63 protein-coding genes, 1 tRNA gene and 1 CRISPR repeat array (2 of these 65 cut by a window edge) are annotated in these 55,461 nt (G+C 57.0%); of the genes, 37 read left to right on the top strand and 27 right to left on the bottom strand.

The features are described 5' to 3' along the window. Positions 1-1,030, bottom strand: partial view of a lipid-A-disaccharide synthase gene (gene lpxB, locus J5W70_RS10350; protein WP_257228274.1) — the 5' portion only. The gene continues 77 nt to the left of window position 1, outside the view; only the first 1,030 of its 1,107 coding nucleotides appear in the window; its start codon is at positions 1,028-1,030; its stop codon lies off the left edge, out of view. A 122-nt stretch (positions 1,031-1,152) separates the two neighbouring features. On the opposite strand from lpxB, the gene J5W70_RS10345 reads away from it, so the two are divergent. Together J5W70_RS10345 and J5W70_RS10340 are read left to right on the top strand one after the other, a co-directional pair. Continuing rightward, the gene (locus J5W70_RS10345) at positions 1,153-1,824 is read left to right on the top strand and encodes a DedA family protein (protein WP_022398004.1); all 672 of its coding nucleotides are present in this window, start codon (positions 1,153-1,155) and stop codon (positions 1,822-1,824) included. A gap of 20 nt (positions 1,825-1,844) precedes the next feature. Then, positions 1,845-2,321, top strand: a complete 477-nt coding sequence (locus tag J5W70_RS10340; protein ID WP_022398005.1) for a C-GCAxxG-C-C family protein — start codon at positions 1,845-1,847, stop codon at positions 2,319-2,321. Positions 2,322-2,377: 56 nt separating this feature from the next. On the opposite strand, the gene J5W70_RS10335 is transcribed toward J5W70_RS10340, so the two are convergent. The 3 genes from J5W70_RS10335 to J5W70_RS10325 form a co-directional block, all read right to left on the bottom strand. Beyond that, positions 2,378-2,722 (bottom strand): ferritin family protein, encoded by a 345-nt coding sequence (locus J5W70_RS10335; RefSeq protein WP_102722244.1) that lies wholly within the window; start codon positions 2,720-2,722, stop codon positions 2,378-2,380. 296 nt (positions 2,723-3,018) lie between these two features. Beyond that, the gene (locus tag J5W70_RS10330; protein ID WP_022398007.1) at positions 3,019-3,363 is read right to left on the bottom strand and encodes a ferritin family protein; all 345 of its coding nucleotides are present in this window, start codon (positions 3,361-3,363) and stop codon (positions 3,019-3,021) included. Between the two features lie 191 nt (positions 3,364-3,554). Further along, complete coding sequence (locus J5W70_RS10325) at positions 3,555-4,058, bottom strand: thioredoxin family protein (RefSeq protein ID WP_022398008.1); 504 nt, start codon at positions 4,056-4,058, stop codon at positions 3,555-3,557. A gap of 172 nt (positions 4,059-4,230) precedes the next feature. Here J5W70_RS10325 and J5W70_RS10320 point away from each other — a divergent pair. Further along, positions 4,231-4,305, top strand: a tRNA-Val gene (locus tag J5W70_RS10320). Positions 4,306-4,720: 415 nt separating this feature from the next. On the opposite strand, the gene J5W70_RS10315 is transcribed toward J5W70_RS10320, so the two are convergent. From J5W70_RS10315 to J5W70_RS10300, 4 genes are read right to left on the bottom strand one after another with little or no spacing between them, the layout of a single operon-like run. Continuing rightward, positions 4,721-5,602, bottom strand: coding sequence for a hypothetical protein (locus tag J5W70_RS10315; protein ID WP_022398009.1), 882 nt, complete (start codon positions 5,600-5,602; stop codon positions 4,721-4,723). After that, on the bottom strand, positions 5,595-5,876 hold the full coding sequence (locus tag J5W70_RS10310) for a Bbp19 family protein (RefSeq protein WP_022398010.1): 282 nt from the start codon (positions 5,874-5,876) through the stop codon (positions 5,595-5,597). The genes J5W70_RS10315 and J5W70_RS10310 overlap by 8 nt, the downstream gene beginning before the upstream one ends. Further along, positions 5,873-7,507 carry a portal protein gene (locus J5W70_RS10305; protein WP_022398011.1) on the bottom strand — a complete coding sequence of 545 codons (1,635 nt, stop codon included), beginning with the start codon at positions 7,505-7,507 and terminating at the stop codon, positions 5,873-5,875. The genes J5W70_RS10310 and J5W70_RS10305 overlap by 4 nt, the downstream gene beginning before the upstream one ends. An 8-nt stretch (positions 7,508-7,515) precedes the next feature. Then, positions 7,516-7,722: a hypothetical protein gene (locus tag J5W70_RS10300; RefSeq protein WP_146018214.1), complete on the bottom strand. Its 207-nt coding sequence runs from the start codon at positions 7,720-7,722 to the stop codon at positions 7,516-7,518. 289 nt (positions 7,723-8,011) lie between these two features. On the opposite strand from J5W70_RS10300, the gene J5W70_RS10295 reads away from it, so the two are divergent. The 3 genes from J5W70_RS10295 to J5W70_RS10285 are packed head-to-tail and all read left to right on the top strand — an operon-like array spanning position 8,012 to position 9,236. Further along, a complete protein-coding gene (locus J5W70_RS10295; protein WP_022398013.1) occupies positions 8,012-8,632 on the top strand; it encodes a phage connector family protein in 621 nt (206 codons plus the stop codon). Between the two features lie 50 nt (positions 8,633-8,682). Further along, a complete protein-coding gene (locus tag J5W70_RS10290) occupies positions 8,683-8,976 on the top strand; it encodes a BlaI/MecI/CopY family transcriptional regulator (protein ID WP_022398014.1) in 294 nt (97 codons plus the stop codon). After that, positions 8,973-9,236: a hypothetical protein gene (locus J5W70_RS10285; protein WP_022398015.1), complete on the top strand. Its 264-nt coding sequence runs from the start codon at positions 8,973-8,975 to the stop codon at positions 9,234-9,236. The genes J5W70_RS10290 and J5W70_RS10285 overlap by 4 nt, the downstream gene beginning before the upstream one ends. A 788-nt stretch (positions 9,237-10,024) precedes the next feature. On the opposite strand, the gene J5W70_RS10280 is transcribed toward J5W70_RS10285, so the two are convergent. From J5W70_RS10280 to J5W70_RS10245, 8 genes are all read right to left on the bottom strand, one after another. After that, a complete protein-coding gene (locus J5W70_RS10280; protein WP_022398016.1) occupies positions 10,025-10,696 on the bottom strand; it encodes a hypothetical protein in 672 nt (223 codons plus the stop codon). A 113-nt stretch (positions 10,697-10,809) separates the two neighbouring features. Continuing rightward, positions 10,810-11,340 (bottom strand): host-nuclease inhibitor Gam family protein, encoded by a 531-nt coding sequence (locus tag J5W70_RS10275; protein ID WP_022398018.1) that lies wholly within the window; start codon positions 11,338-11,340, stop codon positions 10,810-10,812. A 332-nt stretch (positions 11,341-11,672) separates the two neighbouring features. Continuing rightward, positions 11,673-11,954 carry a hypothetical protein gene (locus J5W70_RS10270; protein WP_215832805.1) on the bottom strand — a complete coding sequence of 94 codons (282 nt, stop codon included), beginning with the start codon at positions 11,952-11,954 and terminating at the stop codon, positions 11,673-11,675. Positions 11,955-11,958: 4 nt separating this feature from the next. Beyond that, positions 11,959-12,270 carry a DUF6874 family protein gene (locus J5W70_RS10265; RefSeq protein ID WP_022398021.1) on the bottom strand — a complete coding sequence of 104 codons (312 nt, stop codon included), beginning with the start codon at positions 12,268-12,270 and terminating at the stop codon, positions 11,959-11,961. After that, positions 12,267-12,542 carry a hypothetical protein gene (locus tag J5W70_RS10260; protein WP_022398022.1) on the bottom strand — a complete coding sequence of 92 codons (276 nt, stop codon included), beginning with the start codon at positions 12,540-12,542 and terminating at the stop codon, positions 12,267-12,269. The genes J5W70_RS10265 and J5W70_RS10260 overlap by 4 nt, the downstream gene beginning before the upstream one ends. A gap of 11 nt (positions 12,543-12,553) precedes the next feature. Beyond that, complete coding sequence (locus J5W70_RS10255) at positions 12,554-12,811, bottom strand: hypothetical protein (protein WP_022398023.1); 258 nt, start codon at positions 12,809-12,811, stop codon at positions 12,554-12,556. Between the two features lie 2 nt (positions 12,812-12,813). After that, positions 12,814-13,890, bottom strand: coding sequence for an AAA family ATPase (locus tag J5W70_RS10250; RefSeq protein WP_022398024.1), 1,077 nt, complete (start codon positions 13,888-13,890; stop codon positions 12,814-12,816). Between the two features lie 37 nt (positions 13,891-13,927). Then, positions 13,928-15,967, bottom strand: a complete 2,040-nt coding sequence (locus tag J5W70_RS10245; protein WP_215833019.1) for a hypothetical protein — start codon at positions 15,965-15,967, stop codon at positions 13,928-13,930. Between the two features lie 41 nt (positions 15,968-16,008). On the opposite strand from J5W70_RS10245, the gene J5W70_RS10240 reads away from it, so the two are divergent. Further along, complete coding sequence (locus J5W70_RS10240; protein ID WP_215832804.1) at positions 16,009-16,461, top strand: hypothetical protein; 453 nt, start codon at positions 16,009-16,011, stop codon at positions 16,459-16,461. A gap of 37 nt (positions 16,462-16,498) precedes the next feature. On the opposite strand, the gene J5W70_RS10235 is transcribed toward J5W70_RS10240, so the two are convergent. The 4 genes from J5W70_RS10235 to J5W70_RS10220 are packed head-to-tail and all read right to left on the bottom strand — an operon-like array spanning position 16,499 to position 17,927. Then, entirely contained in the window at positions 16,499-17,251 is a 753-nt protein-coding gene (locus J5W70_RS10235; protein WP_215832803.1) for a hypothetical protein, read from the bottom strand. A 25-nt stretch (positions 17,252-17,276) separates the two neighbouring features. Further along, positions 17,277-17,525: a sigma factor-like helix-turn-helix DNA-binding protein gene (locus tag J5W70_RS10230; RefSeq protein ID WP_215832802.1), complete on the bottom strand. Its 249-nt coding sequence runs from the start codon at positions 17,523-17,525 to the stop codon at positions 17,277-17,279. Between the two features lie 4 nt (positions 17,526-17,529). After that, on the bottom strand, positions 17,530-17,703 hold the full coding sequence (locus J5W70_RS10225; RefSeq protein ID WP_022398029.1) for a hypothetical protein: 174 nt from the start codon (positions 17,701-17,703) through the stop codon (positions 17,530-17,532). Beyond that, positions 17,700-17,927 (bottom strand): helix-turn-helix domain-containing protein, encoded by a 228-nt coding sequence (locus tag J5W70_RS10220; RefSeq protein ID WP_215832801.1) that lies wholly within the window; start codon positions 17,925-17,927, stop codon positions 17,700-17,702. Before J5W70_RS10220 ends, J5W70_RS10225 begins: the two co-directional genes overlap by 4 nt. A 60-nt stretch (positions 17,928-17,987) precedes the next feature. Here J5W70_RS10220 and J5W70_RS10215 point away from each other — a divergent pair, with 60 nt between their 5' ends. The 25 genes from J5W70_RS10215 (at position 17,988) to J5W70_RS10095 (ending at position 40,359) form a co-directional block, all read left to right on the top strand. After that, positions 17,988-18,338: a helix-turn-helix domain-containing protein gene (locus J5W70_RS10215; protein WP_215832800.1), complete on the top strand. Its 351-nt coding sequence runs from the start codon at positions 17,988-17,990 to the stop codon at positions 18,336-18,338. 460 nt (positions 18,339-18,798) lie between these two features. After that, positions 18,799-19,524 (top strand): Mom family adenine methylcarbamoylation protein, encoded by a 726-nt coding sequence (locus tag J5W70_RS10210; RefSeq protein ID WP_215837054.1) that lies wholly within the window; start codon positions 18,799-18,801, stop codon positions 19,522-19,524. Between the two features lie 84 nt (positions 19,525-19,608). Further along, the gene (locus J5W70_RS13025; protein WP_215832798.1) at positions 19,609-19,860 is read left to right on the top strand and encodes an excisionase family DNA-binding protein; all 252 of its coding nucleotides are present in this window, start codon (positions 19,609-19,611) and stop codon (positions 19,858-19,860) included. Positions 19,861-20,238: 378 nt separating this feature from the next. Then, entirely contained in the window at positions 20,239-20,562 is a 324-nt protein-coding gene (locus tag J5W70_RS10200; RefSeq protein WP_215832797.1) for a hypothetical protein, read from the top strand. Positions 20,563-20,597: 35 nt separating this feature from the next. Next, positions 20,598-21,152, top strand: coding sequence for an N-acetylmuramoyl-L-alanine amidase (locus J5W70_RS10195; RefSeq protein WP_215832796.1), 555 nt, complete (start codon positions 20,598-20,600; stop codon positions 21,150-21,152). After that, positions 21,140-21,484, top strand: coding sequence for a hypothetical protein (locus J5W70_RS10190; RefSeq protein ID WP_022398032.1), 345 nt, complete (start codon positions 21,140-21,142; stop codon positions 21,482-21,484). Before J5W70_RS10195 ends, J5W70_RS10190 begins: the two co-directional genes overlap by 13 nt. Continuing rightward, positions 21,462-21,719 carry a hypothetical protein gene (locus tag J5W70_RS10185; protein WP_022398033.1) on the top strand — a complete coding sequence of 86 codons (258 nt, stop codon included), beginning with the start codon at positions 21,462-21,464 and terminating at the stop codon, positions 21,717-21,719. The genes J5W70_RS10190 and J5W70_RS10185 overlap by 23 nt, the downstream gene beginning before the upstream one ends. Before the next feature lie 73 nt (positions 21,720-21,792). Then, on the top strand, positions 21,793-22,296 hold the full coding sequence (locus J5W70_RS10180) for a phage protein Gp27 family protein (protein WP_022398034.1): 504 nt from the start codon (positions 21,793-21,795) through the stop codon (positions 22,294-22,296). Positions 22,297-22,299: 3 nt separating this feature from the next. Next, entirely contained in the window at positions 22,300-23,700 is a 1,401-nt protein-coding gene (locus tag J5W70_RS10175) for a phage terminase large subunit family protein (protein ID WP_215832795.1), read from the top strand. Further along, complete coding sequence (locus J5W70_RS10170; RefSeq protein ID WP_022398036.1) at positions 23,697-25,739, top strand: phage portal protein family protein; 2,043 nt, start codon at positions 23,697-23,699, stop codon at positions 25,737-25,739. Before J5W70_RS10175 ends, J5W70_RS10170 begins: the two co-directional genes overlap by 4 nt. A gap of 161 nt (positions 25,740-25,900) precedes the next feature. Next, the gene (locus tag J5W70_RS10165; RefSeq protein WP_022398037.1) at positions 25,901-26,866 is read left to right on the top strand and encodes a phage protease; all 966 of its coding nucleotides are present in this window, start codon (positions 25,901-25,903) and stop codon (positions 26,864-26,866) included. A 40-nt stretch (positions 26,867-26,906) separates the two neighbouring features. Beyond that, on the top strand, positions 26,907-27,314 hold the full coding sequence (locus tag J5W70_RS10160; protein WP_022398038.1) for a hypothetical protein: 408 nt from the start codon (positions 26,907-26,909) through the stop codon (positions 27,312-27,314). Between the two features lie 49 nt (positions 27,315-27,363). Next, entirely contained in the window at positions 27,364-28,293 is a 930-nt protein-coding gene (locus J5W70_RS10155; protein ID WP_022398039.1) for a hypothetical protein, read from the top strand. A 21-nt stretch (positions 28,294-28,314) separates the two neighbouring features. Continuing rightward, on the top strand, positions 28,315-28,758 hold the full coding sequence (locus J5W70_RS10150) for a hypothetical protein (protein ID WP_022398040.1): 444 nt from the start codon (positions 28,315-28,317) through the stop codon (positions 28,756-28,758). 12 nt (positions 28,759-28,770) lie between these two features. Beyond that, entirely contained in the window at positions 28,771-29,571 is an 801-nt protein-coding gene (locus J5W70_RS10145; protein WP_022398041.1) for a hypothetical protein, read from the top strand. Next, entirely contained in the window at positions 29,568-30,158 is a 591-nt protein-coding gene (locus J5W70_RS10140; protein ID WP_022398042.1) for a hypothetical protein, read from the top strand. Before J5W70_RS10145 ends, J5W70_RS10140 begins: the two co-directional genes overlap by 4 nt. Next, a complete protein-coding gene (locus J5W70_RS10135) occupies positions 30,155-30,631 on the top strand; it encodes a hypothetical protein (RefSeq protein ID WP_022398043.1) in 477 nt (158 codons plus the stop codon). The genes J5W70_RS10140 and J5W70_RS10135 overlap by 4 nt, the downstream gene beginning before the upstream one ends. Positions 30,632-30,654: 23 nt before the next feature. Then, positions 30,655-30,858, top strand: coding sequence for a hypothetical protein (locus J5W70_RS10130; protein WP_022398044.1), 204 nt, complete (start codon positions 30,655-30,657; stop codon positions 30,856-30,858). 75 nt (positions 30,859-30,933) lie between these two features. Further along, positions 30,934-31,500, top strand: coding sequence for a hypothetical protein (locus tag J5W70_RS10125; protein WP_215832794.1), 567 nt, complete (start codon positions 30,934-30,936; stop codon positions 31,498-31,500). A gap of 63 nt (positions 31,501-31,563) precedes the next feature. Then, complete coding sequence (locus tag J5W70_RS10120; protein ID WP_215832793.1) at positions 31,564-34,146, top strand: hypothetical protein; 2,583 nt, start codon at positions 31,564-31,566, stop codon at positions 34,144-34,146. Between the two features lie 58 nt (positions 34,147-34,204). Beyond that, positions 34,205-34,558 carry a hypothetical protein gene (locus J5W70_RS10115; protein WP_022398047.1) on the top strand — a complete coding sequence of 118 codons (354 nt, stop codon included), beginning with the start codon at positions 34,205-34,207 and terminating at the stop codon, positions 34,556-34,558. 5 nt (positions 34,559-34,563) lie between these two features. Beyond that, the gene (locus J5W70_RS10110) at positions 34,564-35,031 is read left to right on the top strand and encodes a hypothetical protein (RefSeq protein ID WP_022398048.1); all 468 of its coding nucleotides are present in this window, start codon (positions 34,564-34,566) and stop codon (positions 35,029-35,031) included. Next, on the top strand, positions 35,031-37,478 hold the full coding sequence (locus J5W70_RS10105; RefSeq protein WP_022398049.1) for a coiled-coil domain-containing protein: 2,448 nt from the start codon (positions 35,031-35,033) through the stop codon (positions 37,476-37,478). The genes J5W70_RS10110 and J5W70_RS10105 overlap by 1 nt, the downstream gene beginning before the upstream one ends. After that, positions 37,475-39,628, top strand: coding sequence for a hypothetical protein (locus tag J5W70_RS10100; RefSeq protein ID WP_022398050.1), 2,154 nt, complete (start codon positions 37,475-37,477; stop codon positions 39,626-39,628). Before J5W70_RS10105 ends, J5W70_RS10100 begins: the two co-directional genes overlap by 4 nt. Positions 39,629-39,642: 14 nt before the next feature. Beyond that, positions 39,643-40,359 carry a glycosyltransferase family protein gene (locus J5W70_RS10095; RefSeq protein ID WP_022398051.1) on the top strand — a complete coding sequence of 239 codons (717 nt, stop codon included), beginning with the start codon at positions 39,643-39,645 and terminating at the stop codon, positions 40,357-40,359. Between the two features lie 169 nt (positions 40,360-40,528). Next, a CRISPR array of direct repeats spans positions 40,529-41,533; the repeat unit is 31 nt; unit sequence GTTTCAATCCACGCACCCGTGAGGGTGCGAC. 380 nt (positions 41,534-41,913) lie between these two features. On the opposite strand, the gene J5W70_RS10090 is transcribed toward J5W70_RS10095, so the two are convergent. From J5W70_RS10090 to J5W70_RS10070, 5 genes are all read right to left on the bottom strand, one after another. After that, on the bottom strand, positions 41,914-43,491 hold the full coding sequence (locus tag J5W70_RS10090) for a glycine--tRNA ligase (RefSeq protein WP_022398052.1): 1,578 nt from the start codon (positions 43,489-43,491) through the stop codon (positions 41,914-41,916). A gap of 83 nt (positions 43,492-43,574) precedes the next feature. Beyond that, on the bottom strand, positions 43,575-44,237 hold the full coding sequence (locus J5W70_RS10085; RefSeq protein ID WP_022398053.1) for a YdcF family protein: 663 nt from the start codon (positions 44,235-44,237) through the stop codon (positions 43,575-43,577). Between the two features lie 43 nt (positions 44,238-44,280). Then, positions 44,281-45,060: a CPBP family glutamic-type intramembrane protease gene (locus J5W70_RS10080; RefSeq protein WP_022398054.1), complete on the bottom strand. Its 780-nt coding sequence runs from the start codon at positions 45,058-45,060 to the stop codon at positions 44,281-44,283. Positions 45,061-45,073: 13 nt separating this feature from the next. Next, positions 45,074-46,243, bottom strand: a complete 1,170-nt coding sequence (locus J5W70_RS10075) for an aminotransferase class I/II-fold pyridoxal phosphate-dependent enzyme (RefSeq protein WP_022398055.1) — start codon at positions 46,241-46,243, stop codon at positions 45,074-45,076. Positions 46,244-46,270: 27 nt separating this feature from the next. Next, entirely contained in the window at positions 46,271-46,756 is a 486-nt protein-coding gene (locus tag J5W70_RS10070) for an Lrp/AsnC family transcriptional regulator (protein ID WP_022398056.1), read from the bottom strand. A 303-nt stretch (positions 46,757-47,059) separates the two neighbouring features. Between J5W70_RS10070 and J5W70_RS10065 the strand changes: the two genes are divergently transcribed. Next, positions 47,060-50,575, top strand: coding sequence for a DEAD/DEAH box helicase (locus J5W70_RS10065; protein ID WP_022398057.1), 3,516 nt, complete (start codon positions 47,060-47,062; stop codon positions 50,573-50,575). Between the two features lie 147 nt (positions 50,576-50,722). Here J5W70_RS10065 and J5W70_RS10060 read toward each other — a convergent pair whose 3' ends face one another. Together J5W70_RS10060 and J5W70_RS10055 are read right to left on the bottom strand one after the other, a co-directional pair. Beyond that, positions 50,723-51,100 carry an ApaG domain-containing protein gene (locus tag J5W70_RS10060; RefSeq protein WP_022398058.1) on the bottom strand — a complete coding sequence of 126 codons (378 nt, stop codon included), beginning with the start codon at positions 51,098-51,100 and terminating at the stop codon, positions 50,723-50,725. Positions 51,101-51,118: 18 nt separating this feature from the next. Next, complete coding sequence (locus J5W70_RS10055) at positions 51,119-51,781, bottom strand: hypothetical protein (RefSeq protein ID WP_215841916.1); 663 nt, start codon at positions 51,779-51,781, stop codon at positions 51,119-51,121. Between the two features lie 373 nt (positions 51,782-52,154). Here J5W70_RS10055 and J5W70_RS10050 point away from each other — a divergent pair, with 373 nt between their 5' ends. The 4 genes from J5W70_RS10050 to J5W70_RS10035 form a co-directional block, all read left to right on the top strand. After that, a complete protein-coding gene (locus tag J5W70_RS10050) occupies positions 52,155-53,672 on the top strand; it encodes a cellulose synthase family protein (protein WP_022398060.1) in 1,518 nt (505 codons plus the stop codon). A 10-nt stretch (positions 53,673-53,682) separates the two neighbouring features. Beyond that, a complete protein-coding gene (locus J5W70_RS10045) occupies positions 53,683-54,540 on the top strand; it encodes a L,D-transpeptidase (RefSeq protein WP_022398061.1) in 858 nt (285 codons plus the stop codon). Between the two features lie 112 nt (positions 54,541-54,652). After that, a complete protein-coding gene (locus J5W70_RS10040; RefSeq protein ID WP_180971053.1) occupies positions 54,653-55,210 on the top strand; it encodes a YqgE/AlgH family protein in 558 nt (185 codons plus the stop codon). Between the two features lie 10 nt (positions 55,211-55,220). Then, a protein-coding gene (locus J5W70_RS10035; protein WP_022398063.1) for a YggS family pyridoxal phosphate-dependent enzyme crosses the window boundary here: on the top strand, positions 55,221-55,461 show its 5' end (the start). 455 nt of this gene lie beyond the right edge of the window; only the first 241 of its 696 coding nucleotides appear in the window; the start codon lies at positions 55,221-55,223; its stop codon lies beyond the right edge, outside the window.

The following is a 55,461-nucleotide window of genomic DNA, read 5'->3' as shown; positions in this document are numbered from 1 at the left end:
GCTTCATTTCCGCCAGCAGGGCATCCCTGTTTTCCGGAACCAGCAGGCGTTCTATTTCCTCAATCACCTTGTCCGGCGTAAAATCAAACTGGATCAGCTCCTTGACTACGGGCTTCTGCGCCAGAATGTTCACCATGCCGATGAAGCGTATTTTAATAAGCATGCGCGCCATCCAGTACGTCAGCAGGGGAACCTTGTACACCAGCATGTACGGAAGCCGGTGCAAGGCGGCCTCCATCGTGGCGGTGCCGGAAGCCACCACGCCCACGGTGGCGCGGTCCATCAGTTCATGATAGCCCCCCACTGTAATGTGGAACAGCTCCGGCGGCATGCCGGCCTTCTGCGCCATGCCGCGCATTCTTTCTGCAAGCGCCTCCGTGGAAGCTGCGGTTTCAAAAGACAGCTCCGGCCGTTCCCCGGAAAGGCGGCGGACCACCTCTATCAACACCGGGAAATGCCTGTCAATCTCACGGTTCCGGCTGCCGGGAAAGAGACCAACCAGGGACGCCTCCCGGACGTCATCCTTCCGGATGGAAGCAATCTCGTCCACCAGGGGGTGCCCTACGAACTCCGTTTTCAGCCCGGCTTCCTGGAACAAGGGAGCCTCAAAGGGGAAGATGCACATCATCAGGTCCAGCATGCGCACCATCTTGGGAATGCGGCCGCGGTGCCATGCCCATACCTGCGGGGAGATAAAATAAATGATTTTGGTATGCGGGCAGCACTTGCGGACCTTCTCCGCCAGACGCAGGTTGAATCCCGGGTAGTCGATCAGAATGAGGCAGTCCGGCTGGTCCTGCCGTATCCGCTCCAGAATGGAGAGAAAACGCTTCCTGAACCACCCGTACTTCTTGAGCACCTCCACCACGCCGATGACGGCGGCTTCATCCGCCCAATCCTCCACGCCGGGGCATAACGCATGCATGCCGTGGCCGCCCAGCCCCCTGACCTCCATGCCGGGCATCAGGCGCAGCAGATTCTTCAACAGCAGGGCTCCGTGAATGTCCCCGCTCTTCTCGCCTGCTATCATATAAAGCTTCATCACTCTCTGCAACGGCGCGCGCCGTATGCCTTCCAACCTTACCAGCCCCTTTTCCAAGGTGCAATAAAAGACTTTTCTTTCAAGGATTTTAATGCAAGATACGCGCCGTTATGCATGAGTTGATCTCACTTTGGATGTCCTGGGTGCAGGACTGGGGATATGCGGGCGTCATCGTCCTGATGGCCATGGAAAGCTCCATTTTCCCCGTCCCCAGTGAGGTAGTCATCCCGCCTGCGGCCATTCTGTCCACCCAGGATGGAGCATCCATGAGCTTCTGGGGGGTGGTGGTTGCCGGAACGTTCGGCTCCTGGCTGGGATCCGCCATTACCTACGCCGTAGCCCGTATCGTGGGGCGCCCGGTCATCATGCGCTGGGGCAAATTCTTTTTCATGCCGCCCAACAAGGTGGAAAAGGCGGAAGTCTTCCTCCAGCGGTATGAGGTGTCAGGCGTTTTCTTCGCCCGCCTTCTGCCCGTCATCCGCCACCTGATCTCCATTCCCGCGGGCATTGTCCGCATGGGCTTCGGCGTCTTTTCCCTGGTCACCGTGCTCGGCGCGTTTGTCTGGTGCACGGTGCTCGCCTGGTACGGCCACCGCATCGGGGAACGGCATCCGGAACTGCTCAAGTCCCCGGAGGAGCTGATTTCCACCGTCAAGAGCGAAAGCCTTCCCCTTATTCTGGCCGTGCTGGTGCTGGCCGTCTGCTACATCCTCATGCTGCGCCTGACGGACCGCAAAAAACCGGAAGACGCCGCAGCGGACGCTCCCGCTGAAAAGGAGTAGTAAAAGAAAACCTTTTTCCCATGAACGGTTCCAAGGAAGACCGGGCAGCCCAGGCGCTGGATTATTTCCACCAGGGATACAACTGTTCCCAGTCCGTCTTTGCGGCTTTTGCAGACGTCTGCGGCCTGACGGAGGAAACGGCCCTGAAGCTCTCCTCCCCCCTGGGAGCGGGCATCGGACGCATGCGGGAGGTATGCGGCGCTTTTTGCGGACTGAGCATGCTGGCGGGGAGCCTGTATGGAAACAGCTCTCCGGAAACCGGAGAAAAGGAAAAAATCTTTTCCCTGGTCCAATCACTGGCCGCCTCCTTCAAGCAGGAATTCGGCACGCTTTACTGCCGGGAACTGCTGGGATTGTCTCCGGAACGCCTGGCGGCGGAGACGGCGCGCCCCGGAGAAAGAACCGCCGCCTACTACGCCTCCCGCCCCTGTGAACGCTGCATTGCCTTCTGCGCCCGCCACGGGGCCGAGCTGGAAGCAAAAGCCCGGCATCATTAAAATGCCCGGTCACCCATGGAGGGAAACCGGGCATTTTAATCAGACGGAAGATTCCGTCAATGAGCGGCCTGGGAACTGCATTTGCCGTCCGGGCAGGACGCCTTCAATTTGTCGATCTTTTCATTGGTTTCACCCATCCCTTCATCGTAGAAGCCCTGTTCATCCGGGGCCAGCACTTGAAGGAGGCGGAGGAATTCGCCCGCGTGTTCCTTTTCTTCATTGGAAATGTCCAAAAGGACTTCCTGCGCAAGCTTGTTATCGATGGATTCCGCAAGCTGGGTATAAAGCTGGATGGCCTCATATTCCGCAGCAATCATGAACCGGATGGCCCTTACCAATTCGTCATGGGTAAGCATCCGGTCTTCTTTTTGTCCACTAAATGCATTTGTAAATTCAGGCATGCAGGTATGACTCAAATCACCACTAATGTATTCAAAATGTTTTTGTCATATATTTTTCGCGACATTCTTTGAACTTTTTCCATTGAAAACGGTCTAAGGAATCCAGCATCGCATTCCGGCTTTTTTCCATAGGAGGAAACGGCAGTTTTTCCCTCCTCAATTTTCCCGCTGCGGGACTTTCCCCACTGTCGGCATGAAATGAAAGAGGCGAGCCGGGACACATGCGCGGCATGAGAAAACGCCCGGATTCTTCGTGGAAAAAACCGGGCGTCTTGCAGTGGCGGCTGGAAAGCCCTTTAATGGGCGGCTTGGGAACTGCATTTGCCGTCCGGGCAGGACGCCTTCAATTTGTCGATCTTTTCATTGGTTTCACCCATCCCTTCATCGTAGAAGCCCTGTTCGTCCGGGGCCAGCACTTGAAGAAGGCGGAGGAATTCGCCCGCGTGTTCCTTTTCTTCATTGGAAATATCCCAAAGAACTTCCTGGGCCAATTTGTGGTCAATGGATGCGGCAAGCTGGGTATAAATCTGAATAGATTCATATTCCGCAGCAATCATGAACCGGATGGCCCTTACCAATTCGTCATGGGTAAGCATCCGGCCTTCCTTCAATCCACTAAATGCGTTTGTAAATTCAGGCATGCAGGTAGGACCGGATGGGCAAATCCTTCATTCAATATGCGTTTGTCATAATTTCATGGAGCTTCTTTTGAACTTGCGCCATCAAAAACAGTGTAGGGGAAATTTCTCATCTTTCTTCCCAAAACACGGCAGGAGCGACGGTTGTTCTGCCGCCGCTCCTGCTGAAAACGTTCCGATCCGGAACAAATACGTTACTTGGCCTCCGCAGTCTTGGGCGCGTACTTCTTGAAAAATTCAACGTACTGGACAGGAGTCTGGCCGGGAATATAACCCGTGCGGCCCAGTTCCTTGCCCTCCGCGTCCACCACGACCATGGCCGGAACGCCGGTGATTCTATACGTCTTGGCTTCCTTGGACTTGCTGAAATCAGAACTGCCGAACTCGAACTTGACGCCGATAGCCACGCCGTCCATGCCCTGCTTGAATTCCTTCTTGGAAAGGATTTCCTTCTCCAGCTTAATGCAGTAGCCGCACCAGGACGTTCCCGTAAAAAGAAGGACGATGGGAAGGCCGGTTTCCTCCGCCTGCTTCTGGGCGCTCTTCAGGCTCTTGCCCCAGCGGAATTTCACCTTCGCCGCCTTGGCGGCCTTGGCGGCGGCTTCCTTGTCCGCGGGAGTGCTCTGGGCCATGGAAACGCCGGAAACGCTGAATCCCAAGACGGCGCACAACGCAAAAATAAAATGTCTGTTCATCATACTTGTGAAATGTTCTTCCCAAATTAGCAAAAATACACCGCATAGGAAGAAAAATCAGCGTCTTCCTCCCGGCAGGAATGCTTCCTCCCCCTTTCACAAAATGGACCGCTTTCAAAAAAAGTATTGCTCTTTCCGCCTTAATCGGGTAATAATCCGCCCGCACTTCCAAAACGCGCGGTTAGCTCAGTGGTAGAGCAACACCTTGACATGGTGGAGGTCGTAGGTTCAAATCCTATACCGCGTACCATCTTCTTAAAATCCCGTCCCTTTCCGGACGGGATTTTTTATTGCCCCTCCCTGATGAATGGGATGATGCGGTCTGGCGCCTGTTGAAAAATGCCAGCATCAACGGACGGTTTGTGTAAAAATTGATGGAAGCTGCCTGAATAAAAATAAGTGTGGAAATACTATCCATACCTACTTACGGTAAAAGGTATAAGTCATATCTTCCTCCCTCCTCCATCCATACGGAAAAAAATATTTTTCCAACTTTTTTTGAACGCAAGCCCTGTTTCGGGACGCTAAAGGTATGAAGGCAGATGAAGGCCCCAGCCCTTGACCCTCCTTCCCTGATGAAATAATGACCATTAAAAGCCCGGCGGAAGAATTCTCCCGCCGGGCTTGCTTTTCAACCAATTCCGTTGCTGAAACGGCCCGGACGGCTACCGGGAAGTCAAACGGTCGTATAACTCATTGGCGTATCTGTGATTGGGATGGTTCACATTCATATACGCCTCATAAAGCGGATGGGAGGGATCCGACTCCATGCGCATGGCTTCCTCTGCCGGGGAGGGCGTTGCGGCCCCCGAATGATGAAGAGGAGCTTCATCAAGCAGGCGTGAGGCCTGGTACAGCAGGCGGATGACGTCCGGATTGGACCCTAGCCCCGGATTGTCAAGCAGGGCATCCACATCCACTCCCGTCTCGGACGCAAGCCGCTGGAGTGCGGCGGTAGCCCTGCCCATGTTGCGCTCATAATTGGCGCCCCATTCCTGCTGCAGGGACTGTTCCGCCTGCGTTTCCATCTCCATCCGGGAATCCGCCATCTGTTCCCGGGCCTCCTCATATGCCTGGGCCATCGTTTCCTGGAGAGCGTTCATGGCTTCCGGCGGTACGCCGTAACGGTAGGCCGTGCGGGCCATGCGTTCTGCGAGCCCTGCATTCCACTCGCTTTCCGGCGTGGACTCCGGACGTTCCAGGCGGTAATCTTCCTCCGATTCCGGCAAGCCGGCCAGACGGCGGAACCGAGCCATCTGCTCCTCATTCTCCACGCCGGGATAATGCCGCAGGCGCTCCAGCTCCGCATAACTCTTCGCCAGCGCTTCCGGCGTCTTGAACTTGGAAAGGGACTTCTCCATCCCCTTCAACTCATCAAACCGGGCATACCAATCCGGAACAAAACCGCCGTCCTCCCCCAAAAGGGAAGGAAGAGGCACGGCTTGAGCCGCGGCTTCTGTCAACGCTTCCGCCTCCGGGAAAACTGCTCCGGAAAAATCCGCCTCCCCGGAGGGAGCGGCCATATTATTATCAATGGAATCAATCATTCTTTTCTTCTGCTGTGGATTCTTTAATGGCTAACTGAACTTGACGGCGGATGTACAGGAAAACCTCCCTGTAGGCATCGCGCCTCATGGCGTCCAGGGGGTCATAACTCCCCGGGCTGCCTTGAAAAACGGGCAAATCAGTCTGGAAGCGGGCTTCCAGAAAGGACAGCGCCTCCCGCCCGTCCGGAGTGTCAAACACCCGGAAAAGCTGGCGCCTTCTGAGACTGGCCTCCCGGACGGAGGCCTCCTGCTGCAATGTCGTATCCTGGTTCATTCCTGAATCGTGGTTAACTGGTCAAGCAAGGGATTGAGGGAAGCGTACGGCTCCTCTTCCGCCGGAGCCTGTGCGGCCCCCTGCTGGCGGTCCGCCCGTTCCTTCCGCATGGCCTGGACATCGGCCCAGGGCCTCAGCATGCTCTCCGGAGCGCCGTCCACACGGGTGGACAGGCGGAAGCAATGGTCCCAGTCCACATGATCCGCCAAATCCGGAGCGGCCTGCATCATCATATTCAGGCGCTGAAGGCTGCGGTCCATCCCCTCGCTCTGCAAGCGCCTGAGCACCAGCGCAATCTTTGACTGGTACACCACCCTGGGCTCTCCGACGGCAATGGAGCCGTCCCTCCCCTCCCGCAGAACGGCGCGGGGAGGCCTGGGAAACTTGCCCATGCGGAACAGCAGGGAGAAAATGCGCGTCATGGTGGAATACAGATCACTCACAAACAGCGTGAAGGACGGGGAAAACATCAGCACGCGCTCGTTCTCCCGGGCCATCACCTCCGTGGCGGTCATGCTGCCGCGGTGGCCGCTCCAAAGCTCCAGCATGGGCAGGTAATAGGCGCGCCGGATGGCGTCCTGCTTCTGCGCCAGACGGTCCATCCCGACGTCATACCTGCCCTGCGTGGCCCACTCCCGCGGAAGGTGGAGGGAGGCGGCCTCCGGGGTAATGACGGTTCTGCCGCCGGCCCGCAGGTCCACCTCCCCAATCTGGTTGGCGAGCTCCAGAATGCGTGGGAAGGCGGCCACCTCCCCCAGCGTGTCCAGAATGCGGTTCAGGAACTGAACCTGCTGGATGGCGGGAAACACCAGCCTGCCGGGCGCGAGGCCGTACGGACCGCTGCCCCACTTCAAAAACCGGGTTACCAGGTAGGGAAACTCCATATATCCCCCCTCCTCCACGATCACCTGGTCGTCTAGGGACAGATACACGCTTTCAAACGGCATGTGGGCGGCCTGCTCCCTGCGGCGGCTGCGGCGGGTGCGCGGACGCACCACATGCAGAAACCTCAGGGACATGGCGTACGGATTGCCGCCGCGTTCCAACACCTCCCGCGCCCTGGGCCCCAGGGCCTTCATGCCGAACATGGAACGCGCCTGGTGGGCGGTATAGGTAAACTCCCTGACGTAGGTATCCACCCGGCCTTCCGCATTCTCCGCACAGGCGAACTGACCGCACGGAATATTGGTGAACAGCAGCCTTCCGTCCGAGGAAGTTCCCGTAAACAAACTGCCGGTCCCCAAAGCCACGCGGTCCAGAAAACACTCATGGATCTCCGTATAGAAATTGGAAACGGACAGCTCCTTCAGGGCAATCTCCGAACACTGATTGTACCAGGCCTCCGCCTCGTCCCCTCCCCGGTCGTCCGGAGCCGACCACTTGAACCACACGTCATGGCTGGGCGTAATGTAGGACATATGGCCGCTGGCCAGCTTCTGGCACGCCTCCACGGCAGTGGTATCCGTCATGCGGTCCATGGCGTCCCTGGTGGGGAGGGAAACCTCCCCTTCCCGGTTCAGGCGGCGGGGCAGCACGTAATCCCTCAGGCGGTCCCACCACGTCTCCCACGGCGCGCGCTGGGCGGCCAGGGACTTGTACACGGAATTCAGCTCCGCAACTCTCTCTTCCATGGCGGTGCCTATCCCAGGGTTTTCCTAAGCAGGGTCCGGGGATTGACCTCTCCCTGCCCGGCGGAAGAATTGCGGCGCGCCAGAATGGTGGAAATCATCCCCTGCCTCTGCCGCTCCCGGGCCTGATAATCTTCTCCCACTTCCTCTCCCACGCTCTCCGCCTTGACCGGGATGGTCTGCTCCGGAGCTGGAGTGGAAGGAGTGGACGGTTTCATGAATCCCATAATCTCTTTTACTTTCTATGCATGGTTTATACTGATGGCCCCTTCCGCCTGCCGCACGGACGATCCATGCGGCGGGAGTGTTCGCTCCCCGCGGAGGAAAAGGGCGGTCTCCTCACCTGCCCGGAATTGCCCGGGAAGGTGCATGCATTTATCAAATAGATGAATTGGAGGAAAATGCATCCGGGGAAAAACCGGGCGCATACGTGCCACCGGTGGCATCAAAGAGGGTGTTCCCAAACGTGATGCATTCCGCATCCGTTTCCGCCAAACATGTGGCGTTATGATCAATGAATCCTTACTTCAGCCGGACACTCCCTCCGCGCTGGACATCTGCAACGCGGCGCTCTCCAAAATAGGGGAGGCTCCGCTGGACGCGCTGATTGCCAATGAATCCACGGCATCCCGTCTCTGCGTTCTTCATTACCACCCGGCACGGAGGGAAACCCTCTGCATGGCGCGCTGGACCTTCGCCACCACGCAAACCACGCTGGACTCCGTCTCCGCCCAGGCGCCCAACTCCCTGACACCCTATCAATTCACCCTGCCTGCGGACTGCCTGCGCGTGCTGGATGTGGAATGCACGGAATGGAAAATGCAGGGAAGGCGCATCCACGCCTCCCGCGCGCCGCTGCCCATGAGCTACATAGCCGACATTGAAGACGCCGAACAATTCGATCCCCTCTTCATGGACGCGCTGGCTACCCGCCTGGCAGAAAAGCTTGCCATGCCCCTGACGGGCAACCAGAGCCTTCGCCAGAATCTTCACCAGGAATTCCATAAAATCATTCTCCCGCAGGCGGCAACCGTCAATGCGGTGCAGAGCTTCTCCAACGACTCCCACCCCCTGCTGGACCTGCTGAGGAAAATCAAGTCGCCCGCCTGCCCGGAGGAATGTGAATAACAGGAGAATAACAAGGCAGCAACATAACAACAACTTGTGAATACAAGCTCATGAAAGCCCTGGACTTCATACAGATATTCGCCTCCAACGTCCGCAGGCTGGACTTCCGCCTCAGCAGCGCCCAGGTCATCCTGGCCGTCATTGCCGGATACAGGCGCCACAGTACCATTACGGAAGCCACGCGCTTGCATCCCAATACCGTTACCAACATCCTGCAGGACCTCATTGCACAGGGATACATCAACCGCTTCGGGGACAGCCGCCCTTACGTCTACCGCCCCACCGCGGATGGGGAACAGCTTGCAGGAAACCTGCTGGATAAAAACACCCTCCCCAGCCCATGAAAGAGCCCCTGCTCAGCACGGAAGAAAAACGCCGCTGGCTGGCCCGCGTCTTCCGGGATACGGATGGAGAATACTCCCAGGCGGACAAATTCAAGGCGCTGGTGGAAGATACCAAACTGGCGGCCCTCCAGCAGGAAGAGGAGGAATTCAAACGCCAGCGGGAAGCGGGCGCCGCACCGCAGGACCCCATTCTGACCCTGCTCCAGTCCCTCCCTCCCGCAGAACTCGATCTGAACCGGCAGCCCCCGGCTGAAAAATAAACAACAAAACCCGAAAAAAAGCTCTCCAGACCAAACAAGCCTGGAGAGCTTTTCATTTTTAGGAAGAGTTACGCACTCCTTGCGGATGATCGTTATCAGTGAAGGGTGGAAAGGGGTGAATTTGGGGTGAATAAGGGTGAACGCTAGGAAAATCAAGGGGTGCAAGCGTCGGGTGATCAGGGAAAGACAGTGTGGAAAAAATCGGCGTCAGGAATGCAAATTATCAAGCATCGTGGAAAATAATCATGATAGGATTCCCGCATGTGTACATCTACATATTGCATACCATTGTACGGCTCCATTACCGTTATCTCTCCAGAAGATCGGAGGAAAAAGGCCCCTCAAATTTACCATCTCCATGATACCGCTGTCGTGTTGATGTGGGCAACTCGTGAAGGGGCCAAAACAACATGCTGGGTGAGGGATGTACTCGACAACGTGTGGATTGTGATCAGGAGAGAGGAAGATGATGATTGAAATGAAAAAGGCCGCCAGGAACAACCTGGCGGCCTGAATTGTATAAGAGCGTCATGGTCTATCAATGGTCGGACCATGATCAGTCCTACTGCACCTCCTCCTGTGGGACGATACGCCATCCAGATCGGACCTCGTTACTGCCGATGTCAATAACCCAGTCCTGCCAAATATGATCGACTAGCACCCCCTTGGATGGGCTGAATACTGCCATAATGCGGTATCCATCCGATTGAGATAAGCAGGCAGACTCAATCATGGCTCCCTCCTTGGCAGCTCTAAGAGCCTCCGGCCAGGTGAGCGGATAGCCAGGATTACTCATGATTGCACCTCCCCTGGTTGTACTTGCGGGCGGTCATATCCCAGGTAGCCTCCAGAGCTGAGCGGTGGCGCTCAAGAGGGACAGCCCCGACATGATCGGCCAGCTTGCCGGGCGGCATCGTGCGCGGATCAGCATGCGGTTCGTAGGTCTCTTGGCCGGTCTCGGAGGCCAGTTTGCGGGCATCCGCCCGGCCCCGGTTGATGATGGTGTACATCAGGTGCTGGACATGCTCCACGGCAGCATGATCTCGCAGGGTATTGTACACTGTCCGACCTGTGCAGGATAGATGCAGTTGGTCGCGCACAATAGCCGCCAGATAGTCCGGCGCTGTCTCATAGCGCTGCATGGCATCGCGCAGGTTGTGGATGACCTTGCCCATCTCCGACCAGGTACGGTCCTTAATGGGAGCATCGCCCAGGTAGGCTGCCAGCCTATTATAGATAGGCACGTAGTGCTCTTGACAACACTGGGTCAGCGACTCGGTGATCCCGGTGGCGTACCACACCTCCTGATGTCTCCACTCCGCCAAGGGAGGAAGGGGGCAGCCCTGGGACTGGATGCGCTTGTAAGCTTTGCCGGCCATGATGGACAGCACGGTGATCTGTCGCTTGGTGAGTGGCTTATTGCTCATGATCGGATTGTTGCTTGGGATGTTGTAAATCATTGACCAACTGGTCCCGCTGTGCGGGAGTCAGGTGGATCAGCGTGGCGGTGCTTGCACCGCGTACTGACCCGGTTGTAACAGTCAGGACGACATGGCTATCAATGTAGACTACCTCAATCTCGGTCATCGCTCTTGGTGCTCCTCTCTACAAAAAATGTCTCTACCTGCTCAATTTTAAGCCCCAGCTTGGCGAGCTTGTGAGGCTTGACATGCTGGCGGATCGCATCCTTGTCAGGAGTCACCTTGGTGACCAGGTACGCCTTGCGGCGTGTAGTCTTGAGCAGGGCGACAATCTTGTCCCAGGTCCAGCCCTTGGCGGGCTTGAGGGAGGGCTGCCCCAGGCGGTAGCCGTAGGTGGTCAAGGCTGTCGTCCCGGACTTGCGGCCCTTGGGGAATAACTCCTCACGACGAGGAGAGGCCCATTGCTCGGCCATCTTGACGAGACTGTTAATCTCCGTGGTCAGATCGCTGATACCGGGGTCATGATCCGTGAGAACCTGCTGCAAGGCGGTCTCCTTGGCCGCCTGCAAGGTGTCCAGCTCGACGCCCTTGCGAGCGATGTCGTCCAGGGTCTTGATGAAATCGACCCGGTCCTTGATCACTTTCTGATCCGTGGCCTTAGTCGTTGTGCGTGTCTTGCCCATTGTGGTCTGTGTTTTGAGGTTGGGAGTTGTTACATTGGCACTGCCCTATCAGGGCGTAAGCGCCCACACTAGGAGCACCGTCTAGAGTAAGATCGGCAATGGGCACGACACAGAGTCGGCCGTACCCTTTGAATCCTCTCCGTACCACGGCCTTACCCTCTGACAATATCCGCTCAATAACCCCATCATAACCAGAGACTCTACACGATATCCTGATCCGGTCGGCGGACTTGGTCGTTGTCTGAGTGGTCCGGTTGACGTAGACCACATCACCGACCTTATAGGTTGACGGATCGACGGGCCTGAGCTTGCCGCAATGAGGGCACTTGTATTTATTGTTGTACATTGTTATTTGCATGTCTCTTGTTAAGTTGCTTTCTTTTCTTGGTCAGCATGTCCACGACATGCTGCCAGGTGAGGTCTGGCGTGGTGCTGAGCCACTCCAAGAACAGCTCTCCATCTACAGGGATGTAGCGCTCACCGAGCTGCTCCAGGCGGATGGCGATCATGCCCGGCCAGCGTGGATCGTAGACCTCCCAGTGGTAGCAAGCATCCGGGAATCGGTTGAGTTGAAGGCCAATGAGAAAGGCCAGAGTATTGGGATCGTAGGCCATAGGATCAGGCATGACGGCTGGCCCTCCTCTCCATATCGGCAAACCGGGGGAGAAAACACCTCTCCAGCTTGCCTGAGTAGCGGTTAATATGAGCGTTGATACCCGTGACATCGTGCATTAGATTAAAATCATCGGCCTGCTCCATCTCGGAAAGCCTCAGAGGGCATCCGTTACAGTGGCATGCCATCAGGTCCATCATGATATCCACCTCATCGAGCTCTGTGTTACCGTACTTGCGATAGAGAGCGATGGCCCGATTGGCGATGCGCTCAATGATCTCACTCTCCTCAGAGGTAGCTGTAAATAAGTCTTTCATTGGTTTCCCTCCTGGTTGGTCATCGCCTCTTTCAGAGTGATCACATCCTTGAGTAACCGTCCCAGTACGGTGTACGCGTTGCCAAGATGTTGTTGAAGGTCTCCCAAGTCGAGCGCATCAGTGGTGCCAACCGGCCCCCATAACTTAACGGCCTTGACGATGGCATCAGCCAGTTTCAGCATGTCGCCGCCAATCCGTATGGCGGCGAGCGTTTCCGATGGTATTGCGATGGTGCGGACGGCACCTTTTTTCTTGTCGTTGTCTTTTTGCATAGTGGTGTGGGTTATGATTCTTGATCATCATGCAGGGCGATCAGGCGGTTAAGCTTGCCCAGCATGGCTTCCCGTTGGTCTGCGGGGATGTTCACGGGCCAGTCCTGGCCCGTGCGGATGATATTCTTTAGTTTGTTCCTTTCTTCCCAATCCACCACGATGCGGGCGCATTTGCTGTCTGCCTGCATGGTGGCGGGGGTGATGTAGGTGCGGATGTCCAGCGAGCCGTTGGCATACCGGATCAGGGCAATATATAAAGGAGCGGGCATGGTCAGGAGGCAGTGGCCAGTTTTTCCAGTTGCTTGTGAACGGCTACAAAATAGCCCCACGTAAATTCCTTGCCGGCCTTGCGGGCGGTCGTGGCTCCGGAACGCATGCGCTTGGTATAACGTCCCAGGCCGTACTGCTTGACCATTTTCTGCACGATTTTGAGCGTGGCCGGGTCAGGGTCCGGCAAGCCGAACGCCTGCCAGACGCGCTGCTGGTCGGCATAGGTGATGTTCTTGGGCAAGTAGATATTGATGCCGCGCAGGATGGTCTGGCTTAACACACCTTCCCAGCTCGCAGGCATCCCATGCCATTTCACTTGCCCGTTTTTGGACTGGCCGGAAAGGGTCTTCCCCCATACGTCCGTACCTACCAGAGCCATGCCGCAATGCGTTTCATCATAGATTTCCCGCAAGGTTTCTATGGTTTTGAGGCCCCGCGCTCCGGTCATGCACACTTGGTGCACTTCATCGAAAATCAGGAGATGGGCCGGAGTAACCGTCTGCTTGATGCGATCCACCATCTTTTCATAGCGCAGGTTTTGCCCAAGGTCCAATTCACGGGCAATCAGGTTCACGACACGCAAGGCGGAGGGGGACGTAGGTATGCGCACCAGCACCACACGGCTGGTGTCGCAACCGGCTTGACGGTCAGCAATATCCTTGCGGCGTTTGTATTCTTCGCAGGCCCAGGTTTTGCCAATTTGCGGGTTCCCCACCAAGCTGACAATCTCCTGGTACTCCACGGAGTATTCAAAAGCCTGGCTGATTTTGCGGAATATGTCCGTATCAACAAATGGGATGCCCGCAACCCACGTCTTGTTGTTGTACCTGCGCCGGAAGTTGGCAATGCTGTTCACTACCTGGTCCGGAGCGGCTTCACGGCTCTCATAAAAGAGTTTGGAAAGCGTGGAGGGGGAATACCCCACAGTCTCGGCGGTTTGCTTGAGCGTCCATTTTTCCTGTTTGGCCGTAGCCACCAGCCAGGAAAGCAAGTCCTTGGTCCGTGGATCGTAGCCGGATGCCGCCAATGATGCGGCGTAGTTGTCCCAGAGGGATTCGGTTGTTTCTATTGCGTCCATATTGTTATTGGTTTGGTTGTTGTTTGAAAAAAGAGCTTTAGCCGGGAATCATGTCTTCCAGGGAAAGGTGATATTCCGCTCCTGTTTCTGGCTCCGGTTCGTCTTCCCTGTCAGGAAAGGATGGAGCGGCGAACACGTCCACGCCGGGAACGGAGGGAGCGCCGGGCAGCGCGTCCCGGTCGTCCGGGAGGGCGTCAGGCTGCTGGCGCGCCAGGCGGAGCACGGCGTCATTGTGTTCCTTGAGCGCCGCCACGCTTTCCTTGGCGGGGGCATTGCGGACCTTGTAGTCCATCATCAGGTCAGCGCGGCGGGAAGCGATCAGGCCCATTTGGGATTTCACGGCGTCCTCGTCGTTCCGGGCGGCGGCCACGCTCAACGGAGCCGCTCCCAGAATGCCGCCGCGCTTGTCCAGCACGATCACCGTGTCCGGCTTGAACGGGTTGATCACCACGTCGTGCTTGTCGTCCGCCAGTTCATGGCGGCGTCCGTCGTCAAGGTCTGTATAATAGGCATGGTAAATGCGCGGTTCCGGGGAAAGCGTCTTGTCCTGCAAAGTCATGTACCCCCGTTTGACGGTCAGGGTACGCACCTTTTCCGGCCCCAGCAGGGTGACGTACAGGTCCAGCGGTATGCGCCAGAGTTGCTTTTTGCCCTGCTCCCACACGGCGGCTGGAGACAGGCGCGTTTCACGCAGGCGGGAAGGATCGGCCAGCACCAGCGCGCGGATGGCCTGCCATGCCTGCAATTCCGCCTGTCCCCTGGTGGGATCGGGCAGTTTGTTTTCCGGCGTCCAGACGCCTTCCGCCAGCGCGTACTCGCGGATCATGTGGCCGCATTCCCGCCAGCCTTCCAGGGCATGATTGGTGCGGTTGTTGATGATGGCGTACACGTCCCGGAGGATTAAAGAGAACTGGTAAAAATCCAGGAAGGGGGATTTGATCATGTCGGCATACTCGCCCAGGCGTGGCAGCGCCTTGCACAGCTTGTCTTGGTAGGCAATCATGCCGTCGGTGCTTTCCGGCTGGCGGCGGTCGCGTCCGGATTGTCCAGGCAATGCCCCCAGCACGTTATGAATAAGGCTGTGCAGGCATTCGATCATGGCTTTATAACGGGGGTTTCCTGCGCCGCGTCCGGCCCAGCCGCCCATCAGGGCGTTGCCGGCTCCGGTCATACCGCCCATGCCCACGCGAATCACGCCGCCTGTGCGGTCGTGAAGCGCCGCAATGTATTTTTCTGAAAGGTTGGCCGTGCCGTGCTCCATCATCAACAAGCAGCCGTCCGGATGGTAGCCGGTGGAATAAAGGATGTTGGCCAAGAAGAGCCTGAACATTTCATTGTCCAGGGCTTTCCGCTTTTTGGGATCATCCGGCAACGTCACAAAGGGCATGTGCCCCCAGTCAAACCGGCAGCCGGACGCAACGTCATGGGCGCCGAATTCCAGCACGCGCACAGGCTTTCCGGCAAAGGTGACGTAATGGTCATGCCATACGTCGTCGAACATGTATTGACCACCCACGGGCAGGCCAACGCGAGAAGTGCGCACATAAGGCAGCACGGCAGCGGCGGCGCGCGATCCCCATTTGCCCTGCTGTTTTTCGGCTTTGGTTCGGGCCAGCACTTTGCGGAGATTGGCCGCTGAGCATCCGGGCGGCAGCGTGGCTTTGGTCCAGTCTTCGAACCCCGGAACTTGTTCTCTGCCGGAAATGATGCGGTGCTGGATTTCCAGAATGCCCTGCTGCTCGGAACGTTGGTGTTTGTCCAGGATCGCCTTGCCCCAGGCGACGAAACGGGGAGAATGCACCCCCGTGTTGGCGGTGCGGGATTTGAGCGTATTACCGTTCACCATGGCACGCCAGTTGCCGGGGTCTTCCCGCCAGGCATAATATCTTTTTTTGGCAAGCCCCTTGCTGCACCCCATGGCCTTGGCCAGCCGATCGATAATGCCACCCGTTCCGCAAATCGGCAGGCCGGAAGGCAAATCAGAAAGGGCCGCCAGCCAGCAATAAACCCGGTCGCGGGTAGGCATATCAAGTGCCAGCCAGTCTGGATCGTGGGCAGGTACGGGTACAGTTTTCATTTTTCTGTTGTTTTCAGAAGGTTAATTGTCTAGTTTTCGGCATGGAGTATTTGGTGAATTTCATAGCGGAGCACTGGTTTGAAATAGTTTTGTCGATAGGCACGGTATGGTTCGGATACGTATTTCAGGAATGGAGGAAAAAGAGAAAGGTTCAACTGGAAAGAGAAGCTAGAGAGTTAGCCAATTTACATGCTAACTTGAAAAAAGGTGATAATATTCAAAGAGGGATATACATCCTGCAAAATACAATCCAATTGGCGGTGTCTTGTGTTTATGAGACGGTCTGGTGTGCAGCGTGGACCGTTATTTTTTTTGTAATTATAAGAACAGAAAACACTTTTATTATTTACTTAGTGGTACTTAATATTGGACTTTGTGGTGTAAGATTCTTCCTGGCTAAGCGCGACTTGGTATCTGCGGGTAAGAATGCGTTTGTATCTTTCTACAAGAATAAAATTGAAGAGGAAAATCCCGTAATTAAGGAGAAGGATTAAGGAGACAAAGTGATCTTTCAGGAATTCTTTCATGATGTTATAATGATGGGATGTTAAAGCTGGAGTTATTTCCCGTGGCGGCGAACACATCCGCCACGGGGAGGCTGTCCGGATTGCTGGGCCTGTCCTGGGCGGATTTGCGGGCGGCCTGTACTTGGTCCAAGGTGGAGCGCAGGACGATTTCCAGGGCGGCCAGGTCGTCCTTGTCCAGCAAGGCGTGGCGGCCAAAGTCGCAGAACTCGCTCAAGTCCTGGCAAAGTTTGTTTTTGGCGTAGGTGGCCAGCTTCCGGGCTTCCGCGAGTTCCGCTTCCGGGTCGGGTTCTTTTTCCCCGGCTGGGCGTCCGGCGGGATTACCGGATTCTTTGAAGCCGTGAGATTTGGGCGCACTCACTACCCCAAAATCAAAGTAGGCTTGCCGGAGGCTGTCGGCGTCGGATAGCTTGCCGATCTCTTCCAGCGTGCGGGCATCTCGGCGTCCGGACTCAATCAACGCTACATCCACCGTGCCCAGCTTTTTGGCGCGCTTGAGCACTTCCCGGTGGAGCTTCATGTAGTTTCTGCCCGTCCTAGCATCAAAACGGAAACATGTTTCCGTTTTGCCGAATAACTTTCCCCATTCCCCGTGCTGGGCTGCCGCTTTCATTCTAGCCAGCAACCCGCCCAGCACAACCGCTGTCATCCAGCGTTTCTGCTCCAGGGTTTGGATTTGCCCCGTCAATCCTGCAATCTGGCCGTGCAGTGCATTGGCTCGGACGATTGCAATTTCCCAATCACGGTTTGTGGTTGTCACCTCTCCTTGAGGTATAATCTGAATCTCATATTTCATTGTTAAATCTCTTATGGTAAGCAATTTTAAGCTTGCGCAAGGCTTTCTTTTCATAGTACTGCACGGACTGCCTAGGCAGTCCTATGTAGGAAGCTATTTCCTGCTGGGTGAGTTCTCCCCTATGATCAATTCCGTAATGCCGCCGAAACTCAGGAATGCTCCAAAGGGCATTCCATAACGCCCATTCATCGGCTGTCATAGGGGCGTCCATGTCTACAGCATCATCACTTGGCTGCATGGCGTTACTTGGTGAGGGGTACAGGCAACACGGCGGTGCGAGCATCCTTGATACCGGAGCGGACTTGTTCGGCCTCCGTATCCAAACAATGAACCACCGCCCAGGCTGCCAACCAGCCCATCAGGGCTATGACGGCTATTGCACCAGCAAATTCCATAATATCTCGGATGGTGATCATTGCTTGCTTCCTTGCTTCTTGTCGGTCCGCAGATCAGTTAATTCCTTATCCGGTAGGGCTAGCAATGCTTCCACGGTTGGTTTGTGGTTTCTATCCCCCCGCACAACGCGGCGCACATGACTAGGCGTTTTGTTGATGGCGCGTGCAGCTTGCGTAAAGGTGTATCCCTTGACATTGTATAGCCAATGCACGGAGATGTTATCTTGTGCTGTATCTGTAATCATGATAGGGTCTCTTTATGGCCGCCACTGTGCGGCCTACTTTCTCAAAGTAGTACTACTTCTATGAGCGATCAAGACGAAAATAATACTTCTGGAAACTTTTCTCTACGACTTTTGGAAATGATGAAGCGTAGAGGTTTGACCCAAAAAGACTTAGCTATTCTAACTAATTTGTCTCAGGGAGCTGTATCAAAATATTTGCGCGGTTTGGCATTCCCTAAGTCTCTAGAGCTATATAAAATATCTAAGGTATTAGGGGTTCCCATGGAATGGTTGATGGGCGGTGATGAACCTATATGTGACAATATTGATGATTACTGGCACCAAGAAGTTATCAGATTACAGGCACAATTGGACATGGCCATCAGCACTTTGGAAGGGACACTTCAATCTTTAAAATCGAAAAGAAGATGAAAAAAATACATATAACATGTTTAGTAATAATTACTATTGCAGCTATATGTAGCTCCATATTTTTGGGGATGCTTGTACTCAATCGGAATGATGTTGTCGTGGACTACGAATACAAAGCCGAGCCTATAGATCGTATTAACGATACATCCTTAAAACCGGGTGATGACAACTACCTTAAACGCAACTCTTTGCCTAAACATCTTTTTCAAGATGGTTGGGAACCTATATTTTACTTCACTAGTGAAACTATAGGAGGGAAAACAGAATATAACTGTGTATGCCGTCGCCCGAAGTCTACCCGATAGCATGACATAGCTGCAATCGGCTGACCGTGAATTTCATGTAGTTATTCAGGCGTAATAAATTTATTGTAAATTTGTTACACTATGATGCAAATGTTAGATTTGCGTCTATATTGATGTGCATGAGCACATTGGAAATACGTAAGAAGACTTCCCATATGGGAACGCTGATCATACGGCCAATCAGCAAGACCTTGGCAAAAGACCTGATCATCCGGAACCATTATTCACATAAGTGGAATACTCCCTTCGGCCTTTATAACTTCGGACTCTTTCAGGAAGGCGCCCCTGATGAATGTTTAGGGGTGGCGGTTTATGGCTGGCCAAAGTGCCCACGAGCCAAGAATTACATTTCTGATGTACCCAATGGGTGGATGTGCGAGCTTAATCGGATGTGGATAGACGATTGTTTAGGGAAGAATTCCGAGTCTATTCTCATTTCCGCATCTCTCAAACTATTGCGTCTATTTGATTCTGCCATTGTAGCAGTGCAGTCTTTTGCTGATGGCCGCTTGGGGTGCGGGACTATCTATAAGGCGGCCAATTTTGATTATTATGGCTACCATATCACTCGCTTTTTCCGTGATAAAATGACGGGAGAAATTTTTCATGAGCAAGGATTAAGCAATTCCGCTTGCCGTTCCCGCTTCCTGCATAAGAACATAGATTTACTTTTGGGCCGTCTGGAATGTTTTGACACAAAAACTTACCGCTATATTTACCCATTTCACAAATCCTTTGTTTTCACGGGAACAAAGAAGAAACCATACCCCCCTTACGAGAAAGAGACCACCCCAGGAGTTGAAAAAATCAAGCCTGATCATTTAGTGGGTAGGCTCACCACAGTGTTGCAGACTTTAGCTAAGAAATATCCCCATCAATGAAGAAAGCCGCCAGGAAAATCTGGCGGCTTTTTTATTGTTTGAAATGTTGGAACAAGGCCATTGCCCGTGTGTTATACTGTGTGCATGGACGCAAATATCACTCGCTGGGTGAAGGGGGGAACTTGTGGAGTGACAGAGGCCGCACGGATGCTTGGTTACAGCCAAGACACTGTGCGCCGCATGATTGAGGACGGAGAATTGATTGGATGGCGTGCCAGGCGTGGAGGTCGTAAATTTTTGTTGTACAAGGCGCAAGTGAAAGATGTTGCATCCAGGGCACAAGCGCAGGCGGTACAGTATGCACGGGAGATGCAGCAGATGACGCTTGCTCTTTAGTTTTGCCGCAAATGCTGCAAATACAGCTTTTACGGCAAACGCCGCTTTTGCCGCAAATGCCGCAGCACAATCCGGAATGTGGGCTAAAGTGCCCACATGAACGACGCACAAGATTTCAGCGGAACCGGCAATAGCGATGCCCTGATAAATAGTGGTACTAATAGAGAACAAGCCCTCGCGTCGGGAGACGCCGGGGCAATCACCCCCCAGCAAACGGCAAAGAAGAATACGCCCTGGTATTTGAGCCGGACATTTTGGATCAACGCTGCCGCCCTGGTCTCTTTATTGGTGCCGTCAGTGAGGGATTGGCTTGAATCCAATCCAGTAGAATTTACGACCGCTCTTGGTGCGGTCAACGTATTGCTCCGGTTTGTGACCGTGGGCAAATATCAATTTGCGGAGCCGACCGGCGGCCAGGATGGAGGTGCTGACGAGTCAGCGCCGAGAGCGTCCCATACATCCGGCGCCGGCGACTCCGCCCTCTTGCTCGTGATTGGCATGTCCCTGGTCATGATGTCCTGGGCGTGCAGCAGCACGGACAAGCAGACCGCCGCCAGCGTGGCTCTCACGGACGGCCAGGTGGTGGTCATCCGTGGCGGATCGTCCTTGGTGGTTGACCGTGACTCTCACAGCGTTGCCTGGTCCCAGTCCACCCCGGACGTGGTTGTGGTTCCTCCCGTGGTACAGGCTACTTCCAAGTAACCGGACTATTAACTGTTAACTGATCACTATTAACTATGAAAGTAGCATTAGACATCGGGCATTGCTCCACGGGCGACCAGGGCGCAGTAAGCCGCGACGGCCTGGCCGAGCATCCTTTCTGGGCGCAGTACACGCCAGCCATCACCAAGGAACTGCAAAAGATGGGGCACCAGGTGCGCGTCTTCCGGCGCGAGGATTACAGCCGCAGCATCAAGAATGAATGCGTAGCCATCAACGCCTGGGGCGCCGATGTTGCCGTGAGCCTGCATCTTAATTCTGCCGATTCTCCAACTTGTAAAGGTGGCCATGAGGTGGTGCATTACGACGGCAGCACCAAAGGTATTGCCCTGGCCAAGGCGATTGATGCGCAATTTGACCTGATCACGGAATTGGCCGATCGCAACATCCGAACGCCTTACGCCAACCGTGGCGACGTGTTTTTGCAGGGCACCATTTGCCCGGCAGTGATTGTGGAAGGGGCTTTTCTCTCCGTAGATTCCGATGTGGAATTTATCCGCAAAAAGGGTGAGGTACTGGCCCAAGCCGTTGCTCATGGCATCCATGCTTATGCGGTGCAATGTGGGGCGTAATTGCAGAGGCGGCGGCCACGATGGACGCCGGAGCGGTGGGTCAGATGCTGGGTGCTCTGATCGGGGCTGGAGGCATTGGCGGGATGGGTTACATGGCAGGCAAGACCAAGCAAATCTCCGTCAAAATGGCTGCCGAGTACGCGACCAAGGAAGACTTGGCCAGGATTGAAAACGACATTGCCGAAATCGAACGATTGCAGCGGGAATCTGAAACTAAAGCCCACGGACGCATTGACGAAATGGCCAAAACGCTAGCCAGTCTGGACGGAAAAATGGAACTGCTTTGTAAAACTCTAATACCTGGGAACCATGGACCATCACGCAAAAATTAAAATTGCCATCCTGCACAGCCTCAAGCGGATGCCCAAAACCTACACACAGCGCGACGAGGTACTGCGCGCGGAGGTCTGCCTGGACGTGCAGCCGCGCCCCACGCTGCTGGAAATAGAAGACGCCCTTACGGATTTGGAACAATCCTCTTGCATCATTGGCACTCGCAATGAACTGACCGGGGAACGCAAGTGGATGATCACGGACACCGGCATATTACAACTTGGACAGATATGACCATCCCGGACGCCATTGTCACCGTTGCCTCCATGGCCTTTAGCCTAGCCATCATTTACATCTTATACAAACAATGAAGAAACTCCGTCAGGACAGCGTAGCCGCCAATCTGCCGCCCTACCTCCGGGATGCGGTGGATGAAATGTTCTTTTCCGGGACGACCTACAAGGCCGTGCAGGAACGGGTGGCGGAAGACGGCATCAGTTGGAGCCTGACGAGCATTGCGCAGTATTACCACAACCACGTCCAGCCTCTCATGGCGACACGCCGCCAGGACATAGCCGCCAAGCTCAACAAGATGGATGCCGAGGGCTTGGACGAAGCCTCCTTGCAAGCGGTGCGCATGACCGTGTTCGACCTGGCCAGCGCGCCGGGCAGTGATCCCAAGACGCTCAAGATTTTTATGGACCTGGTCATCAAGGCCCAACAGATGAAGCTGGATGAAAGAAAGCTGTCCTTGCTGGAACAAAAGGCGGCGGAAGCCAAGCGGCTGGCGGAAGACACATTGAATTCCGCACGCAAGGGATTAAGCGCCGAAACAATCGCAGAAGTGGAAGAACGCCTCAAGTTACTGTAACCCATGGGAAGAGCCAAGATTAAAGCCCCTGATACGCTGTTCCTGCCTTGCCAGGCGAAATGGATCAAGGACCAGTCCCGCATGAAAATCGCGGAAAAAGCGCGCCAGATCGGCTTTACCTGGTGCTCTTCCTACGCGGACATGAAGGACACGGCCAGAGAAAACAATCATATTGATACCTGGATCACCTCCCGCGACACCTTGCAGGCCAAGCTGTATATTCAGGACTGCCTGAACTGGGCAAAAATCTTTGGACTGGTCGCCAAAGACATGGGCGAACAGGTATTACTGGATGAAGGAGGAAAAAAACAATCCGCCCAGGTATTACGATGCGCCAATGAACAAGTCATCTATTCCCTGTCCTCAAACGGCGACGCCCAGGCGGGCAAGCGCGGCAACCGGCGCGCCGATGAATTCGCCCTGAATCCTGACAACCGCCATCTTTATGGCATCATGTACCCTGGCATTACCTGGGCGGGGAACCTGTGGATATGGTCCACCCATCGCGGCAGTCAGAACTATTTCAACCAACTGATCCAGGAAATCCGGGAAGGAGGCAACCCTAAAGGGTTTTCCTTGCACCGCATCACTCTGGAAGATGCGCTCAATGAAGGGCTGCTGGACAAGTTGCAGCAGAAATGGCCGAAGGATGATCCACGCCAGGAATACGACGAGACGGACTATTTCAACGCCGTGCGCCGGGAATGCCCGGATGAAGAAACCTTCCTCCAAGAATACATGTGCATCCCGTCTGACGACGCGGGGGCATTCATTGGTTATGACCTGATCGACGCCTCCGTTTATCCTGCCGGTACGGCCTGGGAGGAAGAACTAAACCCGGCTGCCCATTATGCCCTGGGCGGAGACATTGGACGTGTGCATGACCTGACGGTGCTATGGCTGCTCAAAGTAGAAGGAAAGAGCCGCCGGACGGTGAGGATTATTGAACTGGCCAACATGCCATTTTCCGAACAGGCGTCTATCATCGACAAATATGCAGCCATGCCTTGGGTGAAGCGGGTGTGCCTGGATGCCACCGGCATAGGTCGGCAATTAGCAGAAGACGCCCGCCGCCGTCACGGCAGCAAGGTGGAAGAAGTGCAGTTCACGGCAGGAGTTAAGGAAGATCTGGCCATTACCCTGCGCCGCTGTATGGAAGACGGGGAATTCCGGATGCCCAACAAGCCGGAACTCATTTCAGATTTTCGCTCCATCCGGAAGGAAACCACCAGCGCGGGGAATGTGCGCTATGTGGGCGAGCGGACAAGCAACGGCCATGCCGACCGCTTTTGGGCGGCGTCCCTGGCCATCCATGCGGCCAAGGAACATGGAACGTGTTCCCCCCACCGATGGGCTGCAACCGGCAGGACATGGCAACGCTGGAAAGGAGCCTTTAGACGATGAGACGTTTACCAAGATATGCCTCCCGCAATACGGTGGCGCCGTTTTACGATAGCCTTGCCTGGCGGGAACGTTACAATCCCCTGCCGGACCTGACGCCGGAAAGAACGGTTGAATTGTACTGCGCCTGGCGTGAAGGGAGGTATGCGGATGTGATGTTCGTGTTTGACGCCCTGGAAGAATGGGACGACACGCTGGGCACGCTGGTGGACCGCCGCCTGTCCGCGCTGGGGGAACTGGATCACGGCATCAGCATCAACTCCGATGCGGTGGGGGATGATCCGGCCCTTCAGGCTCTGGCCGACGACCAGCAGCAGACCATGAGCGACATCATGAGCCGGGTCTCCAACATGAGCGAGGTCATTGAACACTTGGGCCTGGCTACGTTCCGTGGATTTTCTCACCTGGAAGAAGTAATCGACGGCGACGAGATACGGCTGGAACCGGTGGACCAGTGGTTCTGGAACCGTCCGATGAAGAGGGGACCCTGGTTTTACAATCCCACGGCGGTGAACAGCCTGTCGGACCTGCACCCCGTCAGTGACGGAGAATTGATCATCCGGGCGGTGCCTCGTCCGGTTGACATTGTGGCCCTGTTCGCAATCACCATCAAGGCGCACTCGGAAGCCGGCTGGGATGGTTTTATTGACGTGTTTGGCAATCCGGCCCTGTTCTTTGAATATCCGCCCGGAACCAGTGACGAAAAGGCGGCGGAATACGATGAAATCATGTTCAAGCTGCTGGGCGATGGCCGGGGCGGTTATCCTGCCGGCGGTAAGATCGTACCAGTGGAAACGACGGCCACAGGCGGCGTGACTTTTCAGGATCGTGCCGTGTTTGCGAATAAAAAGATGATCATGCGGGCCACGGGGGGCACCCTCACTTCTCTGGCGGAATCCGGAACGGGCACCCTGGCCGGAGAGGCGCAGATGGAAGTGTTCCGGACGCTGGCCAAGGCGGAAGCCGTGAAAATATCCGAAGTGATCAGCAAGCAGTTTGTGAACCGCTGGCTGGAACGCCTCTATCCGGGCAAGCCCCGCCTGGTGTACTGGTCCATGGATGCGGAGGACGAAAAAGCCAAGTCTGCCAACGTGGACAAGATCACCAAGATGGCCGCCGTAGGCTACCGGGCCGAAGACGAGGAAGTCAGCGAAATGACCGGCATGCGGGTGACTTACCGGGAACCGGTGTTGCAGAGCATGGGAACTCCCGGCCTGCCGTTGCCCCTGATCCGCAACCGCGAATATACAGCGCCCGCCGTGACGACGGAGGAAAGGCTGCTTACCGTGCTGGACCCGGAAGCAATCAAGCGCCGTGCAGAAATTTACACCAGGCTGCTGGAAGAATCCGCCGTGAGCGGCCTTGCTGCTGCTGCTGCCGAAACGGCCGCCCAAATACCCGCAGAAGGAGCGCAGCCTCCGAAAACGGACAATGAGCCGCAAGACACAGGAAACCCCGTTGCAACCCCGTTGCAAAACGCAGGAAATGGGCATTCCACCCCGGAGGGAGGCGAACCTGTGAAGAATATGAGCCGGAGCGAAGCGGCAAGGCACGCGGCCAATGTGCGCTGGGGGAAGGAACAAGCCAAGGGAACCAGCCGCGAAAGCAAGGAAAAGAAAAAGCAAAGCACTCCCTTGGTGGCCCCGAAAGGCTCCAATGAAAAGACGCAGGTGAAAGCGTTGAAAAAAGCTCTGGACCGTGTGGCCAAAAAAGGCGGTAGCGTGACGGGAGCCATCCACAAGGAAGGCGTGGGCGCTCTAACCGTGAAAGGGGGCACCGTAGGGAAAAAGCGGGAAGGATTCAAGGGAGGCAGCGGCGTGGCGCATGTGCTGCGCAAACACGGCAGCCAGGGCATGACCACCGGGAAAATGGCCGTTACCGCCGTGAAGGGAAAAGTAATGCCGGACCCGCAGCCCAGCCGCAGCCGGATTGTCCACCAGGACACCCAGGTAATCGTGGAACATGAAAACAAGAAAGGAAGCGGACGCAGGAACGCCAAGGGCGGCAAACTGCATACCGCCCACAAAAAGAGAACCCCTTAAACAAGCGCGCCCAGGTCATGGACCTGGGCCTACGGCCGGATGAACGGAGATATGATCCTCCCATCTACATGGTGGTTTCGGTTAGAACCCTCCGCCACCGGTTGCCGACCGGACTTTTACAGTAACACATCATCATCAAACATCAAGACACAAACAAAGTCATGATCAACTTCATCAAAGAAAACGACCTGCGCCCCCTGGACGATCCGGGAGACGGCTGGTACATGATCGAAGCCAACGGAGAACACCCCACCACGCTGGAAAACGGCAAGCAAATTATCCAGGTACTGGACAATGCCGCCATGCTGGACTTGTGCCGGAACTGGGAAAAGGAATTGCTGGTGGATAAAGACCACCTGTCACGCAATCCGGACAATGACACGGCAGCCAAGTCGTGGATGAAGAACCCGGCTATCTGGGACGATAACGGGAAATACCACTTATGCGGCTGGCAGGAATGGACACCCACGGGGCTGAATCTGATTGAGGGGAAGGAATACAAGCATTTTTCCACGGAATACGAACCGGAAACCATGGAAAGCCTGGGAGGGAACCGCTACAGGCCCCACCGCTTGGTCGGCCTGGCATTGACCAACCGGCCAAATAATCGTGGGCAGAGGCCCATCACGAACCGCGAAAGCGGAAAACCAATAACCGACAACACACCAACGAATATGGAAGAGTTGAAAAAAATAGCCGAACAGCTGGGCCTTACCCAAGAGGCAACCCTTGAGGAAGTCCTGGCTGCAATTGCCACCCTACAGGAAGCGACAGCCGAAGCCCAGGAGGCGGAAGCGGAAGCGATCCTGAATTCGGAAGGCGCGGAAGACATGACGCCGGAAGAAAAGGAAATCATGAAGGAACAGATCATCACGAACCGGGAACGCGCCATCAAGGTGCTCAAGAATCGTGCTGCCGCCAAAGGCAAAGCCAATCAGCAGGGCAAGCCGGCCAGTGCTCCCGTGTTTTCCCGTCCGATCATGAACCGCTCCGGCATGAACAACAAGGCGGACAAGACCCGCAAGGCCCTGTCCATCCGCGACCGCGCCCATGAAATCCAGCAGCGCACCGGCATGGGGTACTTTGAAGCCCTGTCCCAGGCGCAGCGCGAACTTGGCGAAGCGTAACCCCATCATAACCCCAACCATTAGAAAGGAATTATTCATCATGATCTTTCGAGAAACAGCAGTAGCCCAGGGAATTTCCGGGGAAGACCTGCGCGAAAAGGAAGGCTGCTTCCTGGTGCGCAATGACTCCGCAGAACTGGTATGCAGCACCGCCACCACGGACAAGCCCGTGGGAGCGGTGCACATCGGGGCCGACAAGGGCAGCTCGACCACCTACCTCAAACCCGGATTTTCCGGGATCGTGGCCGTGAAGCTGGGGAGTGCCCCCGGCACGGTCAAGGAAGGCACGGACCTGGTGCTGATGGGCGACGGCCGCGTTAAGGCACTCCCGACGGCTGCCGGCACCTACATGGTGGTGGCCACGGCGGCGGAAACCGGCGAAGGCGACCAGCTGGTCAAGGCGGTGCTGCGGCACCCGGCCCCGGTTACGGTGGCCGCCGGCTCCTGATAGCCGGTTCATTCATCAACGGATTAACACACACACTAGAACATCAATTATGTATCAAGATGCAAACACATTCAACGAAACCCTGACGATTTTCGCGCAGGGCTTCATGGCGCAGCGGGCCGACAGTCTGATCGACTTCATTGCGCCTTATGTTTCCACCGGCACGGCCAGCGGCGATTACAAGCTGTTTGACAAGAACGACCCGTTCCAGATCTACGACGATACCGTGATCCCGGAAGACGGCGAGAGCCAGACGGTGCATTTCAACGCCTCCACGGACAAGTACGACTGCGAACCTCACGGCCTGAAAATCCCCATCCGCGACTGGGAGCGCAAGCAAGCCGGTGAAAAAGGGTTTGCGCTCATGCGTAACGGCAAGCTCAATACGCTGCTGTCCACACAGCTGGTCAACCGGGAATACAAAGGCTGGGCCAAGATACGTGCCGCCGTAACGGCGGCATCCGGCAAGGGCGCCTGGTCTGGCACGGCCGGAGCGGACAAGGACCCGGTTGACGAACTTGACGCCCTGATCGAAAAAATCAACAACGATACCGGCTCCATGCCGGAATATATGGCCTGGGGGCTGTCCGCCTGGCGCGTATTCAAAAATCACCCCAAGGTGCTGTCCCGCCTGTCCGGCATTAAAGCCAGCGCAACGGTGGATGACGTGCGCGGCATGCTGCTGAACCCCAACATGGACATCCGCATCGGCTCCATGCCGGTCAACACGGCCAAGCTGGGCAAGGCGGCTGTCAAGAAAGGCATCCTGGGCGCGGACGTGTTCATCTTCCACAAATCGGAAAGCCCGACTACGGAAGACATGAGCGCCGTCAAGACGTTCACGATTGATGCCCCCGGCGTGGCGGAAGTCCACACCCTCCGGGATGACCTCAACCACAGGGAATTTGATGAAGTGCTCTGGTCGGAAGATTTGAGAATCACCGCTCCGATCGCCATTCAGCGCATTTCCGTGGCGTAACAACTCACAGCTTCCCCGTTTATGGATTGGCAACCGGTAAATGAAAGCATCCTGGATGAAGCTCTGGCTCCCAATGAGACTCAGAAAATCCGGATGAAGCGTCAGGACGCGGTGCAGCAAGGCGCACCAGATCCTGTGGCCGAGATTGTCACGGCTGTTCCCGCCGAAATCCGTTCCAGGATCGCGGCAGGCGGCCGCACCCGTTTGCGGGGAAGCGAGCAGGATATTCCCAGGGAACTGCGCTGGGTGGCCGTGGCTCTGGTGCGCTGGCGCTGCTTGGTGCGGTTCTCCCTGGGGGTAACAGAAGAACGGACGGCGGACTGGAACCGCGCCAACAAGGTGCTGGATGATCTTTCTTCCGGCGCTTACGTCCTGGCGGATGACGGCGGAGACTCTACGCCGCGCCCCCATTATTCCGGCCGTCCCATCCGCTGGGGGCCGCGCACCCGCAACGGCGTCATGTAACGAACCAAGACCATGCCATCCCTGATCGACATCATCAATGCCCTGAAACTGCTGCCTGTGAAGCTTACTGCGGCGCAGTGGGAAGGCATGCGCGCCGACATCAGGGAGCGTGCCTTTTTCATGGCGCTGGTGGATGAAGCTCATATCCTTCAGGAACACAGGGATGCTGTGAAAGGGATGATTGGCGGCAGCCTGTCCAAGACGGAAGCCCGCGAAGCGATAGGAGACTACCTGGCCTCCGCAGGGTATCAGCCCCCGGAGGGCAAGGAAGGAACCATACAGGACTTGCGCACCGTGCAACGCCAGAGCCTGGTGCTTGAAACCAACCAGGCCATGGTGGCCGGCTACGCGCAACAGGAACTGTTCCGTGGCTCCGTTGCGTTCCCGGCCCAGCGTCTGGTGCGCATTGCGGAACGGGTGGAAAAACGGGACTGGCCGTCACGATGGCGTGAAGCTTATGCTTTGGTAGGCGGTGAAGGAGCAAGCGCCCAGGAAATGGTGGCCCTGAATGAATCTCCGATCTGGACGGCCTTGTCCCGTTTTGATTTGCCCTATCCTCCCTATGATTATAACTCCGGCATGGGACGGCGCCCCGTCTCCTGGAATGACGCCCAGCGTCTGGGCCTGGTGAAGCCGGAAGACGCGGCGGCAATTGCCGCCCAGGGCAGAAAACGCGGCTCCATGAACTCGGGATTGCAGGCGAGTGGTGCCAGCCTGGATGCCGATGTTATGGCCCAGGTGACGGTTTTGTCCGGAGGGCGAGCCGTACGGAATGGAGACGCGCTTATCTGGAAGGGAGGGCAAGCGGCATGATCCGCCTCAAGGTTGACATAACCGGCAAGCTGGATTTGTCCCATGTGGATGCCAACGCCGCAGCCATGGAAGGAGCGCGGGCGGTTTATGCCGAAGTACTCCATAGTCTGGATGAAATGGGGCGCGCCTCCCAATCCCGCTATTTTTGGCCGGAAGCCTCACAAAGCATCATGCCTCCCCAGCTGGACGGGAACATGGCTGTTGTCCTGATCACCAAGAAAGGAGTGCGGCTGCACTGGAAAGGTGGAACGGTACGCCCGTCGGGCAAGACGTCCCGTGTAACAGGCCGCCCGATTAAAAGCCTGCTGGTGCCGTTTGACGATTCCCCAATACGCCGCCGAAGTCTGGCGGAAGCCGGCTATGATCCGAAGGAGGTCATGGTGCTGAAATCCGAAAATGGCCGCCCGTACCTGGCCCATGTCCGGAAGTACAAGAGAAAGGTGAATGGCAAAACGGCCAAGGTTACTCCGCTGGGATATTTCCTCAAATCCGCCACGATTGAAGCCAAGCCGGAAGTGATGCCATCCGCAGAAACCTTTCAAACCTCCGTCCGGGAGGCGGTCATGCAATACCTGGATTTACAATGAACACGATTCAAGATTCTCCGGAATTTACCTTTTGCGAGACGGTTATCAACCGTCTGTGTGAAAATGAAAACCTGCGTCCCCTTGTGCTGGAACAACCCTATGACCGGGATGACCAGACCCAAAAGCTGGCCCTGGCCGACCGTCAATATGACGGAGCCGTGGCCGTCATGCCCGCCGGGTTGGGCATGGACTGGCAGGGAGCCGACAACGCCAGAGTAAGCATCTGGACGGCACGGGTGGCCATTCTGGTCATGGTGACGGCCAAGACGGATGAAGATTCCGGATTGCGCCGGTCATCCGCCTTGCTGGCCGAAGTGATACGCACCTTGTCAGACTGGGACCCCGATGCCGGAGACGGGTTGATCATGGAGCCGTGGTTTGTGGGAACGGCGGACTTGATGGCGGAGGATGTGGCCGACCTGGAAAACATCGTCGGGAGGGTGGTCTTCCTTTCTCGCCGCATGCGAGTGTAACAATTTTCAACCCATAAAGAACCATGGCAAAAGTAGAAACCAAACAAGAACAGGCCCCGGCAGCAGCCGAGGGGGAAGCAAAGCAGGAAGCCTCCGTCAAGGTGCGCATCCTCAAGACAGGAACCGAGATTGACGGCTGGCGTTTTGCCGCCGGCTCGCTGGTGACGGTAACGGCCAAACAAGCCGAGGAACTTGCCGCCGACAAGGCAGCCAAGCGCGTGTATTAACACCTGACGTGCCCGTCAAACTAAAGACTAAATATTAAATACAAAAGACTAAACATTATGAGTGCAACAAGACGAGTGAACTACCTTATTGGCGGCATGCCGATCAGGATTGCCAAATTCGGGGTAACGGACGGTAGCAAGACAGTGGGCGCGGACGCATGTCCGGCAATCCCCACCTCCGAAGCTCCCGGCCCCTGGCTGTACCTGGGTAAAATCAAGAGCGGCCAGGTGGAGCAGGTCAAGAAGAACGTCCAGATTGAGGGCGTGAATGACGCCACCGGCATGTATGAAATGGAGGATGTAACCATGGTACAGCAGTACAAGCTTAAATTCACCACGCAGTACATTGCGCCGGAAGTGATTCAGCTTGCCTTTGGCGTGGCCGATGAACTGGCGGACAACCAGGAAGCCGTGCCGTTTATATCCAACGGTGAAATCAAGGTCTGGCTTTATGGCCGCCTGACGGACCACGCCGAAAACGGCAAGGATCTGATGGAGTGGTGCGTCATGGGCAGGCTGCGGCTGACGAATACTCCGAATTTCGCGTCCGACCCGGCAACCGCCGAATGGGAACTGAGCATTGAATACAGCCCGCTGCAAAAGCTGACGCCCAAGGCGCTGGCGGCCCAGGCATCAGCCTGATGAAAACCCGGAGCGGCGGGGGCAAGCAGCCTCCGCCCTCCATATCCCCCGATCACGATCAAGATGGAATTGGTAATTGATAGCAGAACAATGGCGGTTCGCTGGCCCTCCGGGGTGCCGGTAACGGATTTGTCCCTGGTGCTGGGCGACACGGTGCCGATGCGCATCCGTGTGGACCACGCACTCACGGATTGCACGCCGGCGCTGGCGGTCAAGCAGACGATAGGCAGCGCCGACCTGATCATGACCGTGACCGAGTTTACCCGCCAGGATGACTGGCAAGAAGCGTCCTGGGTGGTCAATACGGTTCCGCTCCAGGAGGCGCTGGGGAATGCGGATAGCGTAGCCCTGGTGGCCGAGGTGGTGCTGGTATCTCCGGACGGAGCGCAACACACCTCGCGCCCGATCAGGGTGACGGTGCGCCGGGACATCCTGCCGGTGGATTACGCGCCGCCCGCCGAGGTATTGGCCGATTGGCATGCTCTGATTGCTGCCGCCCTGGCGGCTCAGTTACCGGACGCCCTGCACGATGCCGGCATGTATGTCACTCCGGCCAGCGGCACGGCATCCATGTCGCCACCCGGCTATGACCAGGACCAGACCGTGGCGTGGTCATGGGCGCGGTTTAAATTTGGGGATGACACGTTGGTCGGCTACCAGGGTAACGTCTGCAAGGTGCGCGACGTGTACATGTGGGCCGTCCTCGGCACGACGGACACCACACCGCGCTGGCTGGACATCTGGCGACGTGCTCCGGGCGGGGACTGGGTATTGGCGGCACGATCCAGCCAGGCCGTAGCATCTAGCACTGACGTGGACTTGTACATGTGGGGGATGATTGGCGATACGGAGATTGTGATCGGGGATGAGGTGGCGCTGCATGTCTATGGTGGCACACCGGAGGCGCCAGTGGAGCTGCCCCTGTCCATCGCCCGCCAGATGGTGACGGCGGCTGATGGGCGCGGCATAGCGTCTGCGCTGGACGGACCGATTACCGATGCCACCGTCATGCCCGCAGTGATGTTGTCCTGCACTTATCAGGACGGCGTCAGCGTGGGAGGGGTTAATCTGGCCACCCGCGCCGAGGTGCAGCGGTTGACGGATTATGCTGCCGCTACCAGCAAGCAGACATACCAGGATGCCCGCGCATCCGAGGCGGCCAGGGACGCGGCCCAGGAGATTGCCGAGGGTCTGGCCATCACTGTTGGCACGGTCACGACGGGCGAGCCAGGCAGCCAGGCAACCGCCTCCCTGACACCCGGCAGCACGCCGGGATCGTGGCAACTGGATATGACCATACCGCGCGGGGACGTGGGCGCTGTGGACACCTCCAAATCCTACACATGGACACAGCCACAGGTATTTGATGCCACCGTCACGGCATCCAGGGGCGTGCGCGTGCCTCTTCCCGCCACGGCCCAGGAGGCGCTATCCTATGAGGCACTGCTAGAGCAGCAGGCCGCGGATAATTGGCGGCGGATGAACTACTACATGGAAACGCTGATCCCGTCATGGGTGACAACACTGGTGCGGCAGATGCAGATGTCCGACGCTTATAATGTAGTCACGGCAAACGCATCCTCTAAGGAGGCGGTGTATACCAACGATCTGCACGATTTTTTGATTACCATGACGCCCTCCGCCGGTGTGTCTTTGATTGGCCGATCTACAGGCGCGTGGAAATTTGCCAATTACATGGGAGATCATAACAATAGTGCTTATGCCGCCGCCGTTGTATGGCGGATTATCGGCTCTGACAAGGCGTCTATCCTGCTGGGGAGCACATCCCAAGGGTACTCATCGACAACTAATCCGGCAGCGCCCTGTTATGCTCACCCCATCCATTGGGCTGACTACAATCTGGACGCAGCGGATTACAGGTATCCGTTGCTCAACGCAGTCAATAATTACACCAGCCGGGACATGGCACCCGCATGGCAGGTGACGATTTACCCCACAGGTTACTTGGGGAGCACGGCTTCTTGCCTGATCCGAGGCACGGATTATGGGCGCGACGTTGGCGACCAGCTATATATGTGGGCACTTGTGCCCAAGATCACTTACGTTGCCGTGGCAATGGCACCCCGCGCAACCTCTGATCATCAAAACACCATGAACAGATGGGAACTGTTTGTCGATGGCAATTATGTTATGCCGATGACATCCTTGTTTTGTGGCAGCGGCCACACGGCCTGCGTCACAGTTAAGGCCAAGGCTCACGAGGCAAGCAGTACCTTGCAAGTGGGGCTGCGGATGGGAGGCATGAGGATTGACGCAGCCCCCGCGCTGGGAGTCAACGATGTACGATCCATTATGGGGCGCGTGGTGATGGACGGAGTAACGGCCAAGCCCATGCCGGCGGTGACGGCTTCCGCGCTGGATGTACCTGCGGAGGGCGGTGAGGTAACGCTGACGGTGTCGTCCACGCTGTCCGAGGCGGTTTATATACTCAACGATACCATGTGCGGGCATGACCCCGCCGCCGTATGGTGCATGCAGTCCTCTGAGCAGACACCAGCCGGAGGCGGCCAGATCACCCTGACGCTGGCTCCCAACACGACTGGCCAGCCCCGGCAGGTGTGGGCGTTTGTCGGCCATCACTATGCCCAAGCCGCCGTCGTCAAGATTAACCAGTTAGCGCAATAACACCATGCAAGAGATACATTTACAGTTTCCCCGACCCGGACAGTGGAACGAATTTGTTATGACCGCCAGATTCCCGGACAACAACGGCTTTGTGCGCTCCCTCTGCTATACACAAGCGGATATACCCGCCGCCCAGGCACCGGCCCTGGAAGCGGCGGTGGCCGCGATTGCCAGCATGGGCGAGGACTGGCAAGCCTCCCAGGCATGGGCGCGCCTGGTGCAGGTAACAACTTACAGTGATAATCAAGACAGCCCACCAACCACGACCGAGGCTGTAGAGCTGTCCGTCGAGGCCGTCAATACCCAGGGCGGACGCCGGACGTTCACGCAGGTGGACTACCCGGAATTCGTCATCACGGACCCCGCCGCCGTGGCATTTTTCAAATACTTCACTTCCGTAACCCTTAACTGATCATCATGGACGCTTACCGCTCGCAGGATACAGTGATCTACCGCCCGATCGGGGACGGTGCCCCGGAGGCGGTGGCATTGTGCAGTTACGGGGACGTGATGGTGTCCCTGGTGGATGTGGTGCCCTCCGTTCAGGTGCAGCGCGAGACTGTGATCGGCAGCCGCTGGATGCACCAGGCAGCACGCGGCAATGCCGGATTTCAGATGTCTTTTTCTCTGGCGCGGGCTTTCGATAGTTATGCCGCTGCCAGGGCTTGGGGATTAGATGCAGCGGAATTGCTGGCGATGTATCCGGAGGGCATGGTCACCTGGATGACAGCCTATCATTCCGGCATTCCGCAGAGGACGCGGGAGTACCACGCTACCCTTGACAATGTGCATCCCTTGCCGCCGACCAACGATCAGCGGTATGGAGCCACGGCGTTTTGGTGCGTCCTGGAAATTCAACTCTTTTTGACTGGAGATATTGACTAATGGATTACGACGTAAGCATCAGCATCGGCACAACCGCCAACCTGGGCGGCCTGCGCAAGGCCCAGCAGGCCGTGGACGGTCTGGCCAAGGCTGCCGGCAAGGTTCCCGGCAGCTTGTTGTCCGGGGGAGTAGGTGGTGCATCGGCCCCGCCTGTCTATACGGGCACTGCTTTCTCCAATGGCGGCATGTCCTGGCAGCTGGAAGGCGCGTCGGAACTAACCGGGTCCATTAAGCAGGTGGACAAGACCATCGGGGCCGCCGCTCAGGGTCTAAAGACAAATTCATCTTGGCTTTCGCGCAGCATTTCCGCATTGGCAGGATTACCTGGCAAGATTCAGGATTGGGGCAAGGGAGGCATGGATCAGATGCGCCGGTTTAACGGCGGATTGCAGAATATGGCTAACATGGCCAATCTGGGAAAACAGGCATGGGATATTGGCTGGAGCCTGGGACAGTCCTTGTCCAATGCGTTTGGCGTAGGAGCGGACAAGATCAAGGATAAAGTGGCCACCGCCCTGGACGCAGCCAAGGCCAAGATGGCCGCATGGCAAACGTCGCTTTCCGAAACTCTCTCACGGCAGAAAGAAGAAAAATGGTTGAAGAAGGAAGAAGCCGGCGTCAAGCAAATCAATGCGGCCTATGAAGCCCGCAAGAAGGTAATTGAAGACCTGGACCGCAAGGCCCAGGCGCGGCTGGAATTGGAGAACAAGCTTTTACAGATTGAAACCGAGAAGAACCGCAGCATCATCCGGCAGCGGCAAATCAGAGGGGATATTTCCGATTCCCAGGCACGCGACGAACTGGCCAAACTGGATGCCAAAGATGCAGAAGACCGCCGCCGCATTGAGCAGCAGCAGGCGGAACAAGCCCTCAAGACTGCCCAGCAGCTGGCCGAGGCCAAGGAGGAACAGGTGCGCCGCCTCCAGGAGTTCCAGCGGATGCCCAACAAGGGCAATGTGGAGAATTTGAGCAAAGAAGGCTTGTTCGGGCAAGTAGATAACCTCAAGGCAGCAGATGCCGCCTTGAAGGATTGGCAACGTATAGCGCAGCGTAAAGCAGAACTGGAAAAGGACATTGTCAAGGCTGACGGCAAGATACGGGACGGGATGTTTTCCCCGATAAAAGCCGCCTTCATCCCGCAGTGGCAGCAAAAGAAGGCCCAGGATGAAGAAAGCCTCAAGTCCGTCCTGGCCGAACAACAAGCCATGGCCGGCCAGTACGGCATGCAGGGGCAGGATTTTAGACAGGTGGCAGCTGTGCTGGCCAAGCGGTCCCAGGATGCCCGCACCGCCCTGGACAAGTCCATGGCTCTGATCAAGGACACCGGGCTGCTGGGTGATTTGAGCGGCAAGTCAGGAGATGCCGTATATCTGGAATATGCGCGGGTGCTGGAATTTGCACAAACTTTTATTCATAGGCAGACAGATGGTATAGAAGCCGCCCTCAAAGAATCCGTAGCCGCCCAGGATGCCGTTGACCAGGCCGGGGCGCGTCTACGGGATTTGCTGGCCCTGCATGGTGCGCAACGTGCAGCCGAGACCCAGGTATCCGCTGAAACAGGAAAGACCAACGCCCAGCAGGACGACAAGCAGCATGCGGCAACACTGGCCAGCAGCATGGCTGACCGTCTGGTCAAGGCCGCCGAAGCCCAGCACAAGGCAGCCGAACGGCAAACCAGGGCCGCCGAGAATACTAAAACGCAGCTGGGGTATGCGGTGGACAGCCTGAACCGCTATGCGGAAAAGTATGAGGACACGCCGCTATCCGGAGGCATAGAGCGGATATTGCAGACCATTACCAAGCTGCAAGGGAAGCCCGTTAAGGACCGCACCAAGGAAGAAACCAAAGACCTGGAACAACTCCGCAAGTGGATTGAAAACGTCAAGGATGATGGACGGTTTGACAATCTTGTCAAGGCGGCGACGGCGGCCCTGGATAACATGGACGCCGCCCTGGCGGCGGAAAAGAAACGGAAGGAAGCCGAAGCCAAGGCCAAAACCCTGGAAGAACGTTCCCGCAAATTGGCCGACCTGGACGGACAGATGGACCGCAAGAGCAAGGATGCCCTCACCCTGGATGACTGGATGATCAAGGAGCGCGGACGGCTCACCGGACGCATGGGTGAGCTGGGACGCACGGACGTGTCCGGACGCCTCCCGGAAGTGGAGGCGCTGGTGCGCAAGGTACTGTCTGACCAGGGCGACGGCGGCAAGGGAATTTCCCGCCGTGAATCCGGCGAACTCACCAGGATGTTGCAGCAGCTGGAAGCCATTTCCCCCCGTGATAGCACTCCGGAACTGGAAGCGGCCATGTCCCTGATCCGGGAAATGCTGACCAGCTACAGGACCACGTCAGCCAACCAAGCCAGGACACTGGCGGAACTCAACAAGCTGCGCCAGGAAGTGGCCCGCATCAAGAGTCAAACACAGTTCGGACCACGTAAATGAAAATCATCGAACTTACAGATAAAGCCCTGGAAGATGCGTCTTACAGTTGGCAAAATTTTACGCCGATGTGCGTTTCCTGGCGGCAGATGATCCGCCGCAAAAATGAGCCGCCCCCTTATGACTACAAGGAACCGGTGCGCGTCGTATGGTCCGGCGTCACTATCATGGAAGGAACGGTCCGGAGGTGCCGCCCCTCCTTTTCCGGTAACAGCTGGGCGTGGAATATAGAGGTTCATGACATTCTCAAGCCCCTGGAAGGGACGCTCTGCTTTAATGCCTCCGGCAGTCTGAAAGGTGCCTTGAATGCCAATGTAGCAGGCGGCAGTGATGTGGACGTGCCGCGCAAAATATATATTGCCCGCACGGTGAACAGTATCCTGGAAGATGCCCGCAAGTATGGATTGCTGGGGGCGGACGTGGGCATTCAGGTGGACGTTTCCTCCACGGCCTGGGTATGGGACACGGCGCTGGCATGTGATACTTACGCGGGAGTGTTGCGCAAGCTGCTGGGGGCGCGCCCTGGTATGGTGTGCTGGGTTGATTATTCCGGTTCTTCCCCCGTGATCAGAGTTGCAGATGGAGCCAGCCTTCCAGTGGTCACGCTGGATCGCGCCGGGGATTTGCTGACGGCCATAGATTTGGACCCGCGCCATGACCTGGTTCCCCCTGCGGTGGGGGTGGTGCTGACGGCAGGGCGCATGGCCTATCAATCCCAGGTTTGGCCGCGCGGGGCCTCCCTGCGCCAGGAGGGATGCGTAACCGTACAGATGGCCATTTCCGGCAACACGGATGAAACGGAAGAAGAACCGCCAAGCTCCGAGTCTCCCATGTGGGCTTTCCTTAAACCCGAAATACTGGTTCTTGGCGACAAGCTGCCCACCGGACCTGATGATGCTGCCGAGTGGTGGCAGGGAAAAGTTCCCAAGCTGGCGGAGGTTCCGGGAGCGCGCTTTGGGGCGGTCAAAAAAACCATCCTGAAAAACAAGGCCAGCGATGCCAGCAATTACAGCACGGCGGAAAGCGCCCAGGTTTATGAGTTGTTCAAGGGCGATTTGTCGCCGGTGTGTAAACTCATCAAGTGGTGTTATGTCTTGCTGACTCAGGAGGTCTATATCACGGTGCCGCCCCGTCCGGGCTTTGAGTTGCTTTTCGGAAAGCAAAAAGTGGTGAACGGCCAAAAACGCTGGTACAGCAAACTGACATGGAGGGGGCGCACGGTCAACACTCCCAAGCGCTGGTACAGGGCCGACAAGTCCGGGACAACGGGGCCGGAAGATGGTTCCACAATACCGGACAAGCCGGGCACAGGTGGCACAGAGCAGGAATGGCCGGATTATACCGGCGTCCTGCGGGATTATTATGAGATTACCCGGCAGCTTCCCTGGGAAGGGACGTTGCAGTCATTGCGTGCCTTGTCTCCCGCCGGGTTGGTAGGTCGTCAATTATCTATTACGGGCGGCCGCGCGGAATGGGTGGATATGTCCACCGTGGTGCAAGGGGTAAGCGTAGATTTAGCCGGCAGCAGCACGTCTATTAACACAGGGGTGCCAGCGCATTTGTCACTACAGGACATGCTGGACCGCGCCAAGTCCCTGCAATCTGGCCAAGATGTGCTGGACCAAGATGATCAGCAGGATAACCCAATCCTGACTATACAATACGACGATAATGCCTACAAATCACCGGAGGCCCCTACCATCGGGCCGGAGGGGGAGGTTATTTGGAATGAGGCTCCCGACCGTCCGGCTGGTTTTGGGTTCCAGGTTGTCCTGGACTGGGATGACGATAATACTACCGTGACCGGCTATCGGTTGCGGCCGGGGCTACTGCTTCTCAACGGGACGACGTTCTGCAACGCCGCCCCGGAACCTACCGAGGGAGACTGGTACAAGGGGGCCGTTACCAGCGGGGAAATTTGGCTCAATGTGAGGTTCAGCGGCAAAGGCAAGTACCAGGGCAGCACGGTAGCGTATTCGCAAGGTCAGGTGAATCCTTTGCGCCTCCAACCGGAAGAACCGGACGGGGAAGAGTTTTATTACTCCTTCCACCTGGCCACGATTACACCTGACCATGAAGTCATCCAGTATGAACTGGGTTCCATCCAGATTCCCGTTCATGGCGGTTCCAATTATCCCTATGGCCCAGCCTGAAAAATAGAACAACGATGATCAGAACTACCATTTTAACTTTCAATCGTGATGCGGCGCTATCTCTGGCGGCATTGCGTTGCGTGCGCCGGCGTTTGCCGGATGCCGCTGTAACGGTGGCCGATGATGGACACGATCCGGTCACGGCAGAGGTGGCCTCCCAAATGCAAGCCCTGGGTGCCAGGTATGTGCAGACGGATTTTCCACGGCGCGGCAACCTCAACGGCAGTTCCTGTGTGCGTGGCATCCTGGCGACGTTGCTGGACGGCACAGCCGATGACGATGTAGCCATCAAGCTGGATGCCGACACGGCATTGCGTTCTGACGGACCTGTGCGCCGGATGCTAGCGGCGGGTGCGGAAGGGTTCGGCAGCTGCTGCGACGGACGGATCATGTGCGGCCTGTGCTATGGGTTCACGGGGTCCGCGTTGCGCCGGATGCTTGCAGTTCTGGACCGGCTGCCCATTGGGGGTGACGATCCGGAGGATATAGCAACGGGACGCCTGGCCATGGCCGCAGGGGTTCCGCTTCATATAGAGCGGCCCTGGGCGGCATCACGGCCGGAGGGGCGCTGGGCGGCCTACCGCTGGCCAACGATGCCGGCAGTAGCCAAATATGACCGGCTGGACGTGGTGACGCTGGGCACTCTTCACATGCCCCGGCAGCAGATGGACGCAGCAGAATTCATTCGCGTATTTGACGAGTTGGCCGCCAGGGACGTGATCGGGGAGTAGGGAGGCCAGTTCAAGCCGTTTTCAAGGGAGGTGCAACCAGGTTGCAATGGGGATGCAGCGGGCAGACGTTCAAGGGCGTTTTTCCACGATGCTTGATAATTTTTCTACGATGCGCTGCGACGTTACAGGTGCGACGGCCAACACAGGATCGTGAAACCCGCTCAACAAAGTTTCAATCCACGCACCCGTGAGGGTGCGACGCGGAAGAACACCAAGGTGACGGGCAACACCATCGTTTCAATCCACGCACCCGTGAGGGTGCGACTGCGGACTGTCGCCAGGGAGCAGGCCAAAAACTGGTTTCAATCCACGCACCCGTGAGGGTGCGACCTTTCGGCTGCGGCAAAGGCCTGCTGCTCTTCTGGTTTCAATCCACGCACCCGTGAGGGTGCGACTTAGAGCACACAAACAAGCAGGCACATTATTGCCGTTTCAATCCACGCACCCGTGAGGGTGCGACAAGTTTTTCTTACCAGTTCTAACCAGTTCTACAGGTTTCAATCCACGCACCCGTGAGGGTGCGACAATCCGGGTCAAATACGAGGACTGTCCGCACATCGTTTCAATCCACGCACCCGTGAGGGTGCGACCCGCGTCAAAATCGAGAGTAAGGAGGACCTGGCGTTTCAATCCACGCACCCGTGAGGGTGCGACAATCCGGGTCAAATACGAGGACTGTCCGCACATCGTTTCAATCCACGCACCCGTGAGGGTGCGACCCGCGTCAAAATCGAGAGTAAGGAGGACCTGGCGTTTCAATCCACGCACCCGTGAGGGTGCGACAAGCTGGTTTGACGATACCGCGCTCCGGCTTCCAGTTTCAATCCACGCACCCGTGAGGGTGCGACCTGTTATATCGGCGTCGATACCGGGGAAAGCGTAGTTTCAATCCACGCACCCGTGAGGGTGCGACCTGCGGAGCGGGACATATTGTTAATGTACTGCGAGTTTCAATCCACGCACCCGTGAGGGTGCGACCAAACTAAACTAAACTAAAAATATGGCACTGAAAGTTTCAATCCACGCACCCGTGAGGGTGCGACCTGGATGACATGCACCAGTTGGACGCCGTTGGAGGTTTCAATCCACGCACCCGTGAGGGTGCGACCGGCCAAGCAACTTTCAGAGCAGAGGAAAACTAACGTTTCAATCCACGCACCCGTGAGGGTGCGACGGCGGAAGGGAATATGCATTGAAAGTTAGTGGTACAAACAGCCCTTTGCGCCAACCTCTTTCAAGATGCATATTCCTTACCCCCTTATATTTTATTGGAAAGAATGTCAATCTACTGATTTCAAGGACTTACAGAAATCGCCGATCTCCCGGGGAATTTCTGTGAGCTTGAGGTTGGCGCAAACAGTTTATCGGTTCAGCAATTCATTTTGGAATTGCTGATTCCCATCTGGTTCACCAACCTGTTTTTGATGCTAGATGGTCAAGGGTCCATCGTCCAGCAACTTTTTCTCCACAGCCATTTTGAAATCAAAAGGCCGCTCCATATTAATGGAGTGGCCTTGAAGTGTTTTCCGGCATCGGCGGCTGTCAAAGGCGCCGTTAACGCACACGGGCAATGAGCCAGTGCAACAGGTCCTTGATGGCGACGCGTTCCTGTTCCATGGAGTCGCGGTGGCGAATAGTTACCGTGTCCTTGAGGGAGGCATCGTTTTCCCCAAGGGTTTCAAAGTCCACCGTGATACAGAAAGGTGTACCCACTTCATCCTGGCGGCGGTAGCGGCGGCCGACGGCTCCCGTTTCATCATAGAATACGGGCATCCACGGCTGGAGCGTTTTTTCAATTTCCCGGGCGATGCGCACCTGTTCCTCGTTTTTCTTGAGCAGCGGGAAAATAGCGGCCTTGATGGGAGCCATCCGGGGCACAAAGCGGAGCACGGTACGGACGTCTTTCTTGCCTTTGTCATCCACCAGTTCTTCTTCATCATAAGCTTCACAGATGATGGCCAGAATGGTGCGGTCACACCCGGCGGAGGGTTCCACCACATGGGGAATGAATTTTTCCCGCGTTTCTTCGTCAAAGTATTCCAACGGGCGTCCGGAACCTTTCTGGTGACAGCTCAGGTCATAGTCCGTGCGGTAGGCAATGCCTTCCAGTTCCTGGATGCCAAACGGGAATTCGTATTCCAGGTCATAGGTTTTCTTGGAGTAGAAGGCTCGTTCGCCGTCCGGAACGTCCAGAATATGGATGTGTTCGCGCGGCACGCCCACTTCGTCATAGAAGCAGAGGCGGTGTTCCAGCCATTCATCCACCAGGCGCAGACCGTCTTCCGGCCGGCAGAAGTATTCGATTTCCATTTGTTCGAATTCGCGGGAACGGAAGGTGAAGTTGCGCGGGTTGATTTCGTTGCGGAAGGATTTGCCGATCTGGGCGATCCCGAAGGGGAGCTTCACGCGGGAGCTGTCCAGGATGTTCTTGTATTGGCAGAAGATGGACTGGGCCGTTTCCGGGCGCAGCCAGCCAGTGGCATTGGGATCGTTTTCATCGGAGGTGGCTCCGATGGTCGTCTTGAACATGAGGTTGAATTCACGGGCTTCCGTCAGCAGGGAACCATTGGCGGGGTTGTACATGGTGGAGTCCGTTATGGCCTCCATGCGCTCGCCTTTCAGTTCCATTTCCTTGTGGGAGACGTCCTTGCCAGCCAGCTGGGCATAGTACTGGGCCGCAGTCTTGCGGGCCTTGTCCGCCTGTTTTTCTGAGTCCACCAGCACGGAGTATTCCTTTTCCATGCTCCAGGAGCCGTCCTTTTTAGCGGCTCCGGTGTAGAAAAATCCCATGCCGCTCTGGGCCGGCACCTGGTCGGCGCGCAGGCGTTCCTTGGTCAGCAGGCAGTCGCACATCGGGTCGGAGAATCCGCCCACATGGCCGGATGCCACCAGTACGGAGTTATGCGTCAGGATGGAACCGTCCATGCCGACCACATCGTCGCGCTCCTGCACGTTTTTGCGCCACCAGTATTCCTTGAGGTTGCGCTTGAGTTCCACCCCCATGGGACCGTAGTCCCAGCAACCATTCAGACCGCCATATATTTCAGCTGCCTGGAAGATGAAACCCCGCCTTTTGCAGAGGCTCACGATTTTCTCCATTCGGGCGGGATCTGTATTGGTTCTGTCTGCCATGATAATATCTATAATTGGGTTGGCTATGCGGGTTGTATTGATGACCGCAATCAGCGGCCAGTGAAAGCAAAAAGCGTGTCTTCTCAAGAATTCCAGGGGAGAGGCACATCCTTGAGCAGCTGGGAGTCATATCCAGCTTCCACCAGCGTGCGGAAGGCTTCCATCGCCTCCGGAGTCACAGGTTGTTCCGTGGAAAAACCGCGCCTGGGGTATTCCAGTATCCGCTGGAAGTCCCCCACCATGGCGGAGACAACCAGCTCCCGCGGCAGTTCCGGGGTCAAGTATTCCCGGAAAGTGACGGGAGGGGAGCTGACCGCCACCTGCGCTTCCGGCCACTGGGCCTGGAGCGTAGCCAGCGTACGCCGCTCCATGTACGGTTTTTGCAGGGCAATGAGGCTGGCAGGGTCCGGGATGCCGGCCTTTTTCAGGATTGTACGGGAAAAGCGGACGTTTTCCCCGGTGTTGGTAGATTTATTTTCAATGAGGATACGGTCTTCCGGCACTCCCTTTTTCATGGCCGCCTCAGCAAAGAGTTCCGCTTCCGGCACGGCCCATTCCCCGGTGAACCGCCCCACCCCGCCGGAAAACAGGAGAAGAGGGGCCAGCTTCCGCGCATAGAGTTCCGCCGCATATTCCGCCACCCGCACGTCATTGCTGCCAAGGATGAAGATGAGGTCCGCCGGGCGCAGCTCCTGCTTCACATGATGGTAGTCCCACAAAATTTCTATCGCTTCTTCCGGAGTCATCGGCCCTATGTACCCAAGAAGTTCCTTTCTGTAAACGCCGGATTCACCACAGTCCGTATTTGCCCCATTCCAGCGCGGCCCATCCCAGCAGCGCATTCGCCACCGCATGCATGACGATGACGGCGCACAGGTTTTTCTGCCACACGGCAAGAAGGTACGCCAAGGAACCGTAAATGAAGGCGCCGCAGTAGTCCACAGGCTGGTGCACGGCCATGAAACAGAGAGTGGTCACCCAGTACGCTTTCCAGCTATGCGTGCCGAAGGGGATTTTCCAGGGATGGTCCAGGTTCACCATCAGGCGCATCAGATAACCGCGCCAGAAGAGTTCCTCCACCAGCGCCACCACCACCACGGCACGGAAGAAGCGCAGGACCAGCGCCGCCAGCCAGCTCCAGGAATCCGGGGCAAAGACGACGCCGGGATCAAAGCCTTCCGGGCGCATGTCAATTCCCAGCAGGTACCGGTACCATGGCCAGGAGGGGTGGCCAAACCATGCATCCGGACCGCCCGGCAGACGGTCCGCCGCCATCGTAGGGGCCAGCCAGCACAGGATGCCCAGCACGCCGAAGAGGATTCCCCATGCGGCGGGTTTCCATTTCCAGTCCCAGTCAATGGCTTTTCTCCACCACAGGAGCAGGACAAAGCAGACGATGGCCTGCACAGGGTACAGCCATTGCTCCGGCGCCCTTCTCCACCAGGCGGCGGCGGGGTGGTTCCATTCCAGGAACGGCCCGCCAAGCTGCCACAGCAGGGTAAAGCCCATGAACACCGCAAACGGCGCTACGTACGCCCTTGTTTTCAAGGCCTCCGGGACGGAGTTCATGGACGCGGAGGGGTCAGGAAAGAGTTTTCACGAAACGCTCCATGCGGTTGCAGGCTTCCTTGATCTGGTCAAAGGCAGTCGCATAGCAGCAGCGCAGGAAGCCTTCCCCGCTTGCACCGAAAGCGGTACCGGGCACGGCGGCCACCTGCTCTTCCATCAGCAGGCGCGTGGCAAATTCCTTGCTGGAAAGGCCGAATTTGGAAATGTCCGGGAAGGCGTAGAATGCGCCGCCGGGCAAATGGCAGTCCATGCCGATTTCATTGAACCGCTTCACCAGGAAGTCCCGGCGCTGACGGTAGCTTTCCCGCATTTTCATCATGGCGGAGGTTCCGTTTTCCAGTGCTTCAATAGCCGCCTCCTGGGAAGTGATGGGCGCGCAGAGCATGGAGTACTGGTGAATTTTCATCATGGCGGAGATGAGCGGTTCCGGCCCGCAGGCATAACCCAGGCGGAAGCCCGTCATGGCAAATGCCTTGGAAAAGCCGTGCAGCAGCAGCGTGCGTTCCTTCATGCCCGGCAGGGTGGCGATGGAAACATGCGGCTTGCCGTCGTAACGCAGTTCACTGTAAATTTCATCCGTCAGCACAATGAGGTCGTTCTTGATGCAGAGGCGGGCAATTTCCTTGAGCGTTTCCACAGGAGCCACCGCTCCGGTCGGATTGGTGGGAAAGTTGAGCATCAGCACCTTGGTCCGGGGCGTAATGGAGGCTTCCAGCACGGCCGGATTCAGGGCAAACATATCCTGCTTGCTCGTAGGCACGGCGGTAGCCACGCCATAGGCCATGTTCACGCTGGGTGCGTAGGAGACGTAGCAGGGTTCGTGGTAAAGCACCTCGTCCCCCGGATTCAGCACGGCGCGCAGAGCCAGGTCAATGGCTTCACTGACGCCCACCGTCACCAGCACTTCATGCAGGGGGTCGTATTTTACATGGAAGAAGCCTTCCACATATTTGACAATGGAACGGCGCAGGGATTCCAATCCGTAGTTGGAAGTGTAGGAGGTGTGCCCTTTTTCCAGGGAGTAAATGGCCGCCTCGCGGATGTTCCACGGCGTGACGAAGTCCGGTTCCCCTACGCCCAGGGAGATGATGTCCGTCCGTCCCGTGACCAGGTCAAAGAATTCCCGGATGCCGGAACGGGGGATGGAGCTTACCTGCTCCGCAATTTTGTTCTGCCAGTTCATGATGATTTCTTTCGTGTCGGCAGGGGCTTACGGAGCAACAGCCAGGCGTTCATTCTGCGCGGGGGCCTCGAACACACAGCCGTTTTTCTTGTAGGTTTTCAGATGGAAGTGCGTGGAAGTGGACAGCACCCCTTCCAGCGTGGACAGTTTTTCCGCCACAAACCGGGCAATGTCACGCATGCTTTTTCCTTCCACCAGCACCAGCAGGTCAAAGCCGCCGCTCGCCAGATAGCAGGAGGAGACTTCGTCAAAACGGGAGATGCGCATCGCCAGGCGGTCAAAGCCGCCATCGCGTTCGGGCGTCATTTTTACTTCAATGAAGGCCGCTACCCTGCTGTCGTGTTCGTATTCCTCATTTACCACCGCCTGGTAGCCCAGAATCACGCCTTCCTTTTCCCACTGCTCCCGCTGGGCTCGAACGGCTTCTTCAGTCATGTCAAGACGTTCGGCCAATTCGCCATCGCTCAAGCGGGCTTGAGTCGCCAGTAACTGTAGAAGTGATGCAGTGGACATAAAATTTCAGGCATAAAAGACCCTTTTATAGCGAACGTGTCAAGAACACATATTACGCAAGGCTGACATCCGTTCTTTCCAACATAATAAAATACGTTCTTTTTCTTCAAAAAACAGCCGCCGTTCCGAGAATATAATGCTATTGCCTTCAATAAGATAACCATTATTTCAAACATCCGTTGGAATTATTTTCAGAGAATAGTTGCTCTAATCCGCCTTTTGTGCCATAGTAAAGTGCATAGACCTGTAGCGTCCCTTTACAAGGAACGCTTGTTTCCAATTTTTATATGACAGTCTGATATTATGAGCATGGCACTTAACCCGGATAGGGCTACCCTGAACTTTCTCAATGCCTTTCCGGAAGAAATCCGTCTGCGCGGCGAGAAGCTCCAGAAAGACGGAGCGGTTACGCAAATCTTTGGCAATCATTTGTATATTCAGGGCCGTGTGGAAGATGCGCACGGCGTACACCGCGTGAACCTCCGCCTCCAGGGCAACAGGTGGTTCGGGGCTTGCTCCACGGAAGACGAGGATCTGGCCGGAGCGGCCATGTACGCCGCCATGCTGGAACGCATGTACCGCGGCCAGGATCTTCCGGAGTCCCCGAACGAACTTAACGACGTTCCCCTGCTGGATATTCTGGAAGAGAAGCTGGGCCGCGAACTGGATGACAAGGAAGCGGATTACGTCAGCAAGCTGGAGAAGCGCTACCGCCGTTTCGCCATTGAGCAGGAAATCCATGACCATGACATGGTGCGCCTGAATCCCCGCTGGGAAATCGTCAGCTATGACCCGCTGGAACTGTGGCCCGTGCCTCCCACGAACATCCTTGAATTCTGGAATTACATCGCCTACGCCTTCAACAAGAGGCGCCTGCCCTACCCGGAATTCATGGAATCCATCACGGACCTGGAAAAAGTTCAGCGCAAGATTCACGAATGGGAGCGTTCCCGTGAAGTAGGCACTTGGTATGACCGCATCCAGTCCGTGAATGAACGACCCCCGCAGCCGCCCCGCGGAGAGCTGTTCATGAGGCTCGTTTCCACCATCAACGAGGGCCATTTCGAATACCGCCATTCCCTGAAGCAGGACTGGATTCCCGTCCGGGAAAAGCAGGATTTGGAACATCTGGAAAACCTGCATGAACGCGCTGCCGTGCGCATGGATGCCCAGACGGAAATCCTCCTTGTATCCCTGTCCGATTACGCCCGTGCGGAAGACGCCCTGACGCTGGACCTGGACCAGGAAGCCGCGTGCGCCCTGATGAACAAGCTTTTCCACCAGCCCGCCCTGAAAGGCTACCTGGTGAACCTGGATGAAAATTATTTCAAGGTGGTGGACGAACCGCTCAAGTGGATTTGCCAGGACGACCCCATTGAGCCGGACTGCTACGCCCTCCAGCTCGCCACGTCCACCGGCATCAACGTCTCCCACTCCGTCCGCCAGCTTCCCGGCCAGCAGGAGCTGTACCAGTCTGACGAAACCGTGTTCCCGGGCCCCCCCCGCTGGCTGGAGAGCACGGAAGTGGAACCCCGCTATTCCATTCCCAAGCAGGTCATCGACAGCCTTGAAGGGGTGGAATTCCTGCGCAAGATCGGCGCTTCCCTTCCCCCCAGCATGGAGGACCGCGTGGTGGACATTGACCTCCGCGGCACCTTTGACATGAAGATTGTCCGCGGCCTCACCTCCGCGGAAACGGAGCACGTGCTCTGTGAAGTAAGCGCCAGGGACGCTTCCGGCTACCGCACGGAAAAACTCGGCAAGGACGGCTGGGACGTCGCTCACCAGGAGCCCATGAAAAACAAGGCCCTGCTGCGCTTCATCCGGGAGCACCTCTATCCCATTCCCGGCCTGCTGGAAGAAATGGGCTTCTCCTATGATCCCCAGGTGGGCGCTTTCAAGGCCCGCGTTACCCGGCAGTTCCCTGAAAAATTTGCGGAGTGGGCCAAGCAGCTCCCGGAAGAGCTGACCGTCAACATGGATGACAAGCTCAAGACGCTGCTGGCGGACCCGGTGGCCGCCGCCGTGCGGTTTGAAGTAGTTAACCAGGAGATTGACTGGTTTGATCTCCGCATCGTCATTGACGTGGAAGGCGTCCAGCTTTCCAAGGAACAAATCCGCGCCCTGGTCGCCGCCAGAGGCGGCTACGTCCGTATGGACGACGGAGGCTGGATGCGCCTGGAAATCAAGCTGGACAACGACCAGCGCGACGCCGTCACCCGCCTGGGCCTGGACCCCTTCGACCTCTCCGGGGAAACCCACCGCATGCACGCCATGCAGCTGGCGGACCCGAAGGCCGCGGAAGTGTTCGACCCGAAGGCCTGGAAACGCATCAAGGACCGCACCGCGGAAATCAAGATCGATGTCAAGCCGGACGTCCCCTCCCAGCTCCAGGCCACCCTGCGCCCGTACCAGGTGGACGGCTTCCACTTCCTGGCCTATCTGGCCACGAACGGCTTCGGCGGCATTCTGGCGGACGACATGGGTTTGGGCAAAACCATCCAATCCATCACTTACGTGCTCTGGCTGCGTGAGGAATTCGCGCGCAAAAACAAATCCAAGAAGAAAATCGCCGTTCCTCCGGTACTCATCGTCTGCCCCAAGTCCGTGCTGGATGTCTGGGCCGGGGAAACGGAGAAATTCGCTCCCGGCGTGCGCGTACTCGTCATCCGCAGCAAGGATCAGGCCAATCTGGACGACATCCGGAAGAATTACGATATGGTCGTGGTCAACTACGCCCAGCTCCGCGTCTGCGGAGAAACCCTGAACCAGATCAAGTGGCTCACGGTCATCCTGGACGAAGGCCAGCAGATCAAGAACCCGGACTCCAAGGCGGCCAAGGCCGCCCGTGAAATCGTCTCCTACAACCGCCTGGTCCTTTCCGGCACGCCCATTGAAAACCGCCTGCTGGACATGTGGTCCCTCATGGCCTTCTCCATGCCCGGCGTTCTCGGTTCCCGTTCCTACTTCAAGAAGCGCTTTGACAAGCGCAAGGACCCGCAGAGCCAGAACCGCCTGGCCGCGCGCCTGAAACCCTTCCTGCTGCGCCGCACCAAATCACAGGTGGCGAAGGACCTGCCCCCCAGGACGGAAGAAGAAGTGTACGCCAAGATGGAAGGCATCCAGAGCCAGCTGTACAAGGCGGAACTCCGCCGCATCCAGCAGGCCCTGCTCGGCCTGGATTCAGACGAATCCGTCAAGAAAAACAGCTTCGCCATCCTGCAGGGCCTCATGCGCCTGCGCCAGATCTGCTGCCACCCCGGCCTGGTGGACCCCAAGTACGCCAAGGAAGACAGCGCCAAGATGACCGCCCTGTTCTACCTGCTGGACCAGCTCCGGGAGGAAGGGCACAAGGTGCTCGTCTTCTCCCAGTTCGTCTCCATGCTGGAAATTATCAAGAACCGGCTGGAAGCGGAAAACAGGCCGCTTAACTACCTTACCGGCCAGACCAAGGACCGCCGCGGGGAAATTGAAAAATTCCAGACTACCAAGGACCCGTCCGTCTTCCTGCTCTCCCTGAAAGCGGGGGGCGCCGGCCTCAACCTTACTTCCGCCTCCTACGTGGTCCTGTATGACCCGTGGTGGAACCCGGCCGTGGAAAGCCAGGCTATTGACCGTACGCACCGCATCGGCCAGAAGAACAAGGTGATTGCCTACCGCCTGCTGACGAAGGACTCCGTGGAAGAAAAAATCCGCATCCTCCAGCATCAGAAGAACCAGCTCGTCGCCAACGTGCTGGGTGACGAGGGCTTCACCTCCAGCCTGGGCATTGACGACCTGAACTTCATCCTCAACCACGGGGATGACGAAGAAGGCTAAGCCGATGGCGGTGAGTAGAGAGTAGTGAATAGAGATTAATTATTTCAACTTCCGGACATTGGTCCGCTCATTCTTTCCCTACTCTCTGATCTCTCATCATTAATCGCTATAAAAAAGCCCTGCAATTTCATGCAGGGCTTTTTTATTTCACCATTTAAGGCTGACAGGGTCCGTATGATAAAGAATCCCGGCCTCGTCACGCACAAGAAGAGTTAACTGGATGCGCGCAGGAAGGCGCAGCATCTGGAGGCCGTTGAACGCAAATATCTGCCCCTGGCACAACAGGGGACGGGAACCGAACAGTTCATCCCCTTCAATCACCTGCGTGCCGTCTTCATGGGAACGGACGGTCCACTTTTTACCGATGATGCGCACGGCGCCTTCCCCCGTATTGCGGATGCTCACATTGTAGGGCACGGGAATGCGCCCGTCGTCACGGACCATCCGCTCCAGCTTTTCATCCCGTGAATACAGGCTGCGCGGCGTGAGCCGCACTTCCAGGGTGGTCAGGAGGGGGAGAACCATACGGGAGCCGGGGAGGAATTATGATTCCACAGGAGCCAGGGCCGCCTTCATCAGCTCCAGCGTCGTCTTGCGGATGGCTTCCACGCCCGCCTTGGTGGGCTTGGCGTCCGGAGCCAGCGTCATCTGCTCCTGCAAGGTCGTCAGAAGGTTCATGATTTTTGCAATGTCCCGGCGTTCCTTCATTTCCGGCTCCACCCCGTCCAGGATGTAATGGAAGTATTCCGGCACGTCCGGCTGGAAGATGACCTTCGCCTTGTCCTCCGCAAACTTGTTATCCAGCGCCGCGGTAGCGGCATCCAGGGCGCGTATCCATCCTCCCAGGCCAATCAGGTTCGCCATGTCGGAATCCCGCAGGGAGGCAAGCTCCTGTTCCACGTCGGACTGAATCAGGGCCAGATTATTCTTGAAACTGCTCAAATCCCCGTCTTCCGCATTTTTCAGCAGGCTGGCGGCATGGCGGTTCACCCGTTCCCCGGCTCCGATGGCCTTCGCATAGCTGGAGAGGTCCAGCGCAATGGGCTTCACTTCGTTCATCTTGCCGCACTGCACGATCACAAAGCCGTCCGCCATCATGCCGCCAAGCTGGAGAGCCAGGGAGCAGCGGTCCATGGGGGGGGCGTTCGGGACGCGCGCGCAGCGCCACGTTCTCCGGAATTTCCGGCAGCCCTTCCAGGTCTTCAAAAATCTTGCGGATGGACGGCGCGGTAAATTCGTTGATGCCCAGCTCCTCATTCATGTGGGAGTCGTCCAGCAGGCGTTCCGGAATGGCCGGCTGGCCCTGCCTGTCCTGCTTGCCGGGCGGCGGCGTCTGCACATCCAGCACGGCTTCCTCCTTCTCCGGGGCGTTTTCCTTCGCGGCGGCAAACGCCATTCCCCCCGTGACGGATACAGCCGCTGCCAGCACATACAATCTCTTCATAACAACACTCAAAAAGGTTAAGCAAAACGGAATATGTCTTGACTCTCGCCCTATGGTGTCTTATACGGGCGTCACGTCAAGGAAATCCCCCGCGCCTGACGCAAAAAGATACCAAACACCCTTTGCAAGCCCCGCATGTCTTTAAATTACAATTTTATCTGGCTCCTGTGCTATCTTCTGGTTCTCGTCGGCCTGGCCGGATACGGCTTTCACCGCCTGAGCATCGTTTACCTGTACTGGAAGAACCGCAACAACAAGCCCCAGCCCAAGTCCCGCTTCCAGGAACTGCCCGTCGTTACGGTCCAGCTCCCCATGTTCAATGAGAAGTTCGTCGTGGACCGCCTTCTGGAATCCGTAGCCGCTCTGGATTATCCTCAGGACAAGCTGGAAATCCAGATTCTGGACGATTCCACAGACGACACCACGGAACAGTGCTACCGCAAGGTGGAGGAACTGAAGGCCCGCGGCTTTGACGCCGTCTGCATCCACCGCACGGACCGCACGGGCTTCAAGGCCGGCGCGCTGGAAGCGGCCACCAAGGTGGCCAAGGGCGAATTCCTGCTGATTCTGGACGCCGATTTCGTTCCGGAACCGGACCTTCTGCAAAAAACCATCCATTTCTTCACGGATGAAGGCGTGGGCCTCGTCCAGACCCGCTGGGGCCACATCAACCGGGAATACAACCTTCTCACCCGCGTGCAGGGCATGTACCTGGACGGCCACTTCGCCATGGAGCAGACGGCGCGCAACCGCTCCGGGCGTTTCTTCACCTTCAACGGCACCGCCGGCATGTGGCGCAAGTGCGTGATCGGGGATGCGGGCGGCTGGTCCCATGACACCCTGACGGAAGACATGGACCTTTCCTACCGCGTCCAGCTCAAGGGCTGGCGCTTCATTTACCTGAACGATGTCGTCACCCCGGCGGAACTCCCCGTGGACATGGACGGGTTCAAGTCCCAGCAGCACCGCTGGACCAAGGGCTCCATCCAGGTCTGCCAGAAAATCCTGCTGGACATCTGGCGCTCCAAGGCTCCCCTCAAGGCCAAGGTGGAGGCCACCACGCACCTTACCTGCAATTATTCCTACCTGCTCCTGGCCCTGCTCTGCTTCCTGGTGTACCCCATCTGCACCCAGCGCATTCCGGAAAATGAAACGGTCTTCATGTGGTTCGTGAACGTGGCCCTGTTCTTCATGACCAGCGTGGCCGTCTGCATCTTCTACATGAGCGCCCAGATCGTGGTGCGCCCCAAATCCTGGTGGAAGGAGCTGCCCTACCTGCCGCTTCTCCTCACGCTGAGCGTGGGCATGGCGGTCAACAACGCCAAGGCCGTTCTGGAAGCCATCTTCGGCCATCAGTCCGCCTTCGTCCGCACGCCCAAGTACGGGGTGGACCAGAAGGAAAACAGGCAGCATGTCTCCCAGCTCAAGCGCAACGGGTACAGGGCCATCAAGTCCGTCGTCATCCCCGTCCTGGAAATCGCCTGCGGCACCTTCTTCCTGAACCTGATCATCATCATGATCCGCCAGGGCCATTACCTTTCCCCCATCCTGATGATTCCCTTCCTGGGATTCTACTACACGGGGTTCTGCTCCCTGGGCCGCATGATCTCCAACCTGCTGCCCGCCAAGCAAACTGCCAAAGCCAAGAACTGACACCTTTCCCATGCCTGCGCCTCTCTCGCAAGCAGTACGCCTGATTCAACTCGCCGGCGCCGCCTTCGCGGTGTTCGGCGCCTTGGTATCCTGCTCCCGTCCGGACTACCAGCCCACCGCCATCGTCAAGGATGGCGCCGTCGTTAGCGTCAGGGACCAGAAAATGGCCGTCATGCGCAACGGACACGTCGTAAAAACCTACCCCATCAGCACTTCCAAATTCGGTCTGGGCGACAGGAAGGGGAGCTGCCGCACTCCGCTGGGCGCCCACCGCATCGCCTCCAAGATCGGCACCGGACAGCCCAAGGGCATGGTGTTTAAAAGCCGCAAGCCCACCGGGGAATGCGTGGCCCCCAATTCTCCGGGCCGCGACCCCATCGTCACCCGCATCATGTGGCTGGAAGGGCTGGAAGGCCGCAACCGGAATGCCCACTCCCGCCTGATTTACATCCACGGAACGGCGGAAGAACGCACCATCGGCACGCCCGCTTCCTACGGCTGCGTGCGAATGAAAAGCAATGACGTGTACGAAGCCTTCAACCTGCTCCGGACCGGGGATCCCGTCGTGATCGAACGCTGCTCCATAGACGCTTCCCTGAAAGCTCTGGCCCAGGCGGAAAAAACGCAGGATTCCTCCCTGCTGGTCATGGCTTCCGCACCGTCTCTCATGGAGAATGCCAACACGGCTTCCATCATTTCCCACCGCCGCCGGGCATCCCGTCCTCCCGCCGTAGCCCTTTCCCGCAAGCAGACCGCGGCCGCCGGGAAGAAAGCCTCTCCCCACAAGCGGACGGCAGTCCGCAAGACAGTGAAGAGCTCCAAAGCCGCCGCCCGTTCCGCCAGGGGGACCCGTTACACCCTCGGCTGAACCGACCTTCCCCGCCATTCTTCCGGCATTCCCGTTCCTCCGCCTCCTGACATGGCTGTTTGAACGCATGGTTGCCTGCGTCCGTCACATTTGTTAACGTAGACTTATGGCCATGATGGAACATGAAGATATCAGCAATGAAAACCTGGCGGGCCACCTTCTGGTTTCCGCCCCCTATCTGGACGGCGGCGGCTTTTACCACTCCGTGATTTTTCTGAGCCGGGTGGAGGAGGAATTCGTCATAGGCCACATCCTGAACCATCCGGCCGGCATGAACGTGGGAGAAGTGGCGCGCCATACGGACATTCCGGAATCCCTTTACCCCGTTCCCATCTTCAAGGGAGGCCCCGTGGAGCGCAACCAGCTCATTTTCGCCGCCTTCGTCCGTACGGAGGACAAATTGCGCGTCCAGTTCCATCTACAGGAGGAACAGGCCCTGGAATACATTGAGGATCCCCACGCCATCCTGCGCGCCTACGTGGGCCACAGCGCCTGGACGCCCTCCCAGTTGCGCCGGGAGCTGAACGACCGCGCCTGGTACGTCTCCCCCACCGTGCCGGACATCTGCCTGGAGCCGGACTCCTCCAAGGTATGGGCCATGGCCATGCGGCGCCTCTCCCCCCTGCACCACATCATGAGCCACGCGCCCGCACAGCCTTCCCTGAATTGAACCATCCATCATGAGCATCCAACAGAATCTGGAACACATTCTCTCCCGCATCCGCTCCGCGGAACTCCGTGCCGGGCGTCCGGCTGGGTCCGCCCGCCTCGTCGCCGTCAGCAAAACCTTTCCTGCGGATGACGTGAAGGCGTGCTACGATGCGGGCCAGCGCATTTTCGGAGAAAACAGGGTTCAGGAGGCCCTGGGAAAAATCCCCGCTCTTCCTCCGGATACGGAATGGCACCTCATCGGCCCCCTGC

It is taken from the genome of Akkermansia massiliensis, from assembly GCF_018847375.1.
Lineage (GTDB): Bacteria > Verrucomicrobiota > Verrucomicrobiia > Verrucomicrobiales > Akkermansiaceae > Akkermansia > Akkermansia massiliensis.
Note: the sequence above shows the minus strand (reverse complement) of the source record. Positions and strands in the feature narration are given on the sequence as shown.

Bases quoted from the DNA above. Each gene is read 5' to 3' on its own strand.
- J5W70_RS10345 (WP_022398004.1), top strand. From the start codon at position 1,153: ATGCATGAGTTGATCTCACTTTGGATGTCCTGGGTGCAGGACTGGGGA.
- J5W70_RS10340 (WP_022398005.1), top strand. From the start codon at position 1,845: ATGAACGGTTCCAAGGAAGACCGGGCAGCCCAGGCGCTGGATTATTTC.
- J5W70_RS10335 (WP_102722244.1), bottom strand. From the start codon at position 2,722: ATGCCTGAATTTACAAATGCATTTAGTGGACAAAAAGAAGACCGGATG.
- J5W70_RS10330 (WP_022398007.1), bottom strand. From the start codon at position 3,363: ATGCCTGAATTTACAAACGCATTTAGTGGATTGAAGGAAGGCCGGATG.
- J5W70_RS10325 (WP_022398008.1), bottom strand. From the start codon at position 4,058: ATGATGAACAGACATTTTATTTTTGCGTTGTGCGCCGTCTTGGGATTC.
- J5W70_RS10315 (WP_022398009.1), bottom strand. From the start codon at position 5,602: ATGATTGATTCCATTGATAATAATATGGCCGCTCCCTCCGGGGAGGCG.
- J5W70_RS10310 (WP_022398010.1), bottom strand. From the start codon at position 5,876: ATGAACCAGGATACGACATTGCAGCAGGAGGCCTCCGTCCGGGAGGCC.
- J5W70_RS10305 (WP_022398011.1), bottom strand. From the start codon at position 7,507: ATGGAAGAGAGAGTTGCGGAGCTGAATTCCGTGTACAAGTCCCTGGCC.
- J5W70_RS10300 (WP_146018214.1), bottom strand. From the start codon at position 7,722: ATGAAACCGTCCACTCCTTCCACTCCAGCTCCGGAGCAGACCATCCCG.
- J5W70_RS10295 (WP_022398013.1), top strand. From the start codon at position 8,012: ATGATCAATGAATCCTTACTTCAGCCGGACACTCCCTCCGCGCTGGAC.
- J5W70_RS10290 (WP_022398014.1), top strand. From the start codon at position 8,683: ATGAAAGCCCTGGACTTCATACAGATATTCGCCTCCAACGTCCGCAGG.
- J5W70_RS10285 (WP_022398015.1), top strand. From the start codon at position 8,973: ATGAAAGAGCCCCTGCTCAGCACGGAAGAAAAACGCCGCTGGCTGGCC.
- J5W70_RS10280 (WP_022398016.1), bottom strand. From the start codon at position 10,696: ATGATTTACAACATCCCAAGCAACAATCCGATCATGAGCAATAAGCCA.
- J5W70_RS10275 (WP_022398018.1), bottom strand. From the start codon at position 11,340: ATGGGCAAGACACGCACAACGACTAAGGCCACGGATCAGAAAGTGATC.
- J5W70_RS10270 (WP_215832805.1), bottom strand. From the start codon at position 11,954: ATGGCCTACGATCCCAATACTCTGGCCTTTCTCATTGGCCTTCAACTC.
- J5W70_RS10265 (WP_022398021.1), bottom strand. From the start codon at position 12,270: ATGAAAGACTTATTTACAGCTACCTCTGAGGAGAGTGAGATCATTGAG.
- J5W70_RS10260 (WP_022398022.1), bottom strand. From the start codon at position 12,542: ATGCAAAAAGACAACGACAAGAAAAAAGGTGCCGTCCGCACCATCGCA.
- J5W70_RS10255 (WP_022398023.1), bottom strand. From the start codon at position 12,811: ATGCCCGCTCCTTTATATATTGCCCTGATCCGGTATGCCAACGGCTCG.
- J5W70_RS10250 (WP_022398024.1), bottom strand. From the start codon at position 13,890: ATGGACGCAATAGAAACAACCGAATCCCTCTGGGACAACTACGCCGCA.
- J5W70_RS10245 (WP_215833019.1), bottom strand. From the start codon at position 15,967: ATGAAAACTGTACCCGTACCTGCCCACGATCCAGACTGGCTGGCACTT.
- J5W70_RS10240 (WP_215832804.1), top strand. From the start codon at position 16,009: ATGGAGTATTTGGTGAATTTCATAGCGGAGCACTGGTTTGAAATAGTT.
- J5W70_RS10230 (WP_215832802.1), bottom strand. From the start codon at position 17,525: ATGCAGCCAAGTGATGATGCTGTAGACATGGACGCCCCTATGACAGCC.
- J5W70_RS10225 (WP_022398029.1), bottom strand. From the start codon at position 17,703: ATGATCACCATCCGAGATATTATGGAATTTGCTGGTGCAATAGCCGTC.
- J5W70_RS10220 (WP_215832801.1), bottom strand. From the start codon at position 17,927: ATGATTACAGATACAGCACAAGATAACATCTCCGTGCATTGGCTATAC.
- J5W70_RS10215 (WP_215832800.1), top strand. From the start codon at position 17,988: ATGAGCGATCAAGACGAAAATAATACTTCTGGAAACTTTTCTCTACGA.
- J5W70_RS10210 (WP_215837054.1), top strand. From the start codon at position 18,799: ATGGGAACGCTGATCATACGGCCAATCAGCAAGACCTTGGCAAAAGAC.
- J5W70_RS13025 (WP_215832798.1), top strand. From the start codon at position 19,609: ATGGACGCAAATATCACTCGCTGGGTGAAGGGGGGAACTTGTGGAGTG.
- J5W70_RS10195 (WP_215832796.1), top strand. From the start codon at position 20,598: ATGAAAGTAGCATTAGACATCGGGCATTGCTCCACGGGCGACCAGGGC.
- J5W70_RS10190 (WP_022398032.1), top strand. From the start codon at position 21,140: ATGTGGGGCGTAATTGCAGAGGCGGCGGCCACGATGGACGCCGGAGCG.
- J5W70_RS10185 (WP_022398033.1), top strand. From the start codon at position 21,462: ATGGACCATCACGCAAAAATTAAAATTGCCATCCTGCACAGCCTCAAG.
- J5W70_RS10180 (WP_022398034.1), top strand. From the start codon at position 21,793: ATGAAGAAACTCCGTCAGGACAGCGTAGCCGCCAATCTGCCGCCCTAC.
- J5W70_RS10175 (WP_215832795.1), top strand. From the start codon at position 22,300: ATGGGAAGAGCCAAGATTAAAGCCCCTGATACGCTGTTCCTGCCTTGC.
- J5W70_RS10170 (WP_022398036.1), top strand. From the start codon at position 23,697: ATGAGACGTTTACCAAGATATGCCTCCCGCAATACGGTGGCGCCGTTT.
- J5W70_RS10165 (WP_022398037.1), top strand. From the start codon at position 25,901: ATGATCAACTTCATCAAAGAAAACGACCTGCGCCCCCTGGACGATCCG.
- J5W70_RS10160 (WP_022398038.1), top strand. From the start codon at position 26,907: ATGATCTTTCGAGAAACAGCAGTAGCCCAGGGAATTTCCGGGGAAGAC.
- J5W70_RS10155 (WP_022398039.1), top strand. From the start codon at position 27,364: ATGTATCAAGATGCAAACACATTCAACGAAACCCTGACGATTTTCGCG.
- J5W70_RS10150 (WP_022398040.1), top strand. From the start codon at position 28,315: ATGGATTGGCAACCGGTAAATGAAAGCATCCTGGATGAAGCTCTGGCT.
- J5W70_RS10145 (WP_022398041.1), top strand. From the start codon at position 28,771: ATGCCATCCCTGATCGACATCATCAATGCCCTGAAACTGCTGCCTGTG.
- J5W70_RS10140 (WP_022398042.1), top strand. From the start codon at position 29,568: ATGATCCGCCTCAAGGTTGACATAACCGGCAAGCTGGATTTGTCCCAT.
- J5W70_RS10135 (WP_022398043.1), top strand. From the start codon at position 30,155: ATGAACACGATTCAAGATTCTCCGGAATTTACCTTTTGCGAGACGGTT.
- J5W70_RS10130 (WP_022398044.1), top strand. From the start codon at position 30,655: ATGGCAAAAGTAGAAACCAAACAAGAACAGGCCCCGGCAGCAGCCGAG.
- J5W70_RS10120 (WP_215832793.1), top strand. From the start codon at position 31,564: ATGGAATTGGTAATTGATAGCAGAACAATGGCGGTTCGCTGGCCCTCC.
- J5W70_RS10115 (WP_022398047.1), top strand. From the start codon at position 34,205: ATGACCGCCAGATTCCCGGACAACAACGGCTTTGTGCGCTCCCTCTGC.
- J5W70_RS10110 (WP_022398048.1), top strand. From the start codon at position 34,564: ATGGACGCTTACCGCTCGCAGGATACAGTGATCTACCGCCCGATCGGG.
- J5W70_RS10105 (WP_022398049.1), top strand. From the start codon at position 35,031: ATGGATTACGACGTAAGCATCAGCATCGGCACAACCGCCAACCTGGGC.
- J5W70_RS10100 (WP_022398050.1), top strand. From the start codon at position 37,475: ATGAAAATCATCGAACTTACAGATAAAGCCCTGGAAGATGCGTCTTAC.
- J5W70_RS10095 (WP_022398051.1), top strand. From the start codon at position 39,643: ATGATCAGAACTACCATTTTAACTTTCAATCGTGATGCGGCGCTATCT.
- J5W70_RS10090 (WP_022398052.1), bottom strand. From the start codon at position 43,491: ATGGCAGACAGAACCAATACAGATCCCGCCCGAATGGAGAAAATCGTG.
- J5W70_RS10085 (WP_022398053.1), bottom strand. From the start codon at position 44,237: ATGACTCCGGAAGAAGCGATAGAAATTTTGTGGGACTACCATCATGTG.
- J5W70_RS10080 (WP_022398054.1), bottom strand. From the start codon at position 45,060: ATGAACTCCGTCCCGGAGGCCTTGAAAACAAGGGCGTACGTAGCGCCG.
- J5W70_RS10075 (WP_022398055.1), bottom strand. From the start codon at position 46,243: ATGAACTGGCAGAACAAAATTGCGGAGCAGGTAAGCTCCATCCCCCGT.
- J5W70_RS10070 (WP_022398056.1), bottom strand. From the start codon at position 46,756: ATGTCCACTGCATCACTTCTACAGTTACTGGCGACTCAAGCCCGCTTG.
- J5W70_RS10065 (WP_022398057.1), top strand. From the start codon at position 47,060: ATGAGCATGGCACTTAACCCGGATAGGGCTACCCTGAACTTTCTCAAT.
- J5W70_RS10060 (WP_022398058.1), bottom strand. From the start codon at position 51,100: ATGGTTCTCCCCCTCCTGACCACCCTGGAAGTGCGGCTCACGCCGCGC.
- J5W70_RS10050 (WP_022398060.1), top strand. From the start codon at position 52,155: ATGTCTTTAAATTACAATTTTATCTGGCTCCTGTGCTATCTTCTGGTT.
- J5W70_RS10045 (WP_022398061.1), top strand. From the start codon at position 53,683: ATGCCTGCGCCTCTCTCGCAAGCAGTACGCCTGATTCAACTCGCCGGC.
- J5W70_RS10040 (WP_180971053.1), top strand. From the start codon at position 54,653: ATGATGGAACATGAAGATATCAGCAATGAAAACCTGGCGGGCCACCTT.